This is a genomic window from Demequina salsinemoris (genome assembly GCF_000974805.1).
Lineage (GTDB): Bacteria > Actinomycetota > Actinomycetes > Actinomycetales > Demequinaceae > Demequina > Demequina salsinemoris.
This window is the reverse complement of the sequence record NZ_BBQZ01000006.1, coordinates 1-55,351: the sequence shown is the minus strand read 5'-3', so window position 1 is coordinate 55,351 and position 55,351 is coordinate 1. Positions and strand designations below refer to the sequence as shown.

61 protein-coding genes (1 of these 61 cut by a window edge) are annotated in these 55,351 nt (G+C 70.5%); 46 read left to right on the top strand and 15 right to left on the bottom strand.

Going from position 1 to position 55,351, the window contains the following annotated elements; translation table 11 throughout:
• The 14 genes from crtI to AOP78_RS11740 all read right to left on the bottom strand — a co-directional run.
• On the bottom strand, positions 1-279 hold the 5' portion of the coding sequence (crtI, locus tag AOP78_RS11805; protein WP_062204903.1) for a phytoene desaturase family protein. It extends 1,368 nt beyond the left edge of the window; the window shows 279 of its 1,647 coding nt (coding positions 1-279); its start codon is at positions 277-279; its stop codon lies off the left edge, out of view.
• A complete protein-coding gene (locus AOP78_RS11800; protein WP_152659527.1) occupies positions 276-1,319 on the bottom strand; it encodes a phytoene/squalene synthase family protein in 1,044 nt (347 codons plus the stop codon). The genes crtI and AOP78_RS11800 overlap by 4 nt, the downstream gene beginning before the upstream one ends.
• Positions 1,316-2,398: a polyprenyl synthetase family protein gene (locus AOP78_RS11795; RefSeq protein WP_083980082.1), complete on the bottom strand. Its 1,083-nt coding sequence runs from the start codon at positions 2,396-2,398 to the stop codon at positions 1,316-1,318. Before AOP78_RS11795 ends, AOP78_RS11800 begins: the two co-directional genes overlap by 4 nt.
• A 72-nt stretch (positions 2,399-2,470) precedes the next feature.
• On the bottom strand, positions 2,471-4,543 hold the full coding sequence (pknB, locus tag AOP78_RS11790; RefSeq protein ID WP_062204897.1) for a Stk1 family PASTA domain-containing Ser/Thr kinase: 2,073 nt from the start codon (positions 4,541-4,543) through the stop codon (positions 2,471-2,473).
• Positions 4,544-4,608: 65 nt separating this feature from the next.
• On the bottom strand, positions 4,609-5,553 hold the full coding sequence (locus AOP78_RS11785; RefSeq protein ID WP_062204894.1) for a serine/threonine-protein kinase: 945 nt from the start codon (positions 5,551-5,553) through the stop codon (positions 4,609-4,611).
• Positions 5,553-7,004, bottom strand: a complete 1,452-nt coding sequence (locus AOP78_RS11780; RefSeq protein ID WP_062204891.1) for a peptidoglycan D,D-transpeptidase FtsI family protein — start codon at positions 7,002-7,004, stop codon at positions 5,553-5,555. Before AOP78_RS11780 ends, AOP78_RS11785 begins: the two co-directional genes overlap by 1 nt.
• Entirely contained in the window at positions 7,001-8,407 is a 1,407-nt protein-coding gene (locus AOP78_RS11775) for an FtsW/RodA/SpoVE family cell cycle protein (RefSeq protein ID WP_062204888.1), read from the bottom strand. Before AOP78_RS11775 ends, AOP78_RS11780 begins: the two co-directional genes overlap by 4 nt.
• Entirely contained in the window at positions 8,407-9,612 is a 1,206-nt protein-coding gene (locus AOP78_RS11770) for a PP2C family protein-serine/threonine phosphatase (protein ID WP_062204886.1), read from the bottom strand. Before AOP78_RS11770 ends, AOP78_RS11775 begins: the two co-directional genes overlap by 1 nt.
• A 3-nt stretch (positions 9,613-9,615) precedes the next feature.
• Positions 9,616-10,137 carry an FHA domain-containing protein FhaB/FipA gene (locus AOP78_RS11765; RefSeq protein WP_062204883.1) on the bottom strand — a complete coding sequence of 174 codons (522 nt, stop codon included), beginning with the start codon at positions 10,135-10,137 and terminating at the stop codon, positions 9,616-9,618.
• A gap of 4 nt (positions 10,138-10,141) precedes the next feature.
• Positions 10,142-10,849, bottom strand: a complete 708-nt coding sequence (locus AOP78_RS11760; protein WP_062204881.1) for an FHA domain-containing protein — start codon at positions 10,847-10,849, stop codon at positions 10,142-10,144.
• A gap of 287 nt (positions 10,850-11,136) precedes the next feature.
• Positions 11,137-11,568, bottom strand: coding sequence for a flagellar assembly protein FliW (gene fliW, locus AOP78_RS11755; protein ID WP_062204877.1), 432 nt, complete (start codon positions 11,566-11,568; stop codon positions 11,137-11,139).
• A complete protein-coding gene (gene flgL, locus AOP78_RS11750; protein ID WP_236685375.1) occupies positions 11,565-12,443 on the bottom strand; it encodes a flagellar hook-associated protein FlgL in 879 nt (292 codons plus the stop codon). The genes fliW and flgL overlap by 4 nt, the downstream gene beginning before the upstream one ends.
• Before the next feature lie 15 nt (positions 12,444-12,458).
• The gene (gene flgK, locus AOP78_RS11745; protein ID WP_062204872.1) at positions 12,459-13,886 is read right to left on the bottom strand and encodes a flagellar hook-associated protein FlgK; all 1,428 of its coding nucleotides are present in this window, start codon (positions 13,884-13,886) and stop codon (positions 12,459-12,461) included.
• A 2-nt stretch (positions 13,887-13,888) separates the two neighbouring features.
• Positions 13,889-14,371, bottom strand: coding sequence for a flagellar protein FlgN (locus tag AOP78_RS11740; protein ID WP_062204869.1), 483 nt, complete (start codon positions 14,369-14,371; stop codon positions 13,889-13,891).
• A 426-nt stretch (positions 14,372-14,797) separates the two neighbouring features.
• Here AOP78_RS11740 and AOP78_RS11735 point away from each other — a divergent pair, with 426 nt between their 5' ends.
• From AOP78_RS11735 to AOP78_RS11590, 31 genes are all read left to right on the top strand, one after another.
• The gene (locus AOP78_RS11735; RefSeq protein ID WP_062204866.1) at positions 14,798-15,646 is read left to right on the top strand and encodes a sigma-70 family RNA polymerase sigma factor; all 849 of its coding nucleotides are present in this window, start codon (positions 14,798-14,800) and stop codon (positions 15,644-15,646) included.
• A 149-nt stretch (positions 15,647-15,795) separates the two neighbouring features.
• Complete coding sequence (locus AOP78_RS11730; protein WP_062204862.1) at positions 15,796-16,599, top strand: flagellin N-terminal helical domain-containing protein; 804 nt, start codon at positions 15,796-15,798, stop codon at positions 16,597-16,599.
• A 141-nt stretch (positions 16,600-16,740) separates the two neighbouring features.
• Entirely contained in the window at positions 16,741-18,126 is a 1,386-nt protein-coding gene (fliD, locus tag AOP78_RS11725) for a flagellar filament capping protein FliD (protein ID WP_062204860.1), read from the top strand.
• A gap of 11 nt (positions 18,127-18,137) precedes the next feature.
• On the top strand, positions 18,138-18,557 hold the full coding sequence (gene fliS, locus AOP78_RS11720; RefSeq protein WP_062204854.1) for a flagellar export chaperone FliS: 420 nt from the start codon (positions 18,138-18,140) through the stop codon (positions 18,555-18,557).
• Positions 18,554-18,877, top strand: a complete 324-nt coding sequence (locus tag AOP78_RS11715; protein ID WP_062204852.1) for a hypothetical protein — start codon at positions 18,554-18,556, stop codon at positions 18,875-18,877. The genes fliS and AOP78_RS11715 overlap by 4 nt, the downstream gene beginning before the upstream one ends.
• Positions 18,878-19,175: 298 nt before the next feature.
• Positions 19,176-19,790: a hypothetical protein gene (locus AOP78_RS11710; protein WP_062204849.1), complete on the top strand. Its 615-nt coding sequence runs from the start codon at positions 19,176-19,178 to the stop codon at positions 19,788-19,790.
• A gap of 279 nt (positions 19,791-20,069) precedes the next feature.
• Positions 20,070-20,411, top strand: a complete 342-nt coding sequence (locus tag AOP78_RS11705; RefSeq protein WP_062204847.1) for a flagellar basal body rod protein FlgB — start codon at positions 20,070-20,072, stop codon at positions 20,409-20,411.
• The gene (flgC, locus tag AOP78_RS11700; protein ID WP_062204844.1) at positions 20,411-20,815 is read left to right on the top strand and encodes a flagellar basal body rod protein FlgC; all 405 of its coding nucleotides are present in this window, start codon (positions 20,411-20,413) and stop codon (positions 20,813-20,815) included. Before AOP78_RS11705 ends, flgC begins: the two co-directional genes overlap by 1 nt.
• Positions 20,816-20,818: 3 nt before the next feature.
• A complete protein-coding gene (fliE, locus tag AOP78_RS11695) occupies positions 20,819-21,145 on the top strand; it encodes a flagellar hook-basal body complex protein FliE (RefSeq protein ID WP_062204841.1) in 327 nt (108 codons plus the stop codon).
• Between the two features lies 1 nt (position 21,146).
• Entirely contained in the window at positions 21,147-22,778 is a 1,632-nt protein-coding gene (fliF, locus tag AOP78_RS11690) for a flagellar basal-body MS-ring/collar protein FliF (RefSeq protein WP_062204840.1), read from the top strand.
• Positions 22,778-23,782, top strand: coding sequence for a flagellar motor switch protein FliG (gene fliG, locus AOP78_RS11685; protein WP_062204836.1), 1,005 nt, complete (start codon positions 22,778-22,780; stop codon positions 23,780-23,782). The genes fliF and fliG overlap by 1 nt, the downstream gene beginning before the upstream one ends.
• Positions 23,772-24,404 carry a FliH/SctL family protein gene (locus AOP78_RS11680; protein WP_062204833.1) on the top strand — a complete coding sequence of 211 codons (633 nt, stop codon included), beginning with the start codon at positions 23,772-23,774 and terminating at the stop codon, positions 24,402-24,404. The genes fliG and AOP78_RS11680 overlap by 11 nt, the downstream gene beginning before the upstream one ends.
• Before the next feature lie 2 nt (positions 24,405-24,406).
• A complete protein-coding gene (locus AOP78_RS11675; protein WP_062204830.1) occupies positions 24,407-25,762 on the top strand; it encodes a FliI/YscN family ATPase in 1,356 nt (451 codons plus the stop codon).
• The gene (locus AOP78_RS11670) at positions 25,759-26,220 is read left to right on the top strand and encodes a flagellar FliJ family protein (RefSeq protein WP_083980080.1); all 462 of its coding nucleotides are present in this window, start codon (positions 25,759-25,761) and stop codon (positions 26,218-26,220) included. The genes AOP78_RS11675 and AOP78_RS11670 overlap by 4 nt, the downstream gene beginning before the upstream one ends.
• Positions 26,217-27,680 (top strand): flagellar hook-length control protein FliK, encoded by a 1,464-nt coding sequence (locus tag AOP78_RS11665; RefSeq protein ID WP_062204825.1) that lies wholly within the window; start codon positions 26,217-26,219, stop codon positions 27,678-27,680. The genes AOP78_RS11670 and AOP78_RS11665 overlap by 4 nt, the downstream gene beginning before the upstream one ends.
• 11 nt (positions 27,681-27,691) lie before the next feature.
• Positions 27,692-28,186: a flagellar hook assembly protein FlgD gene (locus AOP78_RS11660; protein WP_062204821.1), complete on the top strand. Its 495-nt coding sequence runs from the start codon at positions 27,692-27,694 to the stop codon at positions 28,184-28,186.
• Between the two features lie 30 nt (positions 28,187-28,216).
• Positions 28,217-29,422 (top strand): flagellar hook protein FlgE, encoded by a 1,206-nt coding sequence (locus tag AOP78_RS11655; RefSeq protein ID WP_062204819.1) that lies wholly within the window; start codon positions 28,217-28,219, stop codon positions 29,420-29,422.
• Positions 29,423-29,659: 237 nt separating this feature from the next.
• Positions 29,660-29,941 carry a flagellar FlbD family protein gene (locus AOP78_RS11650; protein WP_062204815.1) on the top strand — a complete coding sequence of 94 codons (282 nt, stop codon included), beginning with the start codon at positions 29,660-29,662 and terminating at the stop codon, positions 29,939-29,941.
• Entirely contained in the window at positions 29,941-30,711 is a 771-nt protein-coding gene (locus AOP78_RS11645; protein ID WP_062204813.1) for a flagellar motor protein, read from the top strand. The genes AOP78_RS11650 and AOP78_RS11645 overlap by 1 nt, the downstream gene beginning before the upstream one ends.
• Positions 30,708-31,646, top strand: coding sequence for an OmpA/MotB family protein (locus tag AOP78_RS11640; protein ID WP_062204810.1), 939 nt, complete (start codon positions 30,708-30,710; stop codon positions 31,644-31,646). Before AOP78_RS11645 ends, AOP78_RS11640 begins: the two co-directional genes overlap by 4 nt.
• Positions 31,643-32,212 carry a flagellar basal body-associated FliL family protein gene (locus AOP78_RS11635; protein WP_062204806.1) on the top strand — a complete coding sequence of 190 codons (570 nt, stop codon included), beginning with the start codon at positions 31,643-31,645 and terminating at the stop codon, positions 32,210-32,212. The genes AOP78_RS11640 and AOP78_RS11635 overlap by 4 nt, the downstream gene beginning before the upstream one ends.
• A 182-nt stretch (positions 32,213-32,394) precedes the next feature.
• Positions 32,395-33,318 (top strand): flagellar motor switch protein FliM, encoded by a 924-nt coding sequence (locus AOP78_RS11630; RefSeq protein WP_062204803.1) that lies wholly within the window; start codon positions 32,395-32,397, stop codon positions 33,316-33,318.
• Positions 33,315-34,043 carry a flagellar motor switch protein FliN gene (fliN, locus tag AOP78_RS11625; protein ID WP_062204800.1) on the top strand — a complete coding sequence of 243 codons (729 nt, stop codon included), beginning with the start codon at positions 33,315-33,317 and terminating at the stop codon, positions 34,041-34,043. The genes AOP78_RS11630 and fliN overlap by 4 nt, the downstream gene beginning before the upstream one ends.
• Before the next feature lie 2 nt (positions 34,044-34,045).
• Entirely contained in the window at positions 34,046-34,573 is a 528-nt protein-coding gene (locus tag AOP78_RS11620) for a FliO/MopB family protein (RefSeq protein ID WP_062204796.1), read from the top strand.
• Positions 34,570-35,400: a flagellar type III secretion system pore protein FliP gene (gene fliP / locus AOP78_RS11615; protein WP_062204793.1), complete on the top strand. Its 831-nt coding sequence runs from the start codon at positions 34,570-34,572 to the stop codon at positions 35,398-35,400. The genes AOP78_RS11620 and fliP overlap by 4 nt, the downstream gene beginning before the upstream one ends.
• Positions 35,400-35,672, top strand: coding sequence for a flagellar biosynthesis protein FliQ (fliQ, locus tag AOP78_RS11610; RefSeq protein WP_062204791.1), 273 nt, complete (start codon positions 35,400-35,402; stop codon positions 35,670-35,672). The genes fliP and fliQ overlap by 1 nt, the downstream gene beginning before the upstream one ends.
• Before the next feature lies 1 nt (position 35,673).
• Positions 35,674-36,459, top strand: coding sequence for a flagellar biosynthetic protein FliR (locus AOP78_RS11605; protein WP_062204789.1), 786 nt, complete (start codon positions 35,674-35,676; stop codon positions 36,457-36,459).
• Complete coding sequence (locus tag AOP78_RS11600; RefSeq protein ID WP_083980078.1) at positions 36,456-37,559, top strand: EscU/YscU/HrcU family type III secretion system export apparatus switch protein; 1,104 nt, start codon at positions 36,456-36,458, stop codon at positions 37,557-37,559. Before AOP78_RS11605 ends, AOP78_RS11600 begins: the two co-directional genes overlap by 4 nt.
• Positions 37,556-37,723 (top strand): hypothetical protein, encoded by a 168-nt coding sequence (locus AOP78_RS15255; protein WP_160297631.1) that lies wholly within the window; start codon positions 37,556-37,558, stop codon positions 37,721-37,723. The genes AOP78_RS11600 and AOP78_RS15255 overlap by 4 nt, the downstream gene beginning before the upstream one ends.
• Positions 37,723-39,774 (top strand): flagellar biosynthesis protein FlhA, encoded by a 2,052-nt coding sequence (gene flhA, locus AOP78_RS11595; RefSeq protein WP_152659539.1) that lies wholly within the window; start codon positions 37,723-37,725, stop codon positions 39,772-39,774. The genes AOP78_RS15255 and flhA overlap by 1 nt, the downstream gene beginning before the upstream one ends.
• Positions 39,752-41,581 (top strand): hypothetical protein, encoded by a 1,830-nt coding sequence (locus AOP78_RS11590; protein WP_152659526.1) that lies wholly within the window; start codon positions 39,752-39,754, stop codon positions 41,579-41,581. The genes flhA and AOP78_RS11590 overlap by 23 nt, the downstream gene beginning before the upstream one ends.
• Before the next feature lie 132 nt (positions 41,582-41,713).
• Here AOP78_RS11590 and AOP78_RS11585 read toward each other — a convergent pair whose 3' ends face one another.
• Positions 41,714-43,219 (bottom strand): HNH endonuclease signature motif containing protein, encoded by a 1,506-nt coding sequence (locus AOP78_RS11585; protein ID WP_062204778.1) that lies wholly within the window; start codon positions 43,217-43,219, stop codon positions 41,714-41,716.
• Positions 43,220-43,414: 195 nt separating this feature from the next.
• Here AOP78_RS11585 and csrA point away from each other — a divergent pair, with 195 nt between their 5' ends.
• The 15 genes from csrA to AOP78_RS11510 all read left to right on the top strand — a co-directional run.
• On the top strand, positions 43,415-43,672 hold the full coding sequence (csrA, locus tag AOP78_RS11580; protein ID WP_062204775.1) for a carbon storage regulator CsrA: 258 nt from the start codon (positions 43,415-43,417) through the stop codon (positions 43,670-43,672).
• Between the two features lie 100 nt (positions 43,673-43,772).
• Positions 43,773-44,000 (top strand): FeoA family protein, encoded by a 228-nt coding sequence (locus AOP78_RS11575; RefSeq protein ID WP_062204772.1) that lies wholly within the window; start codon positions 43,773-43,775, stop codon positions 43,998-44,000.
• Positions 43,997-45,973: a ferrous iron transporter B gene (gene feoB / locus AOP78_RS11570; RefSeq protein WP_083980076.1), complete on the top strand. Its 1,977-nt coding sequence runs from the start codon at positions 43,997-43,999 to the stop codon at positions 45,971-45,973. Before AOP78_RS11575 ends, feoB begins: the two co-directional genes overlap by 4 nt.
• Positions 45,970-46,221, top strand: coding sequence for a hypothetical protein (locus AOP78_RS11565; RefSeq protein ID WP_062204768.1), 252 nt, complete (start codon positions 45,970-45,972; stop codon positions 46,219-46,221). Before feoB ends, AOP78_RS11565 begins: the two co-directional genes overlap by 4 nt.
• 151 nt (positions 46,222-46,372) lie before the next feature.
• Positions 46,373-46,933: a hypothetical protein gene (locus AOP78_RS11560; protein ID WP_062204765.1), complete on the top strand. Its 561-nt coding sequence runs from the start codon at positions 46,373-46,375 to the stop codon at positions 46,931-46,933.
• Complete coding sequence (locus tag AOP78_RS11555) at positions 46,930-47,484, top strand: hypothetical protein (RefSeq protein WP_062204761.1); 555 nt, start codon at positions 46,930-46,932, stop codon at positions 47,482-47,484. The genes AOP78_RS11560 and AOP78_RS11555 overlap by 4 nt, the downstream gene beginning before the upstream one ends.
• 132 nt (positions 47,485-47,616) lie before the next feature.
• Positions 47,617-50,022, top strand: a complete 2,406-nt coding sequence (locus AOP78_RS11550) for a chemotaxis protein CheW (RefSeq protein ID WP_062204758.1) — start codon at positions 47,617-47,619, stop codon at positions 50,020-50,022.
• A gap of 1 nt (position 50,023) precedes the next feature.
• Entirely contained in the window at positions 50,024-50,443 is a 420-nt protein-coding gene (locus AOP78_RS11545; protein WP_062204755.1) for a chemotaxis protein CheW, read from the top strand.
• 153 nt (positions 50,444-50,596) lie between these two features.
• Positions 50,597-51,655, top strand: a complete 1,059-nt coding sequence (locus AOP78_RS11540) for a protein-glutamate methylesterase/protein-glutamine glutaminase (RefSeq protein ID WP_062204751.1) — start codon at positions 50,597-50,599, stop codon at positions 51,653-51,655.
• Positions 51,652-52,458: a CheR family methyltransferase gene (locus AOP78_RS11535; protein WP_062204748.1), complete on the top strand. Its 807-nt coding sequence runs from the start codon at positions 51,652-51,654 to the stop codon at positions 52,456-52,458. Before AOP78_RS11540 ends, AOP78_RS11535 begins: the two co-directional genes overlap by 4 nt.
• Positions 52,459-52,463: 5 nt before the next feature.
• Entirely contained in the window at positions 52,464-52,847 is a 384-nt protein-coding gene (locus AOP78_RS11530) for a response regulator (protein WP_062204745.1), read from the top strand.
• Positions 52,844-53,338 (top strand): chemotaxis protein CheX, encoded by a 495-nt coding sequence (locus AOP78_RS11525; RefSeq protein WP_062204742.1) that lies wholly within the window; start codon positions 52,844-52,846, stop codon positions 53,336-53,338. The genes AOP78_RS11530 and AOP78_RS11525 overlap by 4 nt, the downstream gene beginning before the upstream one ends.
• Before the next feature lie 31 nt (positions 53,339-53,369).
• Positions 53,370-53,732 (top strand): response regulator, encoded by a 363-nt coding sequence (locus tag AOP78_RS11520; RefSeq protein WP_062204740.1) that lies wholly within the window; start codon positions 53,370-53,372, stop codon positions 53,730-53,732.
• Complete coding sequence (locus AOP78_RS11515) at positions 53,729-54,223, top strand: hypothetical protein (protein WP_062204737.1); 495 nt, start codon at positions 53,729-53,731, stop codon at positions 54,221-54,223. Before AOP78_RS11520 ends, AOP78_RS11515 begins: the two co-directional genes overlap by 4 nt.
• 286 nt (positions 54,224-54,509) lie before the next feature.
• A partial coding sequence (locus tag AOP78_RS11510) for a HAMP domain-containing protein (protein WP_160297630.1) occupies positions 54,510-55,351 on the top strand: 842 nt, incomplete at its 3' end.

The window sequence follows — 55,351 nt, the reverse complement described above, 5'->3', positions numbered from 1 at the left end:
GTAGCGCGGGTCCAGGTCCACGAGCTCGAGCTCGTCCTCGAGCCGCCTGCCCATGAGCGCGAAGAACTGCTCGAACGCCTCGGGCATGAGGTACCACGACGGACCCGTGTCCCACGTGAAGCCGTCCCGCTTGAGCCGCCCGGCGCGGCCCCCGAGCCAGTCGTGACGCTCGACGAGCGTGACGTCCGCGCCGCCGCGCGCCAGCAGTCCCGCGGTGGCGAGGCCGCCGACCCCGCCACCGATCACGACGACCCTGGGCGCGTCGAGTCGCGCGCTCACAGCGCCGTCCTGCCCTTGTGCGCTGACGGCTCCCCTGCCGACTTTCCGCCCGGCAGCTGCTCTCCCGGCGGCTGCGCTCCCGCGGCGGGCACGGCGCGGCGCCGGCCCAGCGCGTTGCGCAGCGCGAAGGCCGCCTTCGCCGTGTCGGGGACCCGTACGCGCGTGGTGCGCAGCCGCTCGGCAGGCATCGCGGCGATGCGGTCGAGGAGCGCCAGGTAGATGTCGATCGTGGTCGCCACCGCGACGCGCGCACGGCGGGGCAGCAGCGGCAGGCAGGACTCGGCGGCGACCACGTCGGCCCTGCAATCCGCGACGAGCTCGGCGAGCGTCGCATCGTCCAGGCCGCCGGGCGAGACGCCGGGGAAGTACGAGCGCCCCAGCGCGTCCTCGTCGGCGCCGAGATCCCTCAGGAAGTTGACCTTCTGGTACGCGGCGCCGAGCCTGCGCGCGCCCGCTGCGGCCTCCGCGGGCAGGGGGCGCGGTGCTCCGCCTGGAGGCTGTCCCGCAGCCCCGTCGCGTCCCTTCCCGCCGTCGCGCTCACGCGGCGCGCGCTCGCCCGTGTTGAGGAAGACCGCGAGGCACATTTCTCCGACCACCTCGGCCGAGCCGTGCACGTAGGCCGCGAACGACTCGGGCGTGTGGGTGACCAGGTCCAGGTCCATGCGCATCGACGCGAAGAACGGCGCGGTCTGTGCGCTCCCGATGCCGACCGCGGCCGCGGTGCGGCCGAACGCGTGCGCCACGAGGTTCGTCGAGAAGCCTCGGGCCACGGCCGCGTCGACCTCGCGCTCGAACGCGTCGAGCAGCTCGCGCGCGTCCGGGCCGCGGTAGGTGTCGACGATCTCGTCGGCCACGCGCACCATCGCGTAGACGTCCTCGATGCGGCGCCGCATCTCGCGCGGGAGCAGCCTCGCGCCCACCCCGAAACTCGTGGAGTAGCGCGCGAGGACCCGCGCGGAGGCGTCGTGCGCGGTGCGGTCGTACAGGGCGAGATCGGTGTCGGGCGCGTGCGGGTCCCCGCTCGCCTCGGCTTCGTTCACGACACCCGGTCCTCGAGCAGGTCGATCATCCCCGTGAGGTAGCCGGACAGGGGCGCGGGGATGCGCTCGAACGCGAGCCGCCGAGCCGCCCGCGCCTGGCGTCGCGCGATCCCGAGCGCCTGACCGCGAGCCCCCGACTCGATGAGGATCTCGCGCACCCTGGCGGCCCCCGCATCGTCCAGGTCCGCGTCGCCGAGCGCGGCGCGCAGCTCCGCCTTCTCCGCCTCGGTGCCTCGGTGGAACGCGATGCGCACCATCTCGGTGCGCTTGCCGCTGCGCAGATCCGACATGTTCGACTTGCCCGTCACCGCCGGATCGCCGAAGACGCCGAGGTCGTCGTCCACGAGCTGGAAGGAGACGCCCATCGACGTCCCGATGCGCTCGAGGTGGCCGATCATCGTCGGGTCCGCGCCCGCGAGCTGCGCGCCCGCGAGCAGCGGGACGACGAACGTGTACGTCGCGGTCTTGAGCTCCGCGACGACCAGCGCGTCCGCCTCGCCAGGGTCGGTCAGATCGCCGTACGAGTCGAGTAGCTCGCCAGCGATCGTGGTGCGGATCGCGCGCGTCAGCAGCGTGAGGCACGCGAGGCGATGGTGGGCCGGGAGCGGCGCGGTGGAGATGAGGTCGTAGGCCGAGGCGATCGCGAGGTCCCCGCCGAGCAGCGCGGCCGACAGGACATGGTTGTCGACCTGGGCCGGCGACAGCGCGGAGCCCTCGAGGGACGCGCGACGCGTGCCCGCGACGTTCGGGCGGCCGCGGCGCACCTCGTCGTGGTCGAGGATGTCGTCGTGCACGAGCATCGCGGTGTGCAGCATCTCCATCGCCGCGGCGACCGGGACCACGGCGTCGGGGTCGTCTCCGCCGAGTCCCGCGTAGGCCGCGATCGTGAGCGCGGGACGGAGCTGCTTGCCGCTGCCGAACTGCTCGCCGAGCACGAGCCACAGATCGCGATAGTCGTCCCCCGCGCGCGGAAGCCGTGACGCCTCGCCCGCGACATGCGCGCGGAGGGCCTCGTCCACGGCCTCGAGCCGCGTCCGCACGACATCGTCCAGGTCGGCTGCTCCGACCACTCGCTCCATCACGTCACTATAGACATCGGGCCCCGGCGGAGCATTCCCGCCGAGGCCCGATGCCGTTCAGTCGTTCGGTCGTCAGCCGCCCGCGGTCGCGGTCGCGGTTGCCACGGGATCGGACGTCGTCACGTCAGGAGTGGGGACCGGCTCCGGGCCCTTCGAGATCGTGAGCACGATGGTGGTGCCGGGCGCGACCTGAGTGCCGCCCGACGGGTTCTGCGAGATCACCGAGCCGGAGGCCACCGAGTCGTCATAGGCCTCCGTGACGGAGACGTCGAAGCCCGCGTTCTGGAGCGTGCTGGTCGCCTGGATCTGCGACGAGCCGGTGACGTCGGGAACCTCGCGCGTGGACGGCTCCGCGGCGACCTCGATCGACACGGTCGAGCCGACGTCGACAAGCCCCGCGGTCGGGTCCTGCGAGATGACGGTGCCGGGATCCGCCTCGTCCGTCTCCACCTCGGAGACGTCGACGCTGAGACCCAGCGCGTTGAGGTTGGAGCGCGCGGCCTCCTCGGTGTCGCCGGTGAGGTCGGGCAGCTGCACACGGCCGTCAGCGATGTAGAGGTCGACGTCGGAGCCCGCGTCGACCTCGGAGTCCGCCGCGGGGTCGGTGCGGGCGACCTCGCCCGCGGCAAGGTCGGCGTCGTGCACGGTGTTGTCGATCGTGCCGATCCCGAGGCCCTCGGCCTGGAGCGCCGCGACGGCCTCGTCCTCGGTCATGCCGGTGACGTCGGGCACGGTCGCCGTGCCGGGTCCGCTGCTCACGACGAGCTCGACGCTGTCGCCCTCGTAGAGCATCTCGCCCTCCGCGGGGGTGGTCGAGATGACCGAGCCCTCCGCGACGTCCGAGCTCGCCGCCTCGGTGACGGTGTTCTCGAGCAGCAGGTCGTCGAGCTCGGCCTGAGCGTCCTCGACCGTCATGCCGACCAGGTTGGGCACCGCGATGTCCGGCTCGGCGTCGCCGCCGCGGGTCAGCAGGAAGATGATGAGGAGCAGCGCGATGAGCGCCGCGCCGCCGAGCGACGACCACAGGATGATCTTGCGCTTGCGCTCGGCCTCGTCGGTGACGAGCTCCTCCTCGTCCTGCACCGCGACCTCGCCGGTCGGGGGCACGGACGCGGGCAGGACGCCCGACTGCTCCCAGGACGATGCGGGCATCACCTGGGTGCCGTCCGCGGTCGGGGCGAGGGCCTCGGTCTCGTCGCCGGACATGGCCGCGGCCGCGACGCCCGCCGCGCCCGCGCCAAGGGCGGCGGAGCCGACGGCGATGGCGCCGGTGGCGGGCGACACCGCGCCCCCACCCATGACCGCGCGAAGGTCCGCGAGGAACTCCTGCGCCGTCGAGTACCGCTCGTCACGGTTCTTGGTGAGAGCGCGCCCGACCACCTGGTCCAGCGCGGGCGGGACGTCGGAGGCGAACTGCGAGGGACGCGGAGCCTCCTCGCGCACGTGCTGGTAGGCGACGGACACGGGGGAGTCCCCGACGAACGGCGGGCGGCCCGTGAGCAGCTCGAACAGCAGGCAGCCGGCGGAGTACAGGTCGGAGCGCGCGTCCACGTTCTCGCCGCGAGCCTGCTCGGGCGAGAGGTACTGCGCGGTGCCCACGACGGCCGACGTCTGCGTCATCGTCTGACCGGCATCGGCGAGAGCGCGCGCGATGCCGAAGTCCATGACCTTGACCGCGCCCGTGGGCGTGAGCATGACGTTCGCGGGCTTGATGTCGCGGTGCACGAGGCCTGCGTGATGCGCATAGTCGAGCGCGGTGAGCACGCCCGAGGTGATCTCGACGGCCTCGTCGATCGGCGCGGCCACGTCACCCTGGAGGATGTCGCGGACCGTGTGCCCCTCGACGTACTCCATCACGATGTACGGGACGGCCTGCGGCTGACCGGTCTCGGTCTGCACGTGATCCTCGCCGGTGTCGTACACGGCCACGATCGACGGGTGGTTGAGACCCGCGGCCGACTGCGCCTCGCGACGGAACCGCGTCTGGAATGCGGGATCGCGCGCCAGGTCGGCGCGCAGGATCTTGATCGCGACAGTGCGACCCAGGCGGGTGTCGTAGCCGATGTGCACCTCGGCCATCCCGCCACGGCCGATGAGGTCGCCGACCTCGTATCGGCCACCCAGGATCTTCGCTTCGTCGTTCATTACCCGTACCTTCTCATTGCTCTGCGCACGCGCACGTCGCCGCCTATTGTGGCATTATTCGCTTCTCATACCTGCGGACCCGCCAGATCGGGCCGAGGTCGGTGGGCCCGCGGCGCGATCGAGGGCGGGAGCCTGCGTCTCGCCTCGGCGCTGTCCTGGGTCTGCGGTTCGGACGCGGGAGCCTCCTGCCGTTTCTCGAGCACGAGGCCTGCGAGAAGCCTCTCGAGCTCCGCAGCATCGCGAGGCCGGCGGCGCGGATTCTTCTCGAGCACCCTGTTGGTGAGGGCGGCGAGCTGCGGCGACACGGACGCGGGCAGCGGCGGCACCTTGTCGTTGACCTGGGCCACCGCGATGTCGACCGCGTTCGCCGCCGTGAACGGCCGCTTCCCGACCACGGACTCGAACATGATGATGCCGAGCGAGTAGACGTCCGAGGCGGGGGTCGCTGGCTTCCCGAGCGCGAGCTCGGGCGCGAGGTACTGGGCCGTGCCCATCACCATGCCCGTCGCCGTGAGCGTCGTCTGGTCCTGGCTGCGCGAGACCCCGAAGTCGGTGATCTTCAGCTCGTCGTCGCCGAAGACGAGGAGGTTGCCGGGCTTGATGTCACGGTGCATCACGCCGGACGCATGAGCGGCCTCGAGCCCGCGGCAGGCCGCGATCATGAGCTTCACCAGGCGCTTCTCGGGGATGGTCCGCTCGCGCTCGAGGATCGTGGACATCGGCTCGCCCTCGACGAGCTCCATGACCAGGTAGGCGGTGCCCTGCTGGTCGCCGTAGTCGAGGACCTGCGCGATGTTCGGGTGCTGGACGCCGGCGGCGTTGCGCGCCTCGTTGGCGAAGCGCTTGAGGAACGTCTCGTTCGCGGCCGACGCCTCCTTGAGCGTCTTCACCGCGACCGTGCGGGACAGGTCGATGTCCGACGCGCGCCACACCTCGCCCATGCCGCCCACGGCGATCAGCGACTCGAGGACGTAACGCCCTCCGAGGGTCGTGCCCGCCGCGATGTGCATCAGCTGTCCCCGTTCAGGGCCGCCTGCAGCACCTTCTTCGCGATCGGCGCCGCGATCTTGCCGCCCGTGGCACCCTCGCCGCCATCCTCGACCAGGACCGCGACCGCGATCTCAGGGTCGTCGGCGGGAGCGAACGCGACCATCCACGTGTAGGGCGGATCGTCGGTGCCGCTCTCCGCGGTGCCGGTCTTCGCCGCGACCTCGACCCCGGAGATCTGCGCGTTCTTCCCGGTGCCGTCCTCGACCACCGAGACCATCGCGTCCGTGAGGGCCGCCGCGGTGTCCTCGCTGAACGGGTTCGAGAAGATCGACGGCTCGGTCGTGTCGATCACCTGGAGCGAGTTGGATCGCACCGAGTCGACGAGGTAGGGCGTCATGAGGACGCCGTCGTTCGCGATGGCCGCCGCGACCATGGCCATCTGGATCGGGGTCGCGCGGACATCGAACTGGCCGATCGAGCTCTGCGCGGTCTGCGGCTCGTTCGGGTCGTCGGGCAGTTGCGACGCCGCGGTCGTGAGGGGGACGTCGATCGACTCCTCGAAGCCCAGGTCGTCGGCCATCGACTCGATCGTGTCCCAGCCGAGGTCCATGCCGAGCTGAGCGAAGGCGGTGTTGCAGGACACCCTGATCGCGTCGGCGAGCGTCGTGTCGCCGTCGGAGTCCGTGTCGCACGACTCGCCCTCGTAGTTGCGGATCGTCGCGGACGTGTCGGGAAGCTCGAGCACGTCGGGGGCTGCGATCTTCTCGTCGGCCGTGTAGCCCTCCTCGAGGGCGGCGGCCGCGACCACGAGCTTGAACACCGAGCCGGGCGGGTACGTCTGCGCGATCGCGCGGTTGAGCATCGGCTGGCTCTCGTCGTTGATGAGCTCCGAGTACGCCTCGTTCACGTCGCTCGTCGAGTGGGAGGCGAGCACGTTCGGGTCGTACGACGGGGTCGACACCATCGCCTCGATCGCGCCCGTGCTGGGGTCGAGCGCGACGACCGCGCCCGCGTAGTCGCCGAGCGCGTCGTACGCGGCCTGCTGCACGTCGGCGTCGATCGTGGTCTCCACGGAGGCGCCCTGCTGCTGCTCTCCCGCGAAGAGGTCGCCGAGCCGCGACCAGAACAGCGCGTCCGAGGTGCCGTTGAGCAGGGTGTTCTCGGTCTGCTCGAGCGCCGTGCGACCGTAGACGATCGAGTAGAACCCGGTGACGGGCGCGTAGACCGGCCCGAGCGAGTAGGTGCGCTGGAAGCCGTACGAGTCGTCGACCTCCTTGGACGAGGCGACGGACTCGCCGCTCACGACGATCGGGCCGCGGTAGGTGCCGTACTCGCGGTACAGCGTGCGCACGTTGCGCGGATCCTCGTTGAGGCTGTGCGCGTTCAGCACCTGGATCCACGTGGCGGTGCCCATGAGCGCCATGAAGAGGACGAGGGCGACGACGGAGAGGCGCCGGATCGGGTCGTTCATCGCTGCGGCGCCTCCTCGAGGTCGGGGCGGCGCCGTCGCGGACCGGACTCCTCGGCCTTCGGGGCCGCGTTCGCCGCGGGCTGCCTGGCCTGGTCCGAGATGCGCAGGATGAGCGCGATCACGATCCAGTTCGCGAGCATCGACGAGCCTCCGTACGCGAGGAACGGCGTGGTGAGGCCGGTGAGCGGGATGAGGCGCGTGACGCCGCCGACGATGATGAAGACCTGGAGCGTGACCGCGAAGCCGAGGCCGGCGGACAGCAGCTTGCCGAAGCCGTCGCGCACGCCGATCGCGGTGCGCATCGCGCGCTGCACGAGGATCACGTACAGCGTGAGGATCGCCATGAGCCCCGTCAGTCCCAGCTCCTCGCCGAGCGACGCGATGATGAAGTCGGACTCGGCGTACGGCACCAGGTCGGGGCGGCCGTTGCCGAGCCCCGTGCCGAAGAGCCCGCCGGAGGCCATGCCGAACAGGCCGCGCACCAGCTGCTCGGAGCGGCCCGACGAGTAGACGTCCGCGTCGAGCGCGTGCAGCCACGCGTCGTAGCGGGCGCCGACGTGGTTGAAGAGGACGCCCGCGGCGATGGCGCCGAACACGAACAGCACGAGGCCGATGACGACCCAGCTGATCCGCTCGGTCGCGATGTAGACCATGCCGATGAAGATGCCGAAGAACAGGAGCGCGGCGCCCAGGTCCTTCTGGTTGACCATGATGAGGAGCGCGGCTGCGAACATCACCGCGAGCGGCCCCATGTCGCGCATGCGCGGCAGCCGCATCCCGAGGAACTTGGGACCCGCGAGGGCGAGCGCGTCGCGGTTGGTCTGGAGGTAGCCCGCGAAGAAGATGACCAGCAGGATCTTCGCGAACTCGCCGGGCTGCAGGGAGTGGCCGCCGACGCCGATCCAGATCTTCGCGCCGTTGATCTCCTTGCCCAGGCCGGGAACCGCGGGCAGCAGGTACAGCACGATCCCCAGGATGCCCGCGGTGTACGTGAAGCGCCGCAGCACGCGATGGTCGCGGATGACGATGAGGACGATGATGAAGGCGAGAGCGCCCAGCAGCGCCCAGCCGATCTGCGTCGTCCCGAAGTCGGTCTCGCGGCCTCTGGCCGCGTACGCGAAGTCGATGCGTCTGATCTCCGCGAGAGCGATGCCGATGAGCCCGGTGACGACGGGGACCAGCACCTGATCGGAGTGGGGGGCGAAGATGCGCAGGACGATGTGGAGGACGGTGAGGACGCCCGCGAATCCGGCCGCGTACCAGGCGAGCTCGTCCAGCTCGAGGTAGTCGGCGTGATAGTCGACGAGCCCGCGTGCGAGCACCGCGAGGGCCCACGACAGCACGAGGAGCCACCCCTCGGAGCGCCTCCCGCGATGGACTCTCAGCTCGGAGACCGTCGCCATCAGGTGGTCGGCTCCAGCGCCGTGACGATCGCCTGCGCCTCGGCGAGGCTCTGCGTCCTGATCGCCCCGTCGATGCGTTCGTGCTGATACTGGGCCAGATCCTCGAGCGCGATGTCGGTGGTCTCGAGCAAGGTGTGGAAGGACACGAGCGGGAGGTCCTCGGGGATGCCGCGGTAGATCGCGACATAGCCGTCGTGCTCGCCCACGTAGTACTGCTGCTGCGTCCAGACGTATCCGGCGTACGCGCCGCCGGCGACGATCGCGAGCGTGATCAGGGGCAGCAGCCAGGCCTTCCGCAGCGCCCAGCGCTCGGCCCACCGGGATGGCTCGTCGTCCTCGTCCTGGGGCTCGACGGGGGTGAGCCTCGCGGCCTTCGCGGCGGCGCCGGTCCCGCCGCTCGACGGCTTGTGGCGGTCGCGCGCGGCCGAGCCGACGATCTGCGACTGCGTGGAGGGGCCCTCGCCCCGGGGGAGGGCGTCGATGTCGACCACGTCGGCGACGATGCAGGTGACGTTGTCGGGGGCGCCCGCGGCGAGCGCGAGGCCGACCAGAGCGTCGGCGCAGTCGCCAGGGTCGTCGATCTCGGCGAGCGTCTCCTCGAGGGTCGCGCGGCTGACGACGCCCGACAGGCCGTCGGAGCACAGCATCCAGCGGTCGCCCGGGCGGGTCTCGCGCACGGAGATGTCGACGGGCACGTCGGCGTCGATGTCGCCGAGCACGCGCAGGAGCATGGACCGCTTGGGGTGGTGCTCGGCCTCGGCCGCGCTGAGCCGGCCCGTGTCGACGAGATGCTGGACGAACGAGTGATCGGTCGTCACCTGGTCGAGCGTCCCGTCGCGCAGCAGGTAGGCACGCGAGTCTCCGATGTGCGCCATGTGGAGCGTCGCGCCGGCGCGCAGCAGCGCGGTCACGGTGGTGCCGAGCCCCGACAGCTCGGGGTCGTTCTCGGCGCGAGCGACGATCTCGGCGTGCGCGTCGGCGATCGAGTTCTTCAGCTCCTCGAGCGCATCGTCCGGGCCGTGGGCCTCGCCGTCGAGCGCCGCGAGCCTGCCGACCGCGATCGAGGAGGCGATGTCCCCGCCGGCCGCGCCGCCCATGCCGTCCGCGACGACGAGCAGCTGAGGTCCCGCGTACGCCGAGTCCTGGTTGTTCGCGCGCACGAGTCCCACGTCCGAGCGCGCGGCGAAGTTGAAGGCGATGTACACGCCTCAGCTCCTGAGCTCGAGGGTCGTCGCGCCGATGCGGATGACGTCGCCGGGGCGGAAGGGGACGGGGTCGTCGACGCGCTGATTGCCGATGAAGGTGCCGTTGGTCGAGCCGAGGTCCTCGACCTTCCAGATGCCGTCCTCGGGGAAGATGCGGCAGTGGCGCGACGAGCAGTAGTCGTCCTCGATGACCAGCGTGCACATGGCCGCGCGTCCCACGAGGATCGGCGCCGATCCGAGGGGGACGGTCGCGCCCTTGAGCGGCCCCGCCGTGACCGCGAGGTGGGCGGCGGCGCGCTCCTTGGGCGAGACGGCGCCCGTGCGCACGCCCGTGCCCGCACGGGCGGGGGCCGCGCTCTTCTGAGCGCGCGCATCGTCCCTGCGCTTGGCGGTGCGGCCGCGGCCGCGCGTGACCACCCTGGTGCCGTAGAGGTCGGAGCGCAGCACCGCGATCGCGGTGAGCACGAGCGACCACAGGAGGAGGAGGAATCCCAGGCGCAGGAGGGTGATGGACAGCTGGCTCATCGACTCAGACGTCCTCATCGCTGGGGACCGCGTCCCAGTACATGATCGAGGTGCGGCCGATCGTGATGACGTTGCCGTCGAGCAGCGTGGCCTCCTTCACGCGCTGGTCCTCGACGAACGTGCCGTTCGTGGAGCCCAGGTCCGTGAGGATCGTGCCGTGCTCGGTCACCTCGAGCCGCACGTGCGCGCGGCTCACGCCCGTGTCGTCGACCACGATGTCCGCGTCGCCCCCGCGCCCCATCACGGTCGATGCGCCCGTCAGGTAGTAGCGCTGGCCGTCGACGTCGAGGAGCGGGTACCGGGACTGGGGGTTGCGCGTGGTCGCGGGAGCGACCGGGCCGCGCGTGGTGCGCGAGCTCACGGCGTAGCGACCGGTGGCGAGCGACTCGTCCTCGGAGAACGACACCGTCACCGAGCCGACGAGGCTGTAGGCCTGGCGGGAGGCGTGCTCCTGCACGGCCTCCTCGAGCTCGTGCGCGAGGGCCTCGTCGCCCCAGCTCACCACGGTCTCGTGGTCGGTGGGGCTGAGCGTCAGCACGTACTCGTTGGGGGCGACGGTGCGTCCGCGGTCAACGGCAGCGGCGCGGTTGTCGCACTCGCGCTTGAGCGCGGCCGCGAGCTCGACCGGCTTGATGCCCGAACGGAACGTCTTCGCGAACGCGTTCTGCATCACGTTCTCGACGCCCTTCTCGAAGCGATCCAGCACACCCATGCGTGAATCGTAACGTGAGGTCAGCCGCCGACGAGGTACCCCTCCACAGCAGGTGTCAGGCCGGAAGGGACGATGCGGGGGTCGCCGACCCCTCGTGAGACGGGTCGCTGGCCTCTGTTCAGACAGTCCGAACCAATCTCACCGACAGTCTGAACCGATCTCGCTGCCGCCACGCGAGCGTGTCGCGGGACGATGCGGCGCGTCGCCGGCGTGTCGCGGTGCGGATTGGTTCAGACCCTCAGCGGCGGTGCGCAGGAGGGGTGGGCGAGCGCGGGTGTCGAGCGCGGTCAGGCCGCGACGAGCGGGGCGCGCAGCGGCCACTCGTGACCGTCGAGCACGACCTGCGCCGCGTTGCCCGTCGTCGGGTCGACGACGATCGGCGCGAGCAGGTTGACGGTCGTCGCGCGGTTCTCGCCCGGGTTGACGATCGCGAGGAGCGTCGGCTCCGTGTCGTCGGCCATGCCGAGCGCGTCGCGCACCTCGCGCGAGACCAGGGGGCCGTAGCCGGGGAAGTAGACGCTCGGGGACACCGCGAACAGACGGACGCCGTCCTTCTGCGCGCTGCGCAGGGTGAAGAGGTAGCCGAACTCGTCGATGCATGCGAGCCGGAAGGTGGTGAGCGGAGCCATCCCGGGGGGCGACTCGATGAAGGTGAGCACGTCCGGGAGCTCGTGCAGGGTGGCGCGAGCGGGGTCGAGGGCTACGGCGATCGTCGTCATGAGAGGTAATCCATCAGGGTTGGCTGAAGCACGTTGGAGGCCGCGCCGAGCGCGCCCTCGTAGGCGACCTGCTGCATCGACAGCTCGAGCACGGTCGCCGCGAGGTCGATGTCCTCGCTGTCGGAGATGCTCGAGGTGAGGTTCTGGATCGTCAGCGCGAGCTTGTCCTGAACGTCGGTGATCTGCTTGGTGCGCACGCCCACGTCGGACAGCGAGATGAGCATGTTGTTCTGGACGGCGTCGATCTCGTCGAGCCGGCCCGTGACATTGGTGCCCGCACGGACGTCCGCGGCGATGTCGTCGAGCAGCTGGAAGACCGAGGTCGCACCGTTGCCGAACGCGGCCGAGCCGTCGGAGTCGACCTGGACCGTGGCGTCCTCGCCGATGCGGCGGGTGACCCGGGCCCCGGCGACGCCGTTCCAGGCGTAGCCGCCGGATGCGTCCTCGAACGCGGCGTCCGCCGACGAGGTGCCCGAGAAGATCGAGCGACCGTTGTACGTCGTGTTGGCGAGGTCGAGCAGGGAGTCACGCAGACCCTCGAGCTCGGTGGCGATCGCCTCGCGGGAGGTGTCGTTGGCGCCTCCGTTCACCGCCTGGACCGTGAGGTCGCGCGCTCGCTGCAGCACGGAGACGGACTGCTGGAGCGTCGTGTCGGTGAGGTTGAGCCAGGACTCGCCGTCCTGGGCGTTCCTGAGCGCCTGCGTCGAGGCCGACTTCTCGGCCTTCTGGGCGAGCAGTCCGCTCGCCGCCGCAGGATCCTGCGACGCCTTCGTGATCCGCTTTCCGGACGACATCTGCGCCTGGAGGTTCGAGACCTTGCTGAGATTGAGCTGCAGGTTGGAGAGCGTCGAGCGCTGGACCGTCTGCTGTGTCACGCGGTTGACCATGGTTTACCTCCCGACCAGTCCGGTGCGGTTGATGAGCTGATCGAGCATCTCGTCCATCGCGGTGAGGACGCGGGACGCACCTTCATAGGCGCGTTGGTACGCGAGCATGTTCGTCATCTCCTCGTCGATGTCCACGCTCGTGTAGCTGAGCTGCTGGCTCTCGGCGGTCGCGCGGGTGGCCTCCGCCACGTCGGCGCGCCTGCGGGCGGCAGCCGTCGTGACGCCGAGGTCGACGACGAAGGTCTGCCAGATGGCGTCGGGGCCGTCGGACGCTGCGCTCAGCTGCGAGATCGCGTCGGCGATCGAGCCGTCGTAGTCCCCGCTGACGCCGTCGCCCGCGGCGACGAGCGCGGGGTCGGTGATCGCCACGGTGAGCCCGAGCGCGGCCGGGCTTCCCGCGGTGAAGGTGAAGAAGTCGGTGGCCGGGTCCCCGTTGAGGTCGGCGCCCGTCGCGTGGATCGCGTTGACCTGAGTGGCGACCGTGGTTGCCAGGGTGTTGACAGCGTCGACGGCGTTCGAGATCGACCCGCCGAGCGACGTCGGCTGCAGCGCGCTCAGGGTGCCGGCGAGCGTGCCGCCGTCCAGCGAGATCGCGATGCCGCTCGCCCACTGGAGCGAGACCGCATCGGTCGACGGCGGCTCGGCGGTGGCCGCGGCCATCGCGTACGAGCCCGTCACCTGGATCTCGTTGGCCTTGCTGCCCTGGACGAGCAGGTTCCCGTCGATCATGACGTTCGCGGTGCCGTCGGCCTTGATGCTCGCGGTCGCGCCGACGAGCTCGGAGAGCTGCGTGATGAGCAGGTCGCGCTGGTCCTGGAGCTCGCTCGCCGACCCGCCGCTGGTCAGGATGCCGCGGATCTGCTCGTTGAGGTCCGCGATCGACGCGGCCGCCGAGTTCACCGTGGATACATAGGAGTCGGTCTCGGCGCGGCCCTGGTCCCACAGCGACTCGAACGAGCGGTACGTGTCGCCGAGCTGCGTCGCGAGGTTCTCCGCGGTGCCGAGGAGCACGGTGCGGTTCGGCTCCGAGTCGGGGGAGTTCGCGACGTCCTGCCACGCGTTCCAGAACTCCTGGAGCGAGCTGGAGATGCCGGTGTCGGCAAGGTCGTCGACCACGCTCTCGAGGGATTCGAGGATGCTCGCGGAGGTCTCAGTGCTCGCCGCGTTGGAGGTCTGGGTGCGCAGGCGCGCGTCGAGGAACTGGTCGCTCAGCCGGTCGATGCCGGAGACGGTGACGCCCGTGCCGGTGCCGACGGTGCCGGACCACAGCGAGGTGACCGAGCCCGAGGAGACGGACTCGAGGTTCGCACGCTGGCGCGTGTACCCCTCGGTGTTGGCGTTCGCGATGTTCTGGCCCGCGACCTGGAGGCCCTGACGCTGAGCGATGAGCGACGACAGTGAGGTGGTGAGGCCCGAGAAGGTGCTGGTCATGATCAGAGCGCCTCGTCCAGCAGGTACGCCATGTCGGCCTTCTGCGCCGGGCTGCCCTTGTCGGTGTAGGTCTGCATCGAGCTGTTGATGCCGAGCAGCGCCTCCTCCGTGGCCTTGACGGACGCGGCGAGCAGGTCGCGGTTCAGGCGGCTCAGCGTCGCGATCTGGGAGGTGATGTCGGTCAGCGCGATGTGGTGGCTGCGAAGGATCTCGTCCCACGGGGACGGGGCGGCCTTCGCGAGCTCGAGCAGGCTCGAGCCCTCGGGGAGGCCGACCTCGCGGGTCGCGTCGTCAGCCTCGACCGCGCGGGCGAGGTCCGTGGCCCTGATCTGATCGACCACGGCCTCGACCTCGCGCGAGGCGCGACCGACCCAGCGGCTCCGGCCGCCGGCGAGGATGAGCTCCTCGGTCTCCAGGCGGTAGAGCAGGGTCTCGAGCAGCTCGCGCTCGCGCCACAGGATCGTGGACAGCTCGTCGAGGGACATGAGGCTCCTTACTGACCGACTGCCCGGGGGTCGGGCCTCGGTCGGCGCATCGTCATGGGCCGGTGGGCCCTTCTGGAGTGTCTATCGTCCGAAACCTCGCGGATGTGAACCAGATCCGTCAAGGACCTGCCCCCAGTATCGGAAACGGTGCGTCCGGACGCTCGGAGTGACGCGCGCCACAGCCCTGAAGGGCCGATCTCGCCCCTGGTTCGAGGCGTGTGACGACCTTCACACAGCAAATTCTGAGAATTCCGGCGCGTCGCTCAGAAACGGACACCCGTGGGTGGCGTATGGCATCCGCCACAGCGAACACTAGGCGAATCGGACATCCCTGGGTCGGGTCGATGTCCGTGAATGTCCGTTCTCACTTCCGTGTGTGACCGTCCTCATATTGACGTGGGTGCCTCGGGTGTCAATATTCCGGCCATGAACGCACAGCACCTCGCCTCCAATGCCCTGGTGGAGGAGAACCTCGCGCTGATCGGCTACAACGTCAACGAGGTCCTCGCCCGGGTCCCGTCCCACGTCGCCCGCGCCGACCTCATGTCGGCCGGAGCCCTCGCGCTGGTTCGCGCCGCGCGTTCCTTCGACGAGTCCAAGGGCGTCCCCTTCGCCCGCTACGCCTCGCTCCGCATCCGCGGCGCGCTGGTCGACGAGCTGCGCTCGATGGACTGGGTCTCCCGCGGCGCCCGCCGCCGGGCCCGCGAGACGTCGGAGGCCGCCGAGAAGCTGTCCGCCCAGCTCGGCCGCACGCCCACCCGTGTGGAGATCGCCCAGGCGCTCGGCGTCTCGGTCGACGAGGTCGAGGCCGCCCGCGTGGATGGCGAGACGCGCGTCCTCTCGTCCGACGCGTTCGACGGCGCCGTGGCCGACATGGTCGTGGAGCAGGGCGCCGGCCCGCTCGACGCGATCGTCGGCGCCGAGCGCGTGCAGTACCTGCACGCCGGTATCGCGTGCCTGCCTGACAAGCTCCGCTACGTCGTCGAGCAGCTGTTCTTCCACGACCGTCCCGTGCTCGAGCTCGCCGAGGAGATGGGCGTCACCCGCTCGCGCATCAGCCAGCTCCGCACGGAGGCGCTCGCGCTGCTCAAGGAGGGGCTCAACGCCAACCTCGAGCAGGACCAGGCGCCGGTCGTCGACCCGGCCGAGGGTGTCGCCGAGCGCCGCCGCAAGGCCTACTACGCAGCGATCGCGGCGAGGGCCGCCGAGACGCGCGGCGCCGCCGCGGTCGCCCCCTCGCTCGACGCGATGACCGGCATCCGCGCCGCGTCCTGACCAGACTTCTCGGGCTCGCGGGAGCGAACTCGAAAGAAACCCGAATCGGGTTGCAGAACAACTCAACAAACCCCGGCAAGACCCGATAGGGACAGCGTGAACCCACGGATGGGGTCACGTCCGAGCCGACATTCACGGAGGAAAACATCATGGCTCTCACCGTCAACAACAACATCGCGGCGCTCAACGCTTACCGCAACCTCTCCACCACGCAGAACTCGCTCAACAGCTCGCTCGAGAAGCTGTCGTCGGGTTACCGCATCAACAAGGCGGCGGACGACGCTGCCGGCCTCTCCATCTCGGAGGGCCTGCGCTCGCAGATCGGTGGCCTGACGGTCGCCGTCCGCAACGCTCAGGACGGCATCTCGGTCGCGCAGACCGCTGAAGGTGCGCTGACCGAGGTCACCGACATGCTGCAGCGCATGAACGACCTCGCCGTTCAGTACAACAACGGCACGCAGAACACCGACTCGCAGGCCGCCCTGCAGGCCGAGTTCGACGCGCTGTCGACCGAGATCACGCGAATCAAGGACAACACCACGTTCAACGGTGTGACCCTGTTCGGTGCTGCCGCCGACCTCGACTTCCAGACCGGCTACTCGAGCTCGGACGTCATCTCGATCGACTCCGCGACCGCGCTCGCCGACTTCACCGCCGGTACCGCCATGTCCGCGATCGACATCACCGACTCGGACACGCTCCAGGCGGCCGTCACCGAGATCTCCACCCAGCGTGGTGCCCTCGGTGCGATCCAGAACCGCTTCGAGCACACCATCTCGAACGTCAACGTCGAGATCGAGAACCTGACCGCGTCGGAGAGCCGCATCCGCGACACCGACATGGCGTCGGAGATGGTCGACTTCACGTCGGCTCAGATCCTCTCGCAGGCCGGCACCGCGATGCTCGCGCAGGCGAAGTCCATCCCGCAGGGCGTCCTCTCGCTCCTGCAGTAATTCCGGAAGGCCGCCCCTGGTCCGGTCAGGGGCGGCCCACCGGTTCGCCGCACAGCGTCGGTCCGGCTCTCACCAGCCGGACCGGCGCTGTCGGCGTACTGCTGACGCAACTGACTGCACGATCATGGAAGGCGGGCGATCATGACCCTCGGCATCGACGGAATCATCTCGGGGCTCGACACGACGTCGATCATCACCGCGCTCATGCAGATCGAGGCGCAGCCGCAGGCGCTGCTCGAGACCAAGAAGAGCGACGCCGAGGACGTGCTCGAGGCGCTCCAGTCGATCAACACCAAGACCGCAGCGCTCGCCACCGCCGCCAAGACCGCCGCGGATCCCACGAGCTGGTCCAGCTTCACGGGGACCTCGTCCTCCGACGGCGTCTCCGTGTCGACGGACTCCACCGCCTCCGCCGGCACCCTCACCTTCACCGTCGACGCCGTCGCCACCTCCCAGGTGTCGCTGACGGCAGCGGCGCTCACCGGCGCGGACCTGGTCGCCGAGAACCCGCCGACGCTCACCTTCCTCAAGAACGACGGCTCGTACGTCACCATCACGCCCGCCTCCAACAGCCTCGCCGACATGGCCGCCGCGATCAACGCGTCCGACGCGGGCGTGACCGCGACGACCGTCCAGGTCTCGGGCGGGGCGAGCCCGACGTATCGGCTCCAGTTCACCTCGGAGGACACCGGCACCGACGGCTCCTTCGCGCTCTACGAGGGCGACCAGGCCGCGATCGAGGGCGGCACCGCCACGCGCCTCGACTCGACCGTCGTCACCACCGCCGCGGACGCGAGCATCACCCTGTACGCGGGCACGGCCGCGGCGACCACGTACACCCAGTCGTCGAACACCTTCTCCGACCTCATGACGGGCGTCGACGTCACGCTGTCATCCACCGCCACGGCGGGGGAGTCGGTGACGGTGTCGGTGGCCGCCAACGCGGAGTCCGTCTCGAGCCTCGCCGAGGACCTCGTCACGAACCTCAACGCGATCCTCGCCGACATCACGAAGTACACGAAGTCAGGCGAGGGCGAGAACTCCTCCGGTGACAGCATCGTCACGGCGGGTGTGCTCGGCGGCGACTCCACCATCCGTTCGCTCAAGCTGGCCATCTCCCAGGCCGGCTACTACGCGATCAACGGCGTCTCTCCCGCGCAGTACGGGATCGAGATCAGCGAGGACGGCACGTTCACCTTCGACGCCGACACGTTCGCCGACGCTCTCACCTCCGACCCCGACGGCACGGCCACGTTCATGCAGGCCCTCGCCGAGCGCCTGCAGACCGCCGCGGAGTCGTACTCGGACTCGAAGACCGGCGCGCTCTCGCTCAAGATCACCAGCGAGCAGTCCAAGATCGACGACTACACGGACAAGATCTCCGACTGGGACGATCGCCTCGCCAAGCGCGAGGAGGTCCTGCAGCAGAAGTTCACCGCGATGGAGACCGCCCTGGCCACCCTCCAGTCCCAGCAGAGCTACATCGAGCAGATGATCTCGTCGCTCTCGACGTCGAGCGACAGCTAGGAGCCACGCCCATGAACGGATACGCGGCCGCCCGCAACCGCTACGTCGACAGCGCCGTCACGACGGCCAGCCCGTCGACCCTCCTGGTCATGCTGTACGACCGCCTGATGCGCGACCTCGAGCGCGGCGAGCTCGCCCTGCGCGAGGGACGGCGCGACCAGGCCAACACCCAGCTCATCCACGCGCAGGACATCGTGATGGAGCTCGCGAACACGCTCGACGTGGACGCGTGGGAGGGCGGCCAGCAGCTCATGTCGCTCTACACGTACCTCACGACATCGCTCGTCGAGGCCAACATCGCCGGGGACGCCGACAAGGTCGCGGCCTGCGCCGCGATCGTGGCCCCGCTGCACGAGGCGTGGGAGAAGGCGGCCCGTCAGGCCGCCGAGGCCTCGCCGGAGCGCGTGCTCGGAGACCTGGGCGTCGCATGAGCACCGGCGACGAGGTCGACTTCCACGACGCCTGGGAGCGCACGCTCGCGGAGCTTGAGATCGACGTCGCCGAGGCCGAGCGCCTCCTCGCCTCGAATCACCGCGACGTGGCCCTGCGCGCCAAGCCATGGACGCCTCCCCCGCTCCCGCCGCTGCCCGCGAGCATGATCGAGCGGGCGCGCACGCTGCTCGCCCGCCAGATCGAGGTGTCGGAGCAGCTCGCCGATGCCGCACGCGCCTCGCGTCGCGAGCACAGGGCGGTCATGCGGATGAAGGCCGAGCAGGCGGCGCGACCGGTCTACATCGACCTTCCCGCCTGACCAGCGCCGACCCGCGCTGGCCACCCGCGCCGCGCGCCCGGCACCCCTCGTCGCCGGCTCGCACCGCATCGTCCATTCCCCGCCTCGCCGGGAATCTGGCACTCGATGCTGGGAGTTCGCTGAGAACTCCCGCAGATCCCTTTCTCACCCTCGCGTCGCGACGATGTGGCCCGTGAGCACTCTTCGCGCAAGGTGAAGCATCGGCCCCGCCGGTCGACCTGCGCGTGCGTGCTCCGCCGGGAGCCGACACGCGTCGGAGCCGGCGGCCATGCCGTCCCGTTGAACGAAGGAAGGGCCCATGTCGTCGATCTCGTCCGTCGGTTCGGGAGCGCTGTCGCTCTCCGAGCTTTACGCCTCGCAGTCCACGTCCTCCACCTCGCAAGCGCAGGGGGCCCAGGCGCCTCCGCCCCCGCCACCTCCGCCGGCATCGTCCGGAGAGGAGGGCGGCTACCTCGAGACCGCGGCCGAGGCGCTCGGGATGGACGTCGACGACGTGATCTCCGCGCTCGAGGACGGCTCGAGCCTCGCCGACCTCGCTGAGGAGCAGGGCGTCTCGGTCGACGACCTGACCGCGGCGCTCGCGGCCGGCGCCCCCGAGGACATGCAGTCCGCCGACAACTTCGACGAGATGATCGCGAACCTCGTGAATCAGACCGGCCTCGGCGGCCCGGGCGGGTCCATGCCGCCGCCCGGATCGACCGGCGCGCTCGGCGAGTCACTCACGACGGCGCAGCAGGATGCGCTGAGCTCGATCGCGGCGGCGCTCGACATGGACACCGACACGCTCGTCACCGAGCTCAAGTCCGGCTCGAGCCTCGCCGACCTGCTCCAGGCCGCCCAGGCATCGTCCGCGTCCGCGGGGAGCATCCCCTCGTACGCCGAGGACGGCCTGCTCATCAACGTCGAGGCCTGACCGCCTCACGGGGACGATGCGGGAGGCGCCGCGCGCGCGACGCCCAGGAGGCCAGGAGAGCACGCTCTCCTGGCCTCCTCGCGTGAGGGCGCGCAGCACGATGTCGATCCTGACAACGCGTGCGGCGCGCGTGAACTTCGTCACTCGGCGCCGAATTTCCTCGCGCAAACCCTTCAACCGGCCGGGGCCCGGACGATGGAGCACTCGAGCACGGATCGCTCGATGACCTGGCCACGGATCGGCCTCCCCACCCGAACCATTGAGAGGGGATCCGTGCCTATGTTCGGCTCCGTCAGCTTTCATGCGATGTCCTCAGCGCTCGACGCGCTCTCGCTCCGCCAGCGCACCACCGCGGACAACATCGCCAATGTGCAGACGCCGAACTTCCAGGCGCGCAAGGTCCAGTTCGAGGACGCGCTGAAGAGCGCCGTCGCGAGCGGCTCCGGTGACGTGACCGCCACGGTCGGACTCTCGATCGAGCCGACGCGCGAGGACGGCAACAACGTCAACCTCGACACCGAGACGATCTCCAACATCGACACGAACCTGCGCTATCAGGTCGCGACCCAGGCGATGAACTCCGAGTTCAAGTCGCTCCGCTCGGCGATCGGGAACGCCTGATGGGTACCTTCGCAGCGATCGGCATCGCCGGCTCCGGCATGAACGTGTACCGGAAGTGGCTTGACGCCGTCTCGGACAACCTCGCGAACGTCAACACCGTGCGCTCGACCGATGAGGACGCCTTCCAGGCGCGCTACGTCATCGCCTCGTCCATGGACAACCAGGGCGGCGACAGCGGCGGCGTCTACGTCGCGGGCGCCGCCTACGGCGACGCCGAGGGCCGCATGGTCTACGAGCCCACCAACCCCCTCGCCGACGAGGAGGGCTACGTGCGCTACCCCGACATCGACATGACGAGCCAGATGACCCAGCTGATCATGGCGCAGCGCGGCTTCCAGGCCAACGCCGCCGTGGTCGATCGGGCCAAGGAGATGTACACCACCGCACTGACGATTGGAAAGTAGCTGATGTCGATCGAGGCAGTCTCCGCGCTCACGAGCGGCGCCGTCAGCGGCACCGGCTACCTGAGCGAGACCGCGGGCAGCACCGCCGCGGCCGGCACCTCCGCGTCGGACGGCGCGTTCGCGAGCTCGCTCGCGTCGGCCGTCGAGAACGTGCAGGGCCTTCAGTCGAACGCCGACTCGCTCGCCGTCCAGGCCGTCACCGGCGACCTTGAGGACGTGCACCAGTACACGATCGCCGCGACGGAGGCCGCCGTCACGCTCGAGCTCGTGTCCGCGGTGAGGAACAAGGCCGTCGAGGCGTTCACCAACATCATGAACATGCAGGCCTGACATGCCGAAGCAGGTCACCAGCCTCATGGAGCGGTTCAAGACGACCGCAGGCGAGATGTCGCTCGGCCAGAAGGTCATCATCGGCATGCTCGGCGTCATCCTCGTGATCGGCGGATTCGCCGTGTTCCAGTGGTCCTCGAAGCCGTCGATGGCGCCGCTGTTCACCAACCTGTCGTCGACGGACGCCGCGGCGATCGTCGGCCAGCTCGACGCGAGCGGCGTCAACTACCAGCTCACGGCGGGCGGCGGCACGATCCTCGTGCCCGAGGACCAGCTCTACGACACGCGCCTCGCGGTCGCCTCGGCGGGCCTCACCACCACCTCCGCTGTCGGCTACGACCTGCTCGACAACATGTCGATGACGAGCTCCGAGTTCCAGCAGCAGGTGACGTACCAGCGCGCCCTCGAGGGCGAGCTCGCCCAGACGATCGAGGCGATGAACGGCGTCGAGACGGCCTCGGTGAAGCTCGCGCTGCCCGAGGAGACCGTGTTCTCCGACGAGCAGGCCGCGCCCACCGCGTCGGTCTTCGTCGAGACCTCGGCCGGCGCCTCGCTCGGCACCCAGAACGTCCAGGCGATCGCGAACCTGGTCTCCGCCTCGATCGACGGCATGGCCGCCGAGGACGTCGCCGTCATCGATGCCGACGGCAACGTGCTCTCGACCGTGGGCGCCGAGGACTCGACCCTGCTTCAGGCCAGCGCGACCGCGGACTACGAGACGCGCATCGCCTCCAACGTGCAGACGATGCTCGATCAGATCCTCGGCGAGGGCAACGCGGTCGTGTCGGTGACCGCCGAGCTCGACTACGACGAGACGCAGACGACGAGCGAGACCTTCAGCTCCGACCCGAGCGCCCAGCCGCTCAGCGAGTCCGGCACGGTCGAGCAGTACTCCGGCACGAGCTCGAGCACCGAGACCGGCGTCCTCGGCCCCGACAACATCTCCGTGCCCGCGGCCTCCGCGAGCCCCGGCGACTACACCAACCAGTCGTGGGTCAAGAACAACGCGGTCAACAAGGTCACCGAGATCACCGAGAACGCGCCCGGCACGGTCAGCCGCCAGTCGGTCTCCGTCGTCACGAACGCCGACGCGGCGGTCGCCGTGGACGATGCGACGCTCGAGTCGATGGTGGCGGCAGCCGCCGGCATCGACGCGACGCGCGGCGACGTCCTGTCGGTGTCCTCGATGGCCTTCGACACGAGCCAGGCCGACGAGGCCGCAGCCGCGATCTCCGAGGCCACCGCGGCCGCGCAGGCCGCGGCCACGCAGAGCATGATCGTCTCGATCGTGAAGTGGTCGCTCCTCGCGCTCGGGATCCTGATCCTCGTGATCGTGCTGATGGTCCGCAGCCGCAAGAAGAAGAAGGACGAGCGGGTCCAGCTCAGCCTCGAGGCCGTCGAGGAGCTCGAGGCCAGGGCCCAGGAGGCGCTCGAGGCGCGCTCGCAGGCCCTTATCGACGCCGCCGCTCAGGAGGCCGAGGGCGACATGTTCGCAGCCCTCGAGGCCGCCCCCGTCCCCGACATCGACACGGTCGCGCTCGCGATCCGCGAGGAGATCACAGCCTTCGCCCAGGAGCAGCCGGCCGAGGTGGCCGATGTCCTGCGCGGCTGGATCAGTTCGGAGCGCCGCTGATGCCCGCGATGCTGACAGGCACCCAGAAGGCCGCCCTCGTGCTCATCCAGATGGGCAAGGGCCCGGCCGCAGGCGTGATGGCCCAGATGGACGAGGCCGAGATCGACCAGCTCACCACCGAGATCACCCGCATGCGGTCCGTCGACGACGAGACCCTCAAAGAGGTGCTCAACGAGTTCCGCCGCAACGCCGGCGGAGGCATGGCCCCCGAGGGCGGCATGGCCTACGCCAAGAAGCTGCTCGAGGAGATGCTCGGCCCGGAGGGGGCCGCCGAGGTGCTCGCGCGCCTCGAGAGCCGCATCCAGGTCCAGCCGTTCGAGTTCCTCAAGGACGCCGACGCGCGCCAGGTGGTCTCGCTGCTGACCGGTGAGCACCCGCAGACCATCGCCCTCGTGCTCGCGCACCTGCGGCCGGAGCACGCCTCCGCGATCATGGCCGGCCTCGCTCCGGACATCCGCGCGATCGTGGCCCACCGCATCGCCCTCATGGACGGCGCGTCTCCCGACGTGGTCAACCTCATCGCCGACAAGCTCAAGCGCAAGGCGGCCAATCTCCTGACCTCGCGTGAGATGACGGCGGTTGGCGGCGTGCAGCCGCTCGTCGAGATCATCAACAAGGCCGACGCCGCGACCGAGAAGCTCATCCTCGAGGGCCTCGCGGAGAAGGACTCGGACCTCGCAGACCAGATCCGCCAGCTCATGTTCGTGTTCTCCGACATCACGCTGCTCGAGGACCGCGCGATCCAGATGGTGATGCGCGGCGTCGAGACGATGACGCTCGCCACGGCACTCAAGGGTGCCGAGGACGCCGTGCGCGACAAGATCCTGCGGAACATGTCTGAGCGTGCTCGCGACAACCTCGTGGACGAGATCGACATGCTCGGCCCCGTGCGCATGTCGATGGTCGAGGAGGCGCGCTCGAGCGTCGTCCAGGTCATCCGCGGACTGGAGGAGTCCGGCGAGATCATGATCAGCCGCGACGGGGAGGACGAGTATGTCGCTTGACGCACGCGTCGCGGCCTTCGTCCCGAGCGCCATCGCGGCGCCCGCCGCGGACACGAACGACGCCGCCAAGGCCTCCGGTCACGCTGCGGGCTACGCCGCCGGCTACGCCGCGGGCACTCGCGCCGCCGCGGCGGCCGCCGTCACCGAGCGCGCGCGCCTCACCGCCGACCACGAGCGTCGTGAGGCCCAGCGCGACGCCGCCGTGCGCCAGACGCTCGCGGCGCTGACCGAGGCGGCCACCCAGTGGGAGCGCCGCTCCCTCCCCGTGCTCGACGACGCCGAGGGCGCCCTGCACCAGGCGGCCCTCATGCTCGCCGAGGCGGTGCTCGCCCGCGAGACCGTTCCCGGACCCGGCTCGGCGCGCGACGCGCTCGCACGCGCGCTCACCCTTCCCGACGAGGTCGACGCGACGCGCGTCCGCCTCAACCCCGCCGACCTCGAGCACGCGCAGCGCGTCCTCTCTGACGGCGACGTCGTCCTGCCCGAGGGCGTCGCCCTCGTGTCGGACCCGCGTCTGAACCCCGGCGACGCGGTCACCGACTACGACGGCGGCGAGCTCGACGCCCGCCTGTCCTCCGCCCTCGACCGCGCGCGTCGCGCGCTGCTCTCGGAGGAGGACTGACCATGACCGCGCTCACCGACCTCCGTCCCGCGCCGCTGCCAGGCGCCGCGCGCCTCGCCCGTGCGGCGACGGCGGCCGCGCCCCAGCTGATCGGCTCGGTGTCGTCCATCGTCGGCCTGTCGATCGAGGTGGTCGGCCTGCCCGGCGCCGTCGGCGACCTGGTCGCGATCGACAGCGACGATGCGGCCGGCACCGTCGCGGAGGTCGTCGCGGTCACCCCGAGGTCGCTCAGGTGCATGCCGCTCGGAGGCGTCCACGGGCTGCGCGTCGGCATGGACGCTCGCGCGACCGGAAGCCCCCTCACCGTTCCCGCCGGACCCGAGCTGCTCGGCCGCGTGCTCGACGGGCTCGGCCGTCCGATGGACGGCAAGGGGCCGCTCGTCGGCGCCGGGATGACCCGCGTGCCCGTCTCCGCGGACGCCCCCGACGCCCTCCAGCGCGCCCGCGTCGACACCCCCGTCGGCCTCGGCGTCTCCGCGCTCGACACGCTCGTCACCGTCGGCCGCGGCCAGCGCATCGGACTGTTCGCCGGCTCCGGCGTCGGCAAGTCGTCGCTGCTGTCGATGATCGCCCGCGGCACCGACGCGGAGGTCAGCGTCATCGCCCTCATCGGCGAGCGCGGCCGCGAGGTCCGCGAGTTCCTCGAGGACGACCTGGGCCCCGAGGGCCTCGCCAGGTCGGTCGTCGTCGTCGCCACCTCGGACCAGCCCGCGATGGTGCGCCTGCGCGCCGCCTTCGTCGCGACCCGCATCGCGGAGGACCTGCGCTCGCGCGGCAAGCACGCGGTGCTCATGATGGACTCGCTCACGCGAGTCGCCATGGCGCAGCGCGAGATCGGCCTGTCCGTGGGCGAGCCGCCCGCGACCCGCGGGTACCCGCCGTCGACGTTCAGCATGCTCGCGCAGCTCCTCGAGCGCGCAGGGACCGACCACACCGGCTCCGTCACCGGCATCTACACGGTTCTCGTGGACGGTGACGACCACAACGAGCCCATCGCCGACGCCGCCCGCTCGATCCTTGACGGACACGTGGTCCTGTCGCGCGACCTCGCGGTCGCCGGGCACTACCCCGCGATCGACGTCCTCGGCTCGGTGTCCCGCGTCGCGGGCCGCGTCACGAGCGCCGAGCAGAAGCAGCTCGCGCTCCAGCTGCGCCAGGTGCTCGCGGCACGACAGCGCGCGCAGGACCTGCTCGACGTCGGCGCGTACGCGCCCGGCTCGAACCGCCTTGTCGACGCCGCCGTCGCGAACGCCGACGCGATCGACGGCTTCCTGCGTCAGAGCGTCGACCAGATCATCGCCTCGGACGACTCGTGGAGCGCGCTCAAGGCGCTCGTGTCCCGGATGGGGGTGGCATGATGGCTCGCAAGTTCGCGCTCGAGGGCCTGCTCCGCGCTCGCCGCCTCGTCGAGGAGAGCGCCGCCGCCTCGCTCGAGGTCGCCAACGGCCACCGCCGCTCCGCGCAGGTCGCCGTCGCCGACGCGACCGACCGCCTCGCGTCGGTCACGTTCGACGACGCGAGCCTCGCCCGCGTCGCTCAGTCCGCCGGCGCCGACCGCGCCTGGCACACCGCCGTCGCGACGCGCGTCGCCGCGGCCACCCACATCGCGCACCTGACCGTCGCCCTCGACACCGCGAACGCCAAGGCGGACGCGGCCACGCAGGCCTGGGGCGAGGCACGGATGCGCGTGAGCATGATCGAGAAGCTCGGAGAGCGTCACGCGGCGAAGATCCTCGCCGAGGAGCTCGCCGAGGAGCAGCTTGCCCTGGACGAGGCGGCCCTGCGCCGCGCCACCAAGGAGGACGAGTACCGATGAGCACCATGATCGCCGCGGTTCCCACGCCGACCCCGAGCACCGGCACGGGCCAGACCGCACGCACGTCCTCGGACGGCGCCGACTTCGCCCGCGAGCTCGAGACCGCACGGCAGACGACGCAGTCGTCCGACCGCGCCCAGCAGACCAGCGGCACCGACCGGGCCGACGCCCGCGCCGACGCCTCCCGCCGTCAGGACGCGGCGCACCGTGAGGCCGCGGCCGACCGCCGCGCGGACGCCGCACGCCGCAACGAGGCCGCCCGCAAGGACGACGCCCACCGCGCCGGCGACTCGGCCGGCGCGAAGGACGCGGACCGCGTCGACGCCACCGACGACGCGCAGGCGGCCGGCGCCGAGGACACGTCCGCGCAGGACGATGCGGCGCAGGACGTGAGCGCGACCGACGCTCAGGACACCACGGTGCCCGCCGATCAGACCGTGCCGACGGCCCCGCTCGCAGCCCTGCCGACGGCGTCTCAGCTCACCGCCCCTGCCGACGCCGGCGTGGCCGCCGTGGCCGCCGCGGTCCAGGCTCAGCCCGCCGCAGTCCAGGCCGTCGCGGCCGAGCCCGCCGACACCCAGGCCGAGCCCGCCCCGACCGAGGCCGTCGACACCGCCCCGCAGGCGCCGGTCGCCACCGCATCGTCCGGCGCGGCCGCCCAGCCCGCACCGAAGGCGACCGCCACCGAGAACGTCTCCGTCACATCCGTCTCGGAGGGAGGCGCCGCCCCCGCGTCTCTCTCCGAGACGGCGGGAGACCCCGCCGACACCGAGGGAGAGCCCATGCCGCAGCGACCCGCTCACCTGACCCCCGCATCGTCCATGTCGGCCACCGCCGACGTCGCGGACGACGCCGCGGTCGCGAGCGCGCCCGCGCAGGCCGCGGCCGAGGTCCGGCCCGCGACCCAGCGCGCCGCGAGCGTGGGAGCCGTCGATGCGTCGAGCACGCCCGTGGCCGCGCCCGCGGCCACCGTGACGCCCGCGACCACCGCCGCATCGTCCGTGGCCCCCGCGACCCCGGCCGCGCAGACCGCGCCGCCCCTCGCGACCCAGCTCACCGGCCAGCTCACGCACCTCAAGCAGCTGCCGCAGGGCGAGCACATCCTCACGCTGTCCGTCACCCCGGAGACCTTCGGGCACGTCAAGGTCGTCGCGCACATCACGCAGGACGGCGTGAGCCTCCAGCTGTTCGGCGCGTCCGACGCGTCCCGCGAGGCGCTCAAGCAGGCGCTCGGCGACCTGCGTCGCGACCTCGCCGCCACCGGCCTCACGGCCGACCTCGACCTCGGCACGGAGCAGGGCCCCCAGGGCGAGCTCGCCGACCAGGGCACGGGACTCGGCAGCCGCCGCGGCTCGCAGCAGCCCACCAGCACGGTCCGCATCGACGCACCGCAGCCCCTCACCCCCGCCTCCGCCATGACGACCGGCACGCACGCCGGCGGCGTGGACCTGATGATCTGACAGGAGCGATCATGACCGTAGAGAACGTGTCCACCAGCAGCCTCACCACGACGGCGGCGCTGACCACCGGCACCTCGGTGGCGAGCGGCAGCCAGACCCTGGACTCCGAGGCGTTCATGACCCTGCTCGTCGCGCAGCTGACCAACCAGGACCCGTCCGACCCCATGGACACCAACGAGATGATGGCCCAGCAGGTCGCCATGGCCCAGATGGAGCAGGTCGTCTCGCAGACCGAGACCATCCAGGAGCAGTTCGCGCTCACCATGCGGATGGCCGCCTCGGAGATGGTCGGCAAGCAGGTCAGCTACTACGACTCCGAGGGCAACGTCGTCACCGGCGAGGCCACCTCCGCCAACTTCGCCGCCTCGGTCCCCGTCGTCACGATCGACGGCACCGACGTGAGCCTCGACGAGGTCCTGTCGGTCGACGCGACCGCCGCCGCGACCGACTCCACCGACACCGACTCCACCACCGACTCCACCACCACCGAGACCACCGACGCGTAGTCGTCCGGAACACCCGAAAGAAGGAACACCATGCTCCGCTCACTCTTCGCCGGAATCTCCGGACTGCGCGCGCACCAGACCATGCTCGACGTCACGGGCAACAACATCGCCAACGTCAACACCGCGGGCTTCAAGTCCTCGTCGGTCCAGTTCCAGGACACGCTCTCGCAGGTCCTCACCAACGCGGGCGCCGCGACCGCCACCGCGGGTGGAACGAACCCCGCGCAGATCGGCCTGGGCGTCAAGGTCGCAGGCATCAGCACCAACTTCCAGCAGGGTGCCGCGCAGCTGACCAACGTGTCGACCGACATGATGATCTCGGGCGACGGCTTCTTCGTGGTCGACAAGGGCGGCGAGGAGATGTACTCGCGTGCCGGCGCGTTCTCGTTCGACTCGCTCGGACGCCTCGTCACGCCGGACGGCGGCTTCGTGCAGGGCTGGGCCGCCGACGCGACGGGCGCCGTCGACACGAACGCCGCGCTGACCGACCTCACCCTCCCGGTGTCGACCCTCATGGGCGCCGCCGCCACCACCACGGCCTCGTTCGAGGGCAACCTGCCCACCGACGCCGCGGTTGGCGACGTGCTCACCCGCCAGATCGACGTCTACGACGCCGCCGGTGGCAGCCACGCGCTCACCGTCCAGTTCACGCGCACCGCGGCGGGCTGGGACATCGCGGCCGACGTCGCGGACACCACCGCGTCCGGCACGGGATCGATCACCTTCAACACCGACGGCTCGATCAACACCGTCACGCTGCCGACCCTGGCCGCGGACGCGACCGTCGGCACCTCGGCGATCACGCTCGACCTCAACTCGCTCACCGGCTACGCCGAGCTCGAGACCCTCGCGGCCTCGGACCAGGACGGCCAGTCGGCGGGCTCGCTCCAGTCGTTCACGGTCAACGCGGACGGCACCGTCATGGGCTCGTTCTCCAACGGCCTCAAGCAGGCGGTCGGCCAGATCGCGCTCGCGAGCTTCACCAACCCGTCGGGTCTGTCGAAGTCCGGCAACTCGCTGTACAGCACGACCGTGAACTCGGGCGACCCGCAGATCGGCACCGCCGGCTCGGGCGGCCGCGGCACGCTCACGAGCGGCTCGCTCGAGATGTCCAACGTGGACCTCTCGGCCGAGTTCACGAACCTCATCGTCGCGCAGCGCGGCTTCCAGGCGAACTCGCGCATCATCACCACCTCGGACTCGGTGCTCGAGGAGCTCGTCAACCTCAAGCGCTAAATGCCCGTTGGCGCCTTCGCGCCACCGCTCGCGGCCCGCCGCGGCAGGACCCCGTCCCGGTCCTGCCCGGCGGGCCGTGGTGCGTTCAGGCACAGGGACGATGCGGTGTCCACCGGATGTGACCGTTCCGTCTCCCGGGGCCCGGGTGCTTCGCTCACATCGAAGGGTCGGCGACCGATGAGAGACATGTAACCGGGCTCACGGATGGGCCCGCAGAACCGCCAGGGATGGTGAAACGTGATTACCTTGACGCGCCTCAACGGGCACCCGTTCGCCGTCAACCCGGACCTCATCGAGCGTGCCGAGTCGACGCCCGACACGGTGGTCACCCTTGTCGACGGCACCAAGCTGCTGGTCGCCGAGGACCTCGCCTCTCTCACCCGCATCGTGCAGGAGCACCGTGCGGGTGTCGTCGCCCTCGCCATCGAGATGGCCGACGCAGAGCCCCACGGATCCGTGGCCACGGTCACCGGGATCGACTCGCGTCCGCGCCTCGCGGTGACGCCCGAGGTCGACTGATGGATGTCGCAACCCTGATCGGTCTGGGCCTCGCGTTCGGCGCGGTCATCGCCTCCATCTTCATGGAGGGGTCGACCCCCATGTCCGTCGTCCTGCCCGCGCCCATGATGCTCGTCATCGGCGGCACGCTCGGCGCCGGTCTCGCGACCACGACCCTCAAGGGCTTCCTCGGGGCGTTCTCGAGCCTCGGCAGCTACCTCCTGTACAAGGAGAAGGACCCGCACGAGACCGTCGACCTCGTCGTCAAGCTCGCCGACCGCGCCCGTCGTGAGGGACTCCTCGCGCTCGAGGACGCGACCCGCGAGATCGACGACGACTTCATCAAGGACGGCCTGCAGTCCGCGATCGACGGCACCGACCCCGAGGACCTGCGCGCCGTCATGGAGGCGCAGATCGACGGCAAGAAGGCCAACGACAAGGCGATCGCGAAGGTCTTCACCGACATGGGCGGCTTCGCGCCGACCATCGGCATCATCGGCACCGTCGTGTCGCTGGTCCACGTCCTCGAGAACCTCGACGAGCCGTCGACCCTCGGTCACATGATCGCCTCCGCGTTCGTCGCGACCCTCTGGGGCCTGCTGTCCGCCAACCTCATCTGGCTTCCCATCGCTGCGCGCATCAAGCGCATCTCCGAGATGGAGGCGCAGAAGATGGAGATGGCGATGGAGGGCCTCCTCGCGATCCAGGCCGGCGCGAACCCGCGCTCGGTGGGCCAGCGCCTGCGCGCCCTCGTGCCGACCGCGAAGAAGCCCGCCAAGGAGGCGGCATGAGTCGCAAGCACGAGGAGGAGGAGCACGAGAACCACGAGCGCTGGGCCGTGTCCTACGCCGACATGATGACCGTGCTGGTGGCGCTGTTCATCGTGCTCTACGCGATGTCGCAGGTGGACGAGGCGAAGTTCGAGGCGCTCAAGGAGTCCCTCGCGGTCGGCTTCGGCAAGGACGCGACCGTCGTCCTCACGGGCTCCACGGGCGCGCTGACCGGCCTCGACGCCTTCCAGGTGTCGCCCGACTTCTCCTCCGTCGCCAACGACACGTCCGAGATGGTGAGCGGATCCGACTCCGAGGACGCCTCGGATGGGACGGACACCGCGGACCAGGTGGACCCGAACTACCTCGAGGCCGCCGCCGAGTACGAGGACCTCACCGCGATCGAGAAGAAGCTGCAGGCCAAGCTCGCGGACCAGGGGCTCGACGCCAACGTGTCGTTCCTCATCGACGAGCGCGGCCTCGTGATCGGGCTGGTCGGATCGAAGGTCTTCTTCGCGGCGGACGACGCGGCCATGACCGACCGCGCGAAGAAGGTCGTCGGCACGCTCTCGGGTCCGCTCAAGAGGCAGACCCGGCAGATCTCGATCGAGGGCCACGCGAACCTGCTGCCGTCGTCGAGGTACGCGACGAACTGGGAGCTGTCGGCCGCCCGCGCGGTCGCGGTGCTGCGCAGGTTCGTCGAGAAGGGCGGTGTGTCCGAGGACCAGATCTCGGCGACCGGCTACGGCGACGCGCGGCCGCTCCTGGAGGGCGACTCCGAGGAGGCGCTCGAGGCCAACCGGCGCGTCGAGATCGTCGTCGAATCGCCGTCGTCCGAGGAGATCCGGGCCCTCATCGCCCAGATCTCGGAGGAGATCGACGCAGGGAACGTCACGCACGAGGAGCTGCAGTCACAGCTGGCTGAGCTCCGCATCAAGGAGATGGGGGAGCTATGACCACCCAGCAGGAACCGCGCATCATCGCGCCGGGCAAGCCCAAGATCGGCTCCCGCCCTCAGCCCGCGGCACCCGAGCCCGAGCCCAGCAAGGGCGAGGACGGCGGCGGCAAGGGCCGCGGCGGCAACAAGCGCCTGCTCGCGATCATCATCGGCGTGCTCGTCGTCATCATCGTCGCGGGCGCCTACTGGTTCCTCATGGGACCCGGCGCCTCGTCCGGTGACGAGACAGCGACCGACGCAGCCGCCGCTGAGGAGGCCGCGGCCGCCGAGGAGGTTCCCGAGGCCGGCGCGGTCCAGGTGGTCGAGTCGATCTCGATCAACCTGGCCGACGGCCACTACCTCCGCCTCGGGCTCGGCCTCCAGCTCTCCGCCGATGTCGCCGAGGAGGTCGGCGAGGCCATGGCGCTCGACGCCGCGATCGCGCTCTTCTCGGGGCAGACCGTCGACGACCTCGCGGACGAGGCGTACCGCGAGGAGCTCAAGACGGAGCTAGGCGAGACGCTCCGCGAACTGTATGAGGACGAGGTGATCGGGGTCTACTACACCGACTTCGTCACCCAGTAGTCGGCAGCGCTTGACGCTGAGCGCGGTGCGGGGCGGTCGTCCAGGGACGATGCGGCCCGCACCCGCCGGCGCGCGCCCGACCACGCGTTGATCGCGCGGCGTTCGTCACACTCCAGGCACGGAGGACGAGCTCCACGCGATGTAATTCTCACGCGCCGACCCCGCCGGACGAATGGGGCGGCGTGACTGGAACGGAACGATCGCGACGCGAACGCGGCACGGGCAACCCCGAGCCGTACGACTTCTCGCAGCCGATGACGCTCACCCGCGAGCACACGAGGGCCCTCGAGGTCGCGCTGCAGAACTTCGCGCGCCAATGGGGCACGGTGCTGAGCTCGCGGGTCGGCGTGCTCACGACCGTCGACCTCGAGAGCCTCGAGCTCACGGGCTACGACGCGTACATCGACACGCTTCCCGCGGCGACCACCGGCAGCATCCTCCAGTTCGAGCCCAGCCGCACCCCCGCGCTGCTCGAGATCCCCACCGGCCTCACGATGACGCTCGTCGACTGCCTGCTCGGTGGTCCGCCCGCCGACCTCGGGATGCCCTTCCGCGAGCTCACCGAGATCGAATGGACCCTGCTGAGCGACATGATCACCTACGGGTGCAACGAGCTCAGCAACGCCGCGCGCTCGATCGCTCCCGTGAGCTTCACGCTCAAGGGCGTGCGCTACAGCCCGAGCTTCATGCAGCTCGCGGGCGCCAAGGAGCCCGTGCTCATCGCCCATCTCCGCATGGCGGTCGGCGACATCGAGGCTCCCCTCACCCTGATGATCATGGCCGAGCCCGTGATCGCCGCGCTCAAGTCCGCGGACGAGAAGAGCGGGCGCACGCTCGAGGAGCAGCGCGCCCACGACCTCGCCGTGAGCCAGCTCACCGCCCGCATGGAGGGCGTGCCGCTTCCGGTCTCGGTGCGGTTCGGCTCCCGCGAGATGAGCGCCGGCGAGATCACCGCGCTCGAGGTCGGGACCGTGATCCCGCTTCGCCACAACGTGAGCACCCCGCTCGACGTCACCGTCGACGGCGCCGTCCTCGCCCACGCGGCCATCGGTGCGAACGGCACCCGCGTCGCCTGTCTTGTCGTGTCCAACCAGGAGGAAGCATGACCGCCACCGCCCCCGCCGCCGCGCTCGCCCAGCAGGCGGCCGAGCTGCTCGTCCAGCAGCTCCCCACGGAGACCCCGCTCACCGCGGTGCCGCTCGGCCCCGGCCAGGCGCCCGCCGCCGACACCCCGTCGATCCGCGCGCACTTCGTCGGCTCCACGAGCGCGGACCTCGTGCTCGTCGCGCAGGACGCTGTCGCCGAGGCGCTCGCGGGCGCCGGCGCCGGCGTCGCAGCAGCCGACATCCTGCGTCCCGCGCTGGAGGCCGCCGCCTCGACGCTCGGCGCCGGCGTGCTCGACACCGCGATCGAGGAGGCGCTCGGCGACTCCCTCGCCGACCCCGACACGGACGCGTTCGTCCTGGTCGACGCCGACGGCGCGCCCCAGGCATGGTTCGGCATCCGCGTCCGCGTGAACCGCACCCAGACCCCTCCGGCCACCCCGGAGTCGGCCCCGGCCCCCGCCAAGCCCGTCGACCAGAACGCGCGCATGCGGATGCTGCGCGACGTCGAGCTCGTGCTCACCGCCGAGATCGGCCGCACCCGCCTCCCCATGCGTCAGGTCCTCGACCTGGTGCCCGGCACCGTGCTCGAGCTCGACCGCGGCACCGGCGCCCCCGCCGACGTCATGGTCAACGGCCGCCTGGTCGCCCGCGGCGAGGTCGTCGTGGTCGACGAGGAGTACGGCATCCGCGTCACCGAGATCGTCACCGACGAGGAGTCCAACTGACCATGGACACCCTCCTGCTCGTGCTGCGCGTCGGCCTCTCCCTGGCCGCCGTGCTCGGTCTGCTGTGGTGGCTGAGCCGCCGCATGCGGGCCACCGCGGGCGCGCGGCGTCGCGAGGGCCTGGCGATCGTCGGTCGCCAGCAGCTCGGTCGCCGCTCGGGGATCGCCATGGTCGAGGCCTCCGGCCGTCGCCTCGTGGTCGGCTACACCGACCAGGGCATCACCCTGCTTCACGATGCGGGCGAGATCCCCGAGGATCCCGCCACCACGTCCGGTGAGGAGCGTGTCGACGTCGATCTTGACGACCTCGACCTCGCGGCCTTCGCCGATCGGGACGTCCCCCTGTCACAGCTGCGCGTCGTCGGCGCGTCGCCCGTGGCCGCGGACGCCCCCGCCCCTGACCGTTCGACGTCGGCCCGGACGGCCGACGCGCGACGGCCCCGTACGCCCCTCGAAGGATCGATCCTCGCGCCCGCAACATGGCGCCAGGCGGTGGCGACGGTGCAAGAACGGACCGTTCGTCGTCCATGATCCCCGCACCTTCCGGGACCCGGTCGTCTCTCGCACGACGGATCTCGGTGGCCGCTGCGCTGCTCCTCACCGCCTTCCTCGTCGTCGGCCTCGGAGGCATCGCGCACGCCGAACCCACGGACCCTGTCGCCCCCACCGATCCCACGGCCCCCGCCGTCGCTGACACCGGGGTCTCGGTCGACGTCTACGGCGTCGACGGCACCCCCTCGAGCTCGATCGTCGTCCTCATCGCGATCACGCTGCTCTCGGTCGCGCCGTCGCTGCTGCTCATGACCACGAGCTTCACGAAGATCTTCGTGGTGCTCGCCATGACCCGCAACGCGCTCGGCCTCCAGGGCACCCCGCCCACGCAGGTCCTCGCGGGACTCGCGCTGTTCCTGTCGCTGTTCGTGATGAGCCCCGTGCTGGGCGAGGTCAACGAGTTGGGCGTCCAGCCCTACCTGGCGGGTGACCTCACGTTCACCGAGGCCGTGGACGAGGGCGTCGTCCCGCTGCGCGAGTTCATGCTCGACAACACCCGCGAGTCCGACATCGCCCTCATGACCCGCGCGGCCGACGCGGAGAACCCCGCCTCGCGCGACGAGGTCTCGATGACGACGCTCATGCCGGCGTTCATGCTGTCCGAGCTGCGGGCCGCCTTCATCATCGCCTTCGTCATCTTCATCCCGTTCCTCGTGATCGACCTGGTCGTCTCGGGAGCGCTGATGTCGATGGGCATGATGATGCTCCCGCCCGTCATGGTGTCGCTGCCGTTCAAGCTGCTGCTGTTCGTGCTGGTCGACGGCTGGACGCTGATCATCACCTCACTGATCGGGAGCTACGGCTGATGAACACCAACGCGGTCCTCGACATCGGCCTTGACGCGCTCGTCCTCGCGGCCAAGCTCTCCGCTCCCCTGCTCATCACGGCGCTCGTGGTCGGCTTCGCGATCTCCCTGTTCCAGTCCGTCACGCAGATCCAGGAGGTGACGCTGTCCTTCGTCCCGAAGGCGATCGGCGTCGCGCTCGCACTGTTCATCGCGGGCCACTGGATGATCTCCGAGACCATCGCGTTCACCAACGAGCTCTTCGACAAGATCCCGACCCTGCTGGCGGGCTGACATGGAGCTGACCTTCGACCTCGCGTTCGTCGAGACCCTCATGCTCGCGGGCGTGAGGCTCACGGCGTTCCTCGTCGTCGCGCCGCCGTTCAACGTGAAGCAGTTCCCCGGCTCGGTGAAGGCCGCGCTCGGCATCGGCATCGCGCTCGCGGCCATGCCTCGCGTCACGGCGGCGTCCGAGATCGCCCCCGGCTCGCTCCTCGCGCAGGAGACCCCCGGCGCGCTCATCGGGGCCCTCGTCCTGCAGGCCTTCATCGGGCTCGCGCTCGGCTTCATGGTCCGCCTGGTCTTCGCCGCGGTCGAGACCGCGGGCTCGCTCATCGACGTCATGGGAGGCTTCCAGATGGCGTCGGCCTACGACCCGGTCTCCGGCTCGCAGGGAGCGACCTTCAGCCGCTTCTACTCCATGACGGCGCTCGTGCTGCTGTTCGCGTCCGACGCGCATCAGCTCATGATCGCCGGCATGGTGCGCACCTTCGACGTGCTGCCGCTCGGCGTCGCGCCGTCGCTGTCGGTGATGGCCGATCTCATGACGAACGGCTTCGCACAGCTCATGGTGGCGGCGCTCCAGATCGCGGGCCCGCTCGTCGTCGTCCTCTTCCTCGCCGACGTCGGCCTGGGCCTGCTCACGCGAGTCGCTCCCGCGCTCAACGCGTTCGCGCTCGGCTTCCCGCTCAAGATCCTGCTCACCCTCTCGCTCGGCTCGATCGCGTTCCTCGCCCTGCCAAGCATCATCGGCACGCTCACGGATGAGGCCCTCCAGATGATCCTGGGAGGCGCGCAGTGAGTGACAAGGACGCCGGAGAGAAGACCGAGAAGGCCACACCGAAGCGCATGAAGCAGCTGCGCCGCGACGGCGCGCTGCAGCGATCCACCGACATGAACGCGTGGGTCGTCGTGGGCTCGGCGGTCCTCATGATGCCCTTCGTGATCTCGCACGCGCGGGACGCGGCGACGGAGCAGCTCGTCGCGCTCGAGGCGATCGCCGCCTCCCCCGAGGAGATGGTCGCGCTCGAGGCCTTCCAGCAGGGCCTTGCGTCCGTGATCACGACGATCCTGCCGCTGCTCGGAGTCGTGGCGCTCGCCGCGGTCATCGCGACGGTCGCGCAGGGCGGCATCCACTTCTCTCCCAAGAAGCTCAAGCCGAAGTTCGACAACTTCAACCCGAAGAACGGCGCCAAGAAGCTCTTCGGCAAGGAGGCCTGGTGGAACGGCATCAAGGCCGCGCTCAAGGCGGCCGCGATCGGCACGGTGCTGTACTTCGTGATCCAGGGCCTCGTCCCGCTGCTGCTCGGCTCGGGCGTGCACTCGTTCACGACGATGGTCGACACGGCGGTCGGCGGCGTCACGGACCTCGTCAAGACCGCGGTGTTCGCGGGCCTCGCGCTCGCGGGCGCGGACATGTTCGTCATCATGAAGCGCAACCGCAAGCAGACGATGATGTCCAAGCAGGAGATCAAGAACGAGCACAAGCAGTCCGAGGGCGACCCGCACATCAAGGGTCAGCGACGCGCCCGCCAGATGGCGATGAGCCGCAACCGCATGATGGCGGCGATCGCCGACGCCGACGTCGTCATGGTGAACCCCACCCACGTGGCCGTGGCCCTCAAGTACGAGCCCGGCACGGGCGCGCCCCGCGTCGTCGCGAAGGGCTCGGGCCACATCGCGGCGAAGATCCGCGAGAAGGCCGCCGACAACAGGATCCCGATGGTCCAGGACATCCCGCTCGCCCGCGCGCTCCACTCCGCGTGCGAGATCGGCGACGAGATCCCCCCGCACCTGTACGCGGCCGTCGCGAAGGTGCTCGCCTTCGTCATGGCCCTCCGCCGCCGCGGCGCCGCCGCGGGCATGCACCGCAACCCGCACGCCGAGGAGGTCGCCGCATGACCGACACCCGCATCGTCCTGGCTGGCGCGAGCGCCCGCCACCGCATCGTCCCGCGCGCGTGTCCCGCGCCTGGCTTCCGCGCCCACCGCATCGTCCCTGTGACGCGTGAGCTTCCCCCCTTCCCCGCAGTCCTCGCCCTCCCCCTCAAGGAGAACCAGCCATGATGAAGAACCGGATGACACAGTTCGCCGTGCCCGTCGGGGTCGTCGGCATCGTCCTGCTGCTCGTCGTGCCGCTGCCGGCCGCGCTGCTCGACTTCCTCATCGTCACCAACATCGCGCTGTCGCTCGTGGTGCTGCTCACGTCGATGTACGTGCAGCGCCCGCTCGACTTCTCGGTCTTCCCGTCGATGCTCCTGGTGCTGACCCTGTTCCGGCTCGGCCTGAACGTCGCGTCGACGCGCCTCGTGCTGCGCGACGGCTACGCGGGCGAGGTGATCGGCGCGTTCGGCCACTTCGTGGTGGGCGGCTCGATCATCATCGGCCTCGTCATCTTCCTCATCCTCGTCATCATCCAGTTCGCGGTCATCACGAACGGTGCCGGCCGCGTGGCCGAGGTCGGCGCGCGCTTCACCCTGGACGCCATGCCCGGCAAGCAGATGGCGATCGACGCGGATCTCAACTCGGGGCTCATCGACGAGGCCACCGCCCGCCAGCGCCGCGCGGACGTCGCGGCCGAGGCCGACTTCTACGGCGCCATGGACGGTGGCTCGAAGTTCGTCAAGGGCGACGCGATCGCGGGCATCATCATCACCGTCATCAACCTGCTGGGCGGCTTCGGCGTCGGCATGCTGCAGATGGGCATGGATCCGGGCGAGGCGCTCGAGCGGTTCTCGATGCTCACCATCGGTGACGGCCTCGTCTCCCAGATCCCCGCGCTGCTGCTGTCCGTCTCGACAGGCATCATCGTCACCCGCGCCACGGCGCAGGAGGACATGGGAACAGCGGCGAGCCGTCAGCTCACGCAGTCCCGCACCGCGCTCATGATCGCAGGCGGCGCCGCGGTGCTCCTCGCGCTCGTGCCGGGCATGCCGAAGCCGCCGTTCCTGGTCCTCGGCATCGGGCTCCTGATCATCGGGCAGCGCGTCGGCGCACGAGAGAAGGCCGAGCAGTCCCAGGAGATCGCGGCCCCCAAGAGCCCCGAGGGTCCGGGACCGGACTCGCCGGAGGCGATCATGGAGCAGATGCGCGTCCACGCGCTCGAGATCCAGCTGGCACCCGACCTGGTCGACCTGGTCGGCAGCGGCTCCGACCAGGACCTGCTGGCCCGCGTCAAGGGCCTGCGCCGCAAGATCGCGATGGAGCTCGGCCTCGTCATCCCGCCGGTCCGCACCCGCGACTCGGTCGACCTGCCGCGCTCCACGTACGTGGTCCGCATCGGCGGCGTCGAGGTCGCGCGCGGCGAGGCGCCGGTCGGCCGCCTGCTCGCGCTCGGCGACCACCTCGACCAGTTCGCGGGCGAGTCCGTCCGGGAGCCGGTGTTCGGGCTCATGGGCAAGTGGGTGCCGATGCAGGCGCGTGCGCAGGCCGAGCTCGCGGGAGCGACCGTCGTCGACCGGGTCTCGGTGCTCGTCACGCACCTCGGCCAGATCATCACGGACAACGCCCCGCGCCTCCTCACCCGCGAGGATGTGCGCGTCCTGGTGGACGGCGTCAAGCAGGTCAACCCGGCCGTGGTCGACGAGCTGGTGCCGTCGCTCCTGTCGCTCGGCGAGATCCAGCGCGTCCTTCAGGGGCTGCTCGCGGAGCGGGTCTCGATCCGCGACCTCCCCCGCATCTTCGAGGGGCTGTCGCTTCGGGCCAAGGTCTCGACCGACCCGGAGGGCCTCATCGAGGCCGCTCGCGGGGCGCTCGGTCCGGCTGTCGCGGCGGCGCACACGCAGGACGGCGTGCTCCGCGTCCTCACGCTCGAGCCGCTGCTCGAGCAGCAGCTGGTCGAGGCGCGTCGCCCTGGCGACGACGGCACGCAGCTCGCGGTCGACCCCGACCGCCTGGAGCGCCTCATCCAGTCGGCGCGCCAGCGTCTGGACGATGTGGAGAGGGCAGGTTTCGAGGCGGTCGTCGCGTGCGCTCCCGTGCTGCGTCCGGCGTTGCGCCGCACGCTGGCCCTTGCCATCCCGCACGTGGTTGTTCTTTCCTATACAGAGGTGACCGGCGCTTCGGTGCAGGTCGAGACGGTGGGAGTCGTGAGCGATGCCGCAACGATTGCATCTTGAGGGTTCCGACCCGCACGAGCTGCTCGTGCAGGCGCGCGAGCAGTACGGCCCGCACGTCACCGTCGTGCGCGCGGAGCGCGTCCGCAGCGGCGGCGTCATGGGCTTCTTCGCCAAGGAGATGTACGAGCTGACGCTCGAGGTCCCGGACACCGCGCTCGCCGTCGAGGCGGGGCCCGCGTCGACGCGCCCCAGGATCGATCCTTCGGAGCGGCTGTCGCCCGAGGTGGCGGCGGAGATCGCCGACGCGGAGGCGCTGCGGGCGGAGATGCTGGGTGGGGCTCGGCCCGCGGCCTCGCCGTCCACGGGCGCGACGCCCGCGCTTCACGCGTTCGAGCAGGCCATGGACGCGGCGGTCGGGCTGCCCGCGATGGACGATGCGTCGGCCACGGACGATGCGATCCTCCAGTCAGGGGTGCCCTTCCAGTCAGGGGTGCCCTTCCAGTCAGGGGTGCCCTTCCAGTCAGGGGCGCCGTTCCAGTCCGAGACGCGGACGTTCGTTCCGGCGGCGTTCCCCGCCGCGGATCCGGCCGCGCGTGTCGTCAACCCGCGCGTTCCTGCCGTAGACGACGTGGCCACGGACGACGCGGCGGCTGAGGTGCTGGCAGCCGGTGGTGTGCCCGGGCTGGATGCTTCGGCCGATGCCGCGCCCGCAGAGGCTTTGCATGTCGAGACCGCGCCCGTCGAGACCGCGCCCGTCGAGACCGCGCCTGGCGAGACCGTGTCGGCAGAGGCGATGCCGGTTGAGGCTGAGTCTTTCGCCCCTGAGCGAGAGTCCTCGACCTTCGCGCCGTTCGCGCCCGCCGCCGGTCAGGGCGGACAGGGCGGTCAGCCGGAGCGCCTGATCGTCCCGGCGCTCGCGCCCGAGTCCCCTGTGCTGCCCGCAGCGCTGGCAGAGCCTCCCGCCTCCTTGCCGGCGGCCGCCGGTGCCACTGCCGCCTCCGAGCCGGCTGCCGGTGCTCCTGCCGCGCCCGCCCCGGATGCAGCCACGGCCCCCGCTTCACGCGGCATCACCGCCCCGGTCGAGACTGTCGTCTCGGCGCTTCCCGCGGTCACCCCGGAGGCGCTCGCGGACGATGCGGCGCCCACCACTTCCGGCATCGTCATCCACCGGTGGGGCGTGCAGAGCGACCTGGTCGACGCGGTCGCGGCCGGCCCGACCGCGGCAGATCTGCTTGCGCTGGGCGTGCCCCCGCGCCTGCTCGGTGACGGTGTCGCCTTGTCGGATCGGGTGCCGCTGCTCGGGATGGTAGCGAGGCTTGGATCCCCGACGCAGCGTCGGCTCGAGCCGGGAGAGCTCCTGGTCGTGGCGGGTGCGCCGCAGCGTGCGCTCGCGGTCGCGCGTCAGGTGACGTCCTGGATGGGGCTGCCCGAGGAGTCGCTCGTGCTGGCTGGCGAGTGCGAGGCGATCCGCGGGCACGGTCGTCGGATCCGCACCGAGGCGGCGGCCCGCGCCGCCCGCGCGCGCGCGCATGAGGCGGCGGCCGAGGGTCTTCCGCTCGTGGTCGCTCTGGGCATCGCTCCTGGGCGGCGTGGCGCGATCGCGGCGACGCCGCTGCTCACCGCGTTCGAGGCGGATTCAGCGTGGTTCGCGGTCGACGCCGGCGAGGCGCACGGGGTCGCGGCCGCGATGGAGCCGCTCGCCGTGGGCGCACGTCTGGACGCGATCGCCGCGGTCGGCGTCGGACGTTCGCAGTCGCCCGCTGCGCTGTTGGATGCGGAGCTTCCCGTGGCGTGGATGGATGGGTTGCCCGCGTCGCCCACGGTGTGGGGCGCGCTGCTCGCGGAGCGGGTCGCCGCGCACCGTTGAGGCTCGTGGGCTCGTGGGCTCGTGGGCTCGTGGGCTCGTGGGCTCGTGGGCTCGTGGGCTCGTGGCCCGCGGCTCTTGCGCTTGCTCCTGCTTCTGACGCTGCCGGCGTCGCGGCTGCGGGCGGAGCTCTCCCTAGGACGTCAGGGCAGGCTCTCTGTTGCCGGCCGGGGCCTGGTCGGTGTCGAGATCGGGTCCCAGCTCGAGGGCGGCGTTGCCTCCCAGGCGTGGGGTGCGGGAGGGGTCTTGGGAGCGTGGTGGGGTGAACCACACCTGCTCGGCCTTGATCTCGATGTCCCAGCCTTGAGCGTGGACGTCGTGATGACAGCGTGTGCACAGCATGACGCCGTTGGACAGGTCGGAGCGTCCGCCGTGCTCCCAGGGGATGACGTGGTGGGCCTCGCAGTGCTCGACGGGGGCGTGACAGCGGGCGCAGCCGCCGTCGCGTTCGATCATCCCCAGCCGCTGGTACCGGCTGAACAGTCGCTGCTGGCGTCCGAGCTCGATCACGGCGCCGTCACGGCCGAGCACCTCGGGGATCACGCCTGCCTCTGCCGCCAGGCGTCGCAGCCCGGTGATGGAGACGGGCTGGTCGATGCCGTCGATCGACCCGATCCCGACCCCTGACCGCAGGTCCTCAAGGTTCATACGGATCACCATCGTGGTGCGCACCCCTGAAGCGTCGGTCCCGGTGCAGCCCAACGCGTGACGAGCGAGCTCGTACAGGGCGTCGGCACGCATCTGACCCTTGGTGCGCGTGTCGACGCCACCGGTCCCGTCGGCCGCCGCGTCGGCGGCTGTCGCGTCGGGGCGCGCTTGGTTGCGCACGTCACGAGTCGTCATCTGCTCGAGCACCGCGATGATCGGCGCCGCGCTCGCGGCGTCGAGCTTGCCGTGGATCACGGTCATGCCGTCGCTGCCCTGCTTCCACCACAGGTACCGCTCCTGGTGGTTCTTCTTCTCGCGCTCCTCCAGCGCGGCCTGATCGGCGCGAGCCACCGCCCGCGCGACCATCTTCGCCACCTCGTTGGCGCTCTTGCCCTCCGCGCGGGCGACCAAGCGCTTCTCAAGATCGGCCAGCGCGCTGGCGTCGATCTTGTCGGCAAGCGAGTTCAGCCCGCGCACGATGGTCCCGGCCGCATCGGTCGACAACGACCCGTCGAGCTGAGCCGCGGCAGCACGGGGATACTTGCACCGCTTCGGCTTCGGCGTGGGAGTCGGCTTGGGTGCGGGGTTGTCGTCGGGATCCGGCTCGCCAGAGCCCGCCGCACCGAACAGCCCCTCCTCCTGCCCAGGCTGGTCGCCATCCTCGCGGTCGTCGTCGGTCTCGGTGAACGCGTCCCCGGCGTCGATCTGGTTGTTCGCGCTCGAGTGCGAACCGCCACGCACCTTCGACAACAACCCCGAAGCGTTGCCATGACCCTGTCGCCGCGCGAACCCGCCACCCGGGGCCGCCGGATCCGACAACCGCATGATCTCCCCGGCTACACGCGATCCGAGCGCTCCCACCAGCCGCTCCAACTGAGCGATCGCGACCGTCAGATCCAACAGCTCGCCCTCACCGAGCCCACTGCAATCGTGCGCAGCAAGCGCACGCACCTGCGCGCTCACCTGCTCCACATCAGCGGTCCCGATCACCATGGGTACAGTCCATCAGAGGGGTCTGACAATCAGGGCATAACGGACTCGACGGGGTGTGAACCCGGGCCGAGGCCAGGGTGCGCGGCGACGATGTCGCTCGCCCACATCGTCCGGTTCCTCCGATCTGACGCGCGATACGCGCCGATTCCAGCCGACCCTGACCATGTTCTGGCCGACACCCGTTAGGCTCGTCGCATGCTGGTCCTGTCCCGTCGCGTCGGTGAGCGCCTCGTCATCGGTAACGACATCGTGGTGTCGATCATCGATGTCCGCTCCGACGGCGTGCGCATCGGCATCGACGCGCCCCGCTCGGTGAAGGTGACGCGCGCGGAGATCCTCGAGGCGGTCGAGAAGCAGAACGCCGAGGCCGCGGCCATGGACGACAGCGCGATCGAGGCCCTCAAGTCCATCGCGCCGCCCATGCCCGCCGAGACGGACGAGAAGCCCGCCTGACGCATCGTCCCGATCCATCGTCATTACGAAACTTAGGCGTTTCGAAAACCGGGACCAAAGTAGGTAAGGCGAGCCTGACTCTCCGACTTACCCTGATTCGGTGACACTCGCCGACCTTCCCCGGGGCGCCCGCGCGCACATCCGCGCCGTGAACGCTGAGGCCGACACGGCCCTGCGCCTGCGCGAGATGGGGCTGCGCCGAGGCACGCTCGTCGGCGTGGTCGGCATCGCGGCGGCAGGTGCGCGAGTCGTGAGCATCGGTGCCGCGCGCATCGCGATCGACCTCGAGACGGCCCGCAGCATCGAGGTCAAGGTGGCGAGCGCATGAGCGCCGACCACTGCGCGCCCGGCGGGCCCGCGAAGCGCCCGGCCGGAGCCCCCGCGAAGCGCCCGGCCGGAACCTCCGCGACCGTCACCGGAGCGACCACGACCACGCCCCGCGTGATGCTCGTCGGCAACCCCAACGTCGGAAAGTCCACCCTCTTCAACACCCTCACGGGCTCGCGCCAGCACGTGGTCAACGCCCCCGGCACGACGGTCACCCTCACGGAGGGAGCGTGGCGCTGCGGGACCACCATGGTCGAGCTCGTCGACCTGCCCGGAACGTACTCCCTGGTAGCGCGCTCGCCCGACGAGCAGGTCGCCGCCGATGCCGTCGCCGCGGGCCACGGCGAGCTCGACGTCGTCGTCCTCGACGCGACCGCCCTCAGCCGCTCGCTCTACCTCCTCGCGCAGATCGCGCTCACCGACGTCCCCGTCGTCGTGGCCGTCACGATGGCCGACCTCGCCGCGTCGCGCGGCCTCGCCCCCGACATTGCCGCGCTGGGTCGCACGCTCGGTGTCCCCGTCGTCGCCGTCAACGGCCGCACGGGGGAGGGCGTCGACGCTCTCGCCCACGCCGTCTCGGTCTCGCTCGAGCGCCCCCGGCGCGTGCAGGGCCTGCCGTGCACGGCCGCGGACGACGGCGAGCTCACGTCCGAGCTCGAGCGCGCCCAGGTCCTGTTCGACTGGGTCGAGAGCGTGGTCGATGAGGTCCTTCCCCCGGACGATGCGAAGCCCGCCTTCTCCGACACGCTCGACCGGGTGCTCCTCAGCCCCTGGTTCGGCATCCCGATGTTCGGCCTGGTCGTGTGGGCGATCTTCGAGCTCACCACCGTCGCGGCGGCGCCGCTCATGGACGCGATGTCGGGCTTCGTGGACGGCCCCGTGAGCGCGGGCGCGCAGGCGCTCCTCGAGGCGGCCCACGCGCCTGCGTGGCTCGAGTCCTTCGTGGTCGGGGGAGTGCTCGCCGGGCTCAGCGCCGTGGTGTCGTTCATCCCCCTCATGGCGCTCATGTTCGTCGCGATCGGCTCGCTCGAGGCGTCCGGCTACCTGGCCCGCGTGGCCGTCGTGGCGGACAAGGCCCTGCGTCGGATCGGCTTGGACGGCCGCGCGATGCTGCCGCTGATCGTGGGCTTCGGCTGCAACGTCCCCGCGCTCACGGCCACCTCGGTGCTGCCTCACGCGCGTCAGCGCCTGCTCGCGGGGATGCTCGTGCCCCTCACCTCGTGCACGGCGCGCCTCGCGGTCTACCTGGTGCTCGCGGAGACGTTCTTCCCTCAGCGCGCCGGCACCGTCGTCTTCCTCCTGTACGTGATGTCGGTGGTGCTCGTGGTCGTCGGGGGGCTGCTCGCGCGCGGCACGGTGATGCGCGACCTCAGGCCGCAGTCCCTCGTCATCGCGCTGCCCGACTACCAGTGGCCGCACCTGCGCACGCTCGGCCGCTCGGTCTGGGCGCGCGTCGTCTCCTTCATCCGCAAGGCCGGCACGGTGATCCTGCTCGCGGTGGTCGCGCTGTGGACGCTGCAGGCGATCCCCGTGCGCGGCGACGCGACGATCGCGGACGTGCCCGTCGAGGACTCGCTGTACGGCGTCGTCGCGGAGGGCATCGCGCCGGCGCTCGCGCCCATGGGGTTGGACGACTGGCACATCGCCGCCGCGCTCGTCACGGGCGTCGCGGCGAAGGAGGCCGTGGTCGGCGCGCTCGCCCAGTCGTACGCGCTGGACGACACGACCGACTCCGGCGCCGCCGCCCTGCGCGACGAGGTCCGTGCGACCGTGAACGAGACCTCGGGCGGCCATCCCGGCGCGGCCTCCTTCGCGCTGATGCTCTTCATCCTCGCCTACCTGCCGTGCTTCGCGACCCTCGCCGAGCAGCGGCGCCTCTACGGCGGGAGATGGACGACGGGCGCGGCCGCCACGTCCTTCGTGGGCGCCTACCTCCTCGCGACTCTGGTGTTCCAGGTGGGGAGCCGGCTGTGACAGGACGACGCGCCACCCACCCGGTCAAGGGTGCCGGCTCGGTCTTCGGTTCCGTGGTCGCGCTCATGGGCCGGGGCTTCACCCCCGCGGGCGCCGCGCGAGAGCTCGGCATCAACGCGGATCTCGCCCAGGCGGTCGCGGAGGAGGCGCAGCGCCTCGGCCTCGTCGTGGACACGGGCACCGCGTGCGGCACCGGCTGCACCCCGGGCGCGAAGATCGCGTGCGCGGGCTGCCCGATCTCGCGCTGACGCGCCCCTTCCGGAGAGATGCTTCGGGGTGCTAGAAATGCCTCAGCCCACGAGCGGGGTGTTGCCTTGACGGCGGCTACGGGGCGGCGGTTGGCGTGGGGCCAGTTCCGCTGTGCCGGGCGCGACGCGTCCGCGGAGCCCGGGGGAGAGCATGGACGACGTCGCGCGATGGGCCCACATCGATCGTCTGAGGGAGAGCCTCGGTATCGACGGCGAGGCGATAGCCGCTGCGGTGGTCGCCGACGGCGACGAAGCGGTCCTCGAGTGGTGGACCTGGATGCGCGCACGCGCGGACGAGTACCTCTCGGCACGAGCGTCGTGCGCGAGCGATGGGATGCTCGGCGAGGCCTTCGAGGTGGTCCTGAGCGGCCGCGAGACCTTCGACTCGGCGGTCGCGTCTCCCGAGACGTTCACGACTCCGTACGGCGAGGAGGGCTTCCTCCTGATGGAGGAGCTCGAGTGCTTCTACTGGGAGAGCACCGGACGCTCCATCGAGGATCCCGAAGCGGAGCCCGACCCCGCGGCGTGGGAGGTCGCGGAGGACGGCTGGCGAGAGCGGCTCTCGCCTTCGGGCCTGCTGCTCACCCTCGTGCACCTGCCGGTCGTGGTCATCATGGGAGCGGCTCTCGGTGCGATGCGGATGGCGGAGGCCTTCCGTGGCCTCCGCGCTGCGCTGCGACCCGAGGATGGACGTTGGGGGAGCGGCGCATGACGCCGGTGCGACGCCGAGCCTTGCTCGGGGCCGTCGTCCTCACGGCGGCGACGCTCAGCGGATGCTCCCGCGAGGCCTACGACGCGCCGCTCGCGTGGATCGACCACGGCGACGGCACGGCCTCCGTCGTCACCCCGCTGTGCGCGGGTGACGTGCCGTGGCTCGTCGAGGTCAGCGAGACCGACTCAGGAGATTCCGGCGGCTACGTGCTCTACGAGCCCACGGCGAAGGATCCGAGCGACGTTGACGCCGTCCAGGAGTGGCCGCTGCCCGCTCCGACCGACGCCTCCGAGATCCCCGCCGGCTGGGCGTTGGACGACAGCAGCCAGACCGAGCGCCTCGAGGGCGCGACCCGCGAGCTCGGGGCGATCTGGGTGACCTCGTACGACACGCGCGCCTTCGTCGAGCCCGCGGCCCTGAGCGGCGAGTCCGAGGCATGGCTCGTCAGCACTGATGCCGACGGCGAGACCCGGCAGGAGGCGATGTCGGCCGAGGACGCGCGCGCCGCTGTCCTTGCCTGGTGCGACGACTACACGCCGCTGCCTGACTAGGTCGGGCGACACCCGCATCGTCCCTGCGCCCGTTTCACCCGACCTGACACGACTGCTCACCATCGCGTACCCCCGGCCGATGAGCACCCTGACACGGCAGAGAGCCGCCAGGAACGTGACAGGAGCGTATCGATGGACGCGATGGATGAGATCGTCCGGGAGTTCGTGGTCGAGAGCTACGAGAACCTCGACCAGCTTGACCAGGACCTTGTCGCTCTGGAGAGCGACGCCGGCTCGCGCGCTCTGCTGAGCTCGGTGTTCCGCACCATCCACACCATCAAGGGCACCTCGGGCTTCCTTGCTTTCAGCAACCTCGAGTCCCTCACGCACGTCGGCGAGAACCTCCTCGCCGAGCTGCGTGACGGCAAGCGTGAGATGACTCAGCTCACCGCCGACGTGCTGCTCAAGATGGTCGACGCGGTGCGCGACCTGCTCGGCTCGATCGAGGCCACCGGCAACGAGGGCACGATCGACACCGCGCCCGTCGTCGCCGAGCTCCAGGCCGTCCTGGACGACCCGACCGGCGGCGCCGCCGCGGCCGCGGCTCCCGCCGACGCCGACGCCGACGACGCGCTGTCCGAGGCCATGACGGCCCTCCACGTGAGCGACGACGACGAGGACGACGAGGACGACGAGGACGACGAGGAGCTTCCCGCCGAGGAGGCCGTCGCCGAGCCGGAGCCCGCTGCGGAGCCCGCCGCGGAGCCCGCCAAGACCATCAAGCCGAAGATCGGCAAGCGCCCGGCCGACAAGCCCGCCGAGGCCCCGGCGCCGGCAGCCCCTGCGGCCGCCGCCGCGCCCGCGGCCCCCGCCGCGAAGACGGAGAAGGTCGAGGAGACCGCGGTCCGCTCGGCCGCCGAGCAGTCGATCCGCGTGGACGTGGACGTGCTCGACGCCCTCATGCGTCACGTCGGCGAGCTCGTCCTCGCCCGCAACGCGATGACCAACCTGGCCGCCGACATGGACGACCCGGTCCTGGTCCGCGCCTCGCAGCGCCTGTCGCTCATCGCGACCGAGCTGCAGCAGGGCGTCATGAAGACCCGCATGCAGCCGATCGACCACGTGTGGAACAAGGTTCCCCGCATGGTGCGCGACATCTCGTCGGCCCTCGGCCGCAAGGTGCGCCTCGACATGGTCGGCAAGGACACGGAGCTCGACCGCGGCGTCCTGGAGGCGATCAAGGACCCGCTGACGCACCTGATCCGCAACGCGATCGACCACGGCATCGAGACGCCCGAGACCCGCACCAAGGTCGGCAAGCCCGAGCAGGGTGTGCTCACCCTGAAGGCCTACCACCAGGGCGGTCAGGTCGTCATCGAGATCACGGACGACGGCAAGGGCATCGACCCCGAGGTCATCTCGGCCAAGGCCATCGAGAAGGACCTCAAGACCGCGGCGCAGATCGAGGCGATGAGCCCGCAGGACATCCTGCAGCTGCTCTTCCTGCCCGGCTTCTCGACCGCCGAGAAGGTCACGAACGTGTCCGGTCGCGGTGTCGGCATGGACGTCGTCAAGACCAAGATCGACGGGATCGGCGGCGTCGTCGACGTGCAGTCGACCCCCGGCGCCGGCACCACGTGGCGCCTGCGCATCCCGCTGACGCTGGCCATCATGCCCGCGCTGACCGTGGAGTCGGCCTCCGAGACCTTCGCGATCCCGCAGGTGAACCTGCTCGAGCTGCTCGCGATCGACGACAAGCTCACCGGCATCGACCACGTGGGCGACGCCCCGGTGTACCGCCTGCGCGGCCACCTGCTCCCGCTCGTGGATCTGCGCGACGTGCTCGGCCGCCAGAAGCGAGAGTCGCTCGTCGGTGCAGTCATCGCGGTGCTGCAGGCAGACGGCGGCCGCTTCGGCCTCCTGGTCGACAAGGTCCGCAACACCGAGGAGATCGTCGCCAAGCCGATCGCCGCGGCCATCAAGACCATCGGCCTCTACGCCGGCGCGACGCTGCTGGGCGACGGATCGGTCACGCTGATCCTCGACATCCCCGCGGTCGCCCGTCGGGCCCTGGAGCTCAACGAGACCCAGATCGAGGGCCACGACGAGCACGCCGGCCGCGGCGACACCGAGCAGATGCTCGTGGTCTCCGTCGGCGACGGGCGCCAGCTCGCGATGCCGCTCGGCGCGGTCACCCGCCTCGAGCGCCTCCCCGCGACGGTCCTCGAGACCGTCGGAGGCGCGAGCGTCATGCAGTACCGCGACCGGATCACGCCGGTGGTCGACCTGGCCCAGATGCTCGGCGCCGGCGCGGCCTTCCGCGAGGAGCTCGCCTTCGTCGTGTGCCAGCGCGGCGACCGGACCGTGGCGCTCATCGCCAACGAGGTGGTCGACATCGTCGACTCCTCGGAGGAGGAGCGTTCCGAGGTGTCGGGCTACGGCCTGCTCGGGTCGATCGTGGTCAAGGACAAGGTCACCGAGCTGCTCGACCTGGAGGCCGCGGTCACCGCCGCGGACGCCTCCTTCTACGAGGCCGACGACAACGTCTTCAACGAGTCCGAGGTAGCCGAGCTCATCGGCGCCGGGAAGGGAGCCTGACATGCGTCACCAGCTCGCCACGTTCAAGCTCGACGACCGCCTGTACGGCGTCGACGTCGCCCGGGTCCAGGAGGCCCTCAAGATCCAGGCTCACACGCCGGTGCCCCACGCGCCGCGCACCGTGGCCGGCCTCGTGAACCTTCGCGGCCAGGTGGTCCTCATGGTGGATCTCCGCGCCCGTCTGGGTCGCGAGCCGTACGGTCCGGACGACGAGCCGATGATGATGGTCGTCAACATCGACGGCGAGCCGATCTCGCTGCTGGTCGACGCGGTCGGCGACGTCCTTGAGCTCGACCCCGACACGTTCGGCCCCCCGCCGCCCACGCTCGAGGAGTCGCTCCAGGAGCTCGTGACCGGCGTCTACTCGATGGAGGACGAGCTCCTCCTGTCGCTCGACGTCGATCTCGCCGCCCAGGTCTGACCCGACCTCCCCCACTTCCCCAGTTCCCACGCCGGGGCCCGCGAGGGCCCGGCACCACCCTGGCGCCGAAGGCGTCAGCAGAGGAGACACGATGACAACGCAGAGCGGAGGCGCTCGCCTCGAGCGCTCGGGCCGCCGGATGGGCGGTCGCTGATGGCCCCCATCAAGGTCCTCGTCGTCGACGACTCCGTCGTGGTGCGCCGCATCGTCACCGAGGCGCTGGCCGCCGACCCGTCGATCGAGATCGTCGGCGTCGCGCAGAACGGTCAGATCGCGCTGACGAAGGTCGCGTCTCTCAGGCCCGACCTGATCACGATGGACATCGAGATGCCGATCATGAACGGCATCGAGACCGTGACGGAGCTGCGCCGCCGCAACGTGCGCACCCCGATCATCATGTTCTCGACCCTCACGTCGCATGGCGCGTCCGCCACGCTCGACGCTCTCGCAGCGGGTGCTACGGACTACGTCACCAAGCCGACGCGCGTCGCCGACCCGGCCGAGGCCGTCGGCGTCATCAAGCAGCAGCTGCTGCCGAAGATCAAGGCCCTCGTCGGGCGCCCGCGCCTCACCGCGCCGGCCCGCGTCGCCGAGCCCCAGGGCCCAGTGCGTCGTCCGCGTGCCGTCGTCATCGGGTCCTCCACGGGAGGTCCCGAGGCGCTGTCGAAGGTCATCGGCGCGCTGCCCTCGGCCCTGCCCGTGCCGGTGCTCGTCACGCAGCACATGCCGCCCGTCTTCACCGCGCAGCTCGCCAACAGGCTCGACCGTCTCGGCCCCTCCCACGTCGTGGAGGCCAAGGAGGGCGACCGTCTCGACCCGGGCCGCATCTACGTCGCGCCCGGCGATTATCACCTCGAGGCGCGCAACCAGGGAACGCTCGTCAAGGCGGTGGTCCACCAGGGACCGCAGGTGAACTTCTGCCGCCCCGCCGTGGACGTCATGTTCGACTCCGCCGTGAAGGTGTGGGGAGGCGACCTGCTCGCCGTGATCCTCACCGGCATGGGCGCCGACGGACGCGAGGGCGCGCGCAAGATCAAGGACGCCGGAGGTCGTGTGATCGTCCAGGACGAGGCCACCTCGGTGGTCTGGGGGATGCCGGGAGCAGCCGCGACCGCGGGCCTCGCTCACCAGATCCTCCCGATCTCCGAGATCGCTCCGGCGATCGCCGCCATCTTCGCGGGCCGCACCGCGGGAGTGGGGGTCGGACGATGAGCATCGCACCCGAGGCCTTCGACTTCGTCGCGACGCTGGTGCGCCAGCGCAGCGCGATCCAGCTCGAGAAGGGCAAGGAGTACCTGGTCGAGAGCCGCCTCGCGCCGCTCGCCAGGTCCGCCGGCGCCCCGAACGTCGACGCCTACGTCCGCACCCTGCGCGCCAACACCGGCCTGCACGATGCGGTGGTCGAGGCGCTCACCACGAACGAGACGTCCTGGTTCCGCGACATCAGCCCGTTCAACATGCTGCGCCAGCACGTGATCCCGGAGCTGCGCAACCAGGGCAAGCGTCACCTCAAGGTCTGGTCGGCCGCATGCTCGTCCGGCCAGGAGCCCTACTCGATCGCGATGACGGTCAAGGACCACCACGCGGACCTGGGGCTCTCGGTCACCGCGACCGACCTGTCTGAGGAGGTCCTGTCCAAGGCCCGCCTCGGCGCGTACAGCCAGCTCGAGGTCAACCGCGGCCTTCCCGCCCCGGTTCTCGTCAAGCACTTCGTGCGCAAGGGTGCGACCTTCGAGATCAACCCCCAGCTGCGTGACCAGATCACGTTCCGCAAGCACAACCTGCTGGACCAGCCGCCCGTGGGCGGCCCGTTCGACATCGTGTTCATCCGCAACGTCCTCATCTATTTCGACGTCGCGACGAAGCGCGAGGTGCTCTCCAAGGTCAGGCGCTCCCTGGCACCTGGCGGGTACCTGTTCCTCGGCGCCGCCGAGACCACCATCGGAATCGACGACTCCTGGGAACGCGTCCACGAAGGTGGCGCATCCGTATACAGGCCTCGCGAAGGGAAGTAGACGACATGAAGGCACTTGTCATCGATGACTCGCGCGTCATGCGCCGCATCGTCGGGGGGATCCTCACCGGCGTCGGCTTCGACGTGGTCGAGGCCGGGGACGGTAAGGAGGCGCTCGCGCGCCTCGAGGAGAACGACGACGTGCAGCTGTGCTGCATCGACTGGAACATGCCGGTGATGACCGGCTTCGAGTTCGTGGTCGAGGCACGCAAGCGCGACGAGTGGCGCGACATCACCCTGATGATGGTGACGACCGAGGGCGAGCAGAACCAGATCGTCCGCGCGCTCGCCGCCGGCGCCCACGAGTACGTCATCAAGCCCTTCACCCCCGATGTGATCGTCGACAAGCTCCAGTTCCTGGGGCTCGTCGAGGCGAAGGAGACGCTGTGACCGTCACGACCATGTGGGAGGTCCTCGCGGACCCCGACCCCATCTTCACGATCGCGGAGGACCTCTTCGCGACCATGATCGACGGCGAGCCCGGCCACCTCATCCGGTGGTACGGCGAGCGCCCCGCGATCCTGCACCCGACCTACACGTGGGTCGACGTCCTCGGAGGAGATCAGGACGCGCGCGTCCTCATCTCGATGGGGCACGACACGGGCGACGACCTCGCCCGGGTCCTGTTCGACCTCGAGGACACCGACGAGGTGCCGGGAGTCGATTTCGACGATGCGGTGGGAGAGCTGGTGAACGTCGTGGGCGGCAACGTCAAGTCGCTCGTGACGCATCCCGGCGCCCTGACGATGCCGACCGTGTCCGGCGGCATGCCGGACATGTCCGGCCTCGAGCCGATCGTCGATGCCTGCGTCACCTGGAAGGGCTCTCTCGTCTGCGTGAGCCTCTGGGTGTTCGAAGAGAAGTCCACAACCACGCCCTGACCCGACCGAAAGAGAAAGAGAGGTGGCCGACATGAAGGTTGTCGTCGCCGATGACAGCCGCGTCATGCGGCAGATCGTGATCCGTACGCTCCGTCAGGCGGGTTACGACTGGTGGGAGATCGAGGAGGCCGAGAACGGCGCCGACGCTCTCACGAAGATCCAGGCCGGACAGCCCGACTTCGTGCTGTCCGACTGGAACATGCCCGAGATGACCGGTATCGAGCTGCTGCGCAACCTGCGCGGCGCAGGAGACGAGACGCCCTTCGCGTTCGTCACCTCCGAGGGCTCGGACCAGATGCGCGAGATGGCCGAGCAGGCCGGCGCGCTGTTCCTCATCGCCAAGCCGTTCACCGCGGACACGTTCCGCGACACGATCGACCCCCTCCTCGCATGAGCGCCGTTGACCTCCTGCCGACGCCGGTGCCCACGGCGTTCGAGGTGAGGGAGCTCTTCGAGGGCATGCTCGGCCGCGACGTCGAGTGGAGCGACGGCAAGAAGGTGGACCCCCTCGAGGGGGCCGCCTGCGCCACCTACGTGGACGACTTCAGCAATATCCACGCGATCGCGCTCGTCGACGTCCCGCTCATCGCGCGCGGCGGCTCGGCGATCGCGCTGATGCCGCAGAACGGCGCTGAGCAGGCCGTCACCAGCGGCCTGGTGACTCCGCCCCAGTTCGACAACATGTCGGAGATCCTCAACGTGGCCGCATCGCTGTTCAACAAGAAGGACACGGTGCATCTCAAGCTCAAGGAGACGTACGCGCCGCGCGAGACCCTGCCCGGCGACGTCAACTCGCTCGCGCTCCAGGAGGGCGGCCGCATCGATGGCACGCTGTCCATCCAGGGCTACGGCGACGGACGCATCTCGGTGATCGTCGCGTACTAGGCATCACCTCCCAGACCGGGTTCGGCGACCCCCACCTCTAGCGCCGCGCCCGGCATCGCACCGGCCCGCGGGCCCGCTGCACCCCTCGCCAGGGTGCGCGGCCCGCGGGCCTTCGTGCGTTCTCGGGCGGGAGGCACGGGCGTTGTGGCGGACGCCCCCGGGGGGCGTCCGGGATCAGGCCGGAAGAGAAGTTCACGTATCGCGATGTTTCTCTTGAATGTCCTGGCATCCGTCCGATGGGCCGGATGAGTCCCCGCGATCATTCGTCCTCACCAAGGAAAGAGAAATGCGCACCCCTGACTCCGCCATGCGTCCGGCGAATGGACGCCGATTCGGACTGTCCCTTCAGGTTCTTCTGGCTTTCGGCACGGTCGTCGCCCTGCTCGCCGCGGTCGCAGCGATCGCTGTCATCCAGCTGAGAGGACAGGGCTCCAACGATCAGCAGGCGATGGAGCATTCCTCAGACTCGGACACGAAGGCCGCTGAGGTGCTCGCGGCGCTGAACGCGGTGCGTTTCCAGCAGATGGAGATGCGATCGAGCTCGGGAGACGAGCTGGTCGCGGACTGGGCGACCGAGCAGGAGCTGTTCACCGCGTTCGAGTCCAAGCTCGATGAGTTCTCCCAGTTCTTCACCTCCACCTACGGCGCCGATATGCAGTGGGGCACCGAGGAGCAGCAGGCGTGGCAGGACTACAAGGACGCGATCACCTCCGCGTACGACCCGACGTACACCGGCACGGAGGTGGACCGGAGCACCCGCGCCGAGCTCGCCGACACCATGCTCGGCCACGTCGGCGATCTCACCGACCAGGTGGACGACCAGATCGCGATCAACTCGGCCGATGCCGCCTCCCAGGTCACGAAGGTCACGTACATGCTGGTCGGGATCGCCGTGGTCGCCGTCGGCGTCGCCGTCGCGTTGGGCGTCTGGTTCGCGCGGCGCATCACCGGTGCGGCCGGCAAGGTTGAGCGGTCTCTCGAGGCGATGGGTGAGGGCGACCTGACCGTCGAGGCGGACGTGACGTCGAATGATGAGCTGGGCGACATGGCCCGGTCGTTGCGGAAGGCGCAGGGCGCGCTCAGGGAGACGATGGCCGAGGTCATCGACTCCGCGCAGACGGTGGCTGC

Bases quoted from the DNA above. Each gene is read 5' to 3' on its own strand.
- AOP78_RS11795 (WP_083980082.1), bottom strand. From the start codon at position 2,398: ATGGAGCGAGTGGTCGGAGCAGCCGACCTGGACGATGTCGTGCGGACG.
- pknB (WP_062204897.1), bottom strand. From the start codon at position 4,543: ATGAACGACGAAGCGAAGATCCTGGGTGGCCGATACGAGGTCGGCGAC.
- AOP78_RS11785 (WP_062204894.1), bottom strand. From the start codon at position 5,553: ATGCACATCGCGGCGGGCACGACCCTCGGAGGGCGTTACGTCCTCGAG.
- AOP78_RS11780 (WP_062204891.1), bottom strand. From the start codon at position 7,004: ATGAACGACCCGATCCGGCGCCTCTCCGTCGTCGCCCTCGTCCTCTTC.
- AOP78_RS11775 (WP_062204888.1), bottom strand. From the start codon at position 8,407: ATGGCGACGGTCTCCGAGCTGAGAGTCCATCGCGGGAGGCGCTCCGAG.
- AOP78_RS11765 (WP_062204883.1), bottom strand. From the start codon at position 10,137: ATGAGCCAGCTGTCCATCACCCTCCTGCGCCTGGGATTCCTCCTCCTC.
- AOP78_RS11760 (WP_062204881.1), bottom strand. From the start codon at position 10,849: ATGGGTGTGCTGGATCGCTTCGAGAAGGGCGTCGAGAACGTGATGCAG.
- fliW (WP_062204877.1), bottom strand. From the start codon at position 11,568: ATGACGACGATCGCCGTAGCCCTCGACCCCGCTCGCGCCACCCTGCAC.
- flgK (WP_062204872.1), bottom strand. From the start codon at position 13,886: ATGACCAGCACCTTCTCGGGCCTCACCACCTCACTGTCGTCGCTCATC.
- AOP78_RS11740 (WP_062204869.1), bottom strand. From the start codon at position 14,371: ATGTCCCTCGACGAGCTGTCCACGATCCTGTGGCGCGAGCGCGAGCTG.
- AOP78_RS11735 (WP_062204866.1), top strand. From the start codon at position 14,798: ATGAACGCACAGCACCTCGCCTCCAATGCCCTGGTGGAGGAGAACCTC.
- AOP78_RS11730 (WP_062204862.1), top strand. From the start codon at position 15,796: ATGGCTCTCACCGTCAACAACAACATCGCGGCGCTCAACGCTTACCGC.
- fliD (WP_062204860.1), top strand. From the start codon at position 16,741: ATGACCCTCGGCATCGACGGAATCATCTCGGGGCTCGACACGACGTCG.
- fliS (WP_062204854.1), top strand. From the start codon at position 18,138: ATGAACGGATACGCGGCCGCCCGCAACCGCTACGTCGACAGCGCCGTC.
- AOP78_RS11715 (WP_062204852.1), top strand. From the start codon at position 18,554: ATGAGCACCGGCGACGAGGTCGACTTCCACGACGCCTGGGAGCGCACG.
- AOP78_RS11710 (WP_062204849.1), top strand. From the start codon at position 19,176: ATGTCGTCGATCTCGTCCGTCGGTTCGGGAGCGCTGTCGCTCTCCGAG.
- AOP78_RS11705 (WP_062204847.1), top strand. From the start codon at position 20,070: ATGTTCGGCTCCGTCAGCTTTCATGCGATGTCCTCAGCGCTCGACGCG.
- flgC (WP_062204844.1), top strand. From the start codon at position 20,411: ATGGGTACCTTCGCAGCGATCGGCATCGCCGGCTCCGGCATGAACGTG.
- fliE (WP_062204841.1), top strand. From the start codon at position 20,819: ATGTCGATCGAGGCAGTCTCCGCGCTCACGAGCGGCGCCGTCAGCGGC.
- fliF (WP_062204840.1), top strand. From the start codon at position 21,147: ATGCCGAAGCAGGTCACCAGCCTCATGGAGCGGTTCAAGACGACCGCA.
- fliG (WP_062204836.1), top strand. From the start codon at position 22,778: ATGCCCGCGATGCTGACAGGCACCCAGAAGGCCGCCCTCGTGCTCATC.
- AOP78_RS11680 (WP_062204833.1), top strand. From the start codon at position 23,772: ATGTCGCTTGACGCACGCGTCGCGGCCTTCGTCCCGAGCGCCATCGCG.
- AOP78_RS11675 (WP_062204830.1), top strand. From the start codon at position 24,407: ATGACCGCGCTCACCGACCTCCGTCCCGCGCCGCTGCCAGGCGCCGCG.
- AOP78_RS11670 (WP_083980080.1), top strand. From the start codon at position 25,759: ATGATGGCTCGCAAGTTCGCGCTCGAGGGCCTGCTCCGCGCTCGCCGC.
- AOP78_RS11665 (WP_062204825.1), top strand. From the start codon at position 26,217: ATGAGCACCATGATCGCCGCGGTTCCCACGCCGACCCCGAGCACCGGC.
- AOP78_RS11660 (WP_062204821.1), top strand. From the start codon at position 27,692: ATGACCGTAGAGAACGTGTCCACCAGCAGCCTCACCACGACGGCGGCG.
- AOP78_RS11655 (WP_062204819.1), top strand. From the start codon at position 28,217: ATGCTCCGCTCACTCTTCGCCGGAATCTCCGGACTGCGCGCGCACCAG.
- AOP78_RS11645 (WP_062204813.1), top strand. From the start codon at position 29,941: ATGGATGTCGCAACCCTGATCGGTCTGGGCCTCGCGTTCGGCGCGGTC.
- AOP78_RS11640 (WP_062204810.1), top strand. From the start codon at position 30,708: ATGAGTCGCAAGCACGAGGAGGAGGAGCACGAGAACCACGAGCGCTGG.
- AOP78_RS11635 (WP_062204806.1), top strand. From the start codon at position 31,643: ATGACCACCCAGCAGGAACCGCGCATCATCGCGCCGGGCAAGCCCAAG.
- fliN (WP_062204800.1), top strand. From the start codon at position 33,315: ATGACCGCCACCGCCCCCGCCGCCGCGCTCGCCCAGCAGGCGGCCGAG.
- AOP78_RS11620 (WP_062204796.1), top strand. From the start codon at position 34,046: ATGGACACCCTCCTGCTCGTGCTGCGCGTCGGCCTCTCCCTGGCCGCC.
- fliP (WP_062204793.1), top strand. From the start codon at position 34,570: ATGATCCCCGCACCTTCCGGGACCCGGTCGTCTCTCGCACGACGGATC.
- fliQ (WP_062204791.1), top strand. From the start codon at position 35,400: ATGAACACCAACGCGGTCCTCGACATCGGCCTTGACGCGCTCGTCCTC.
- AOP78_RS11605 (WP_062204789.1), top strand. From the start codon at position 35,674: ATGGAGCTGACCTTCGACCTCGCGTTCGTCGAGACCCTCATGCTCGCG.
- AOP78_RS15255 (WP_160297631.1), top strand. From the start codon at position 37,556: ATGACCGACACCCGCATCGTCCTGGCTGGCGCGAGCGCCCGCCACCGC.
- flhA (WP_152659539.1), top strand. From the start codon at position 37,723: ATGAAGAACCGGATGACACAGTTCGCCGTGCCCGTCGGGGTCGTCGGC.
- AOP78_RS11590 (WP_152659526.1), top strand. From the start codon at position 39,752: ATGCCGCAACGATTGCATCTTGAGGGTTCCGACCCGCACGAGCTGCTC.
- AOP78_RS11585 (WP_062204778.1), bottom strand. From the start codon at position 43,219: ATGGTGATCGGGACCGCTGATGTGGAGCAGGTGAGCGCGCAGGTGCGT.
- csrA (WP_062204775.1), top strand. From the start codon at position 43,415: ATGCTGGTCCTGTCCCGTCGCGTCGGTGAGCGCCTCGTCATCGGTAAC.
- feoB (WP_083980076.1), top strand. From the start codon at position 43,997: ATGAGCGCCGACCACTGCGCGCCCGGCGGGCCCGCGAAGCGCCCGGCC.
- AOP78_RS11560 (WP_062204765.1), top strand. From the start codon at position 46,373: ATGGACGACGTCGCGCGATGGGCCCACATCGATCGTCTGAGGGAGAGC.
- AOP78_RS11555 (WP_062204761.1), top strand. From the start codon at position 46,930: ATGACGCCGGTGCGACGCCGAGCCTTGCTCGGGGCCGTCGTCCTCACG.
- AOP78_RS11550 (WP_062204758.1), top strand. From the start codon at position 47,617: ATGGACGCGATGGATGAGATCGTCCGGGAGTTCGTGGTCGAGAGCTAC.
- AOP78_RS11545 (WP_062204755.1), top strand. From the start codon at position 50,024: ATGCGTCACCAGCTCGCCACGTTCAAGCTCGACGACCGCCTGTACGGC.
- AOP78_RS11540 (WP_062204751.1), top strand. From the start codon at position 50,597: ATGGCCCCCATCAAGGTCCTCGTCGTCGACGACTCCGTCGTGGTGCGC.
- AOP78_RS11535 (WP_062204748.1), top strand. From the start codon at position 51,652: ATGAGCATCGCACCCGAGGCCTTCGACTTCGTCGCGACGCTGGTGCGC.
- AOP78_RS11530 (WP_062204745.1), top strand. From the start codon at position 52,464: ATGAAGGCACTTGTCATCGATGACTCGCGCGTCATGCGCCGCATCGTC.
- AOP78_RS11520 (WP_062204740.1), top strand. From the start codon at position 53,370: ATGAAGGTTGTCGTCGCCGATGACAGCCGCGTCATGCGGCAGATCGTG.
- AOP78_RS11515 (WP_062204737.1), top strand. From the start codon at position 53,729: ATGAGCGCCGTTGACCTCCTGCCGACGCCGGTGCCCACGGCGTTCGAG.